The following is a 57313-nucleotide window of genomic DNA, read 5'->3' on the forward strand; positions in this document are numbered from 1 at the left end:
GTCACCACAAAAACGACTGTTTGGCACTTGCTGAACAGTCCGTTTCGTGTGTTTCGCCTTTTTCAACATTGCACGGTGAAGTAAAAAATCAAGAATAACCGCCTGAAACTGGCAAGTTTGCCTAAAATGCAATCAAATGCAGGAGCAGTAAAAACATGCGCCTTTATGGGTTGAAAACCTGTGACACCTGTCGCAAAGCATTGAAAACATTGCCAGACGCAGAGTTCGTGGATGTCCGCAGCGATGGCGTGCCGGATGCTGTGCTGTCGCAGGCTCTTGCTGACTTCGGCGATGCTTTGCTCAACACCAGGTCAACGACATGGCGCGGATTGGATGACAACCAGCGCGCGAAAGCACCTTTGGAGCTTTTGAAACAACATCCCACCCTGATGAAGCGCCCGTTGATCGAGAAAGGCGGAGAGCTGTTTCTTGGCTGGACCGCGGAAACACGCACGCAGCTTGGCATTTCTTGAGGAATGCTTATGTGCCTGCAAGCAACAGTGAGGACGTTCAATGCGTAATGCCGCCATGATCTTGGGCGTGATTGCCGGGCTGATCGGGATGATCGTCGGGTTTTTCGGCTATGCGAAGGTGGTCGTCATCGATCACGTCGGCGAGATAGACGGCGTTCTGAGGCAGGTGGACAACCCTGACATGATTCAGGCTGTGTCGATCATTGCGCCTTTGTTGGCCATTGCCGGGGGCGCGATGGCGCCCGCGCGCGCCCTTGTTGCCGGGGTCCTGCTGCTGATTTCAGCGGCGGCGATGTATTACGCATTCGGATTTGGTGTGTTCACCATGTTCCCGATCGCGTTTGCCGGGGTTGCCGGGGTGCTTGGGCTGGCGGCAGGCAAGCCGGACCAGCCCAAAGCGCATTTCTAGGTCATTTCAGACGCAGGATCCGATCAAGTGAGATGGGGCCCGCACCGTTGATCACGATCACCAGCATCAGGAATGTCCACATCGTGCGCTGATCCATTATGGATGGCGCCGTGTCGAACAGGCTGCCCAGCTTCACGCCATGGCCGGTGACATCGACCAGGGTCTGCACCCAGATGAAACCGATCATACCCAAGGCCGCCAGGCGGGTGAACAGACCGACCAGCAGCAGCGCGGGAAGGACGAATTCTGCAACCGTGCCAAAGAAAATGACGACCCGTTGAAAGAACGTCATTTGGGATACGTCGTAAAGGACGGCTTCGGCGGCTTTGGGGAAAATCTGACCGAAGGCACCGGCCGAAGGTGAAAAGATCGAGCCGTCGATCTTCAGCATCGCCGAGTTCCAGTAATAGACCAGAAGAACCGCGACAAAGACCAGTCGCGCCAGCGTGGGTGTAAGCCAGTTGGACGCCAGGTCCACTTTTCCCAGAACATTGTTGTGAAGTGAGATCAGGGCAGTCATGTCTCCAGCCTTTCGATAGTCACAGAAGTTATTGTACCGCCCTGCAAAAGCAGTGCCAGAGTGGTTCCAAGGTCAAATTCCGGCTGCGCCGCAGCGGTTTTTTCAAATGCTTCGCCGATCATGTCGCCGCCTTGCATATGGGTGATCCAATCGGCGCCGCCGGCGGGCAGCAACTGGGCAACCGGGTCGAATTCCGGGCGTGTGATCAAAACATCCTCGGCGCGCGCATCGGGTTTCGGCGCGTCGGTTTCGGTGTTGAAACGCCAGATCGCGTGAATGGGCCAGTCCGACCGTACCACCCGCATGGCCGGGGCAAAACGCAGCCGGGCCCGCATGACCTGTTCGGGGTCTACGGCCAGCGCGTCTGCCGGGGCGGGTTGGCTGTCGGCGGCGTGGTACGACTTGCGCAACGCAAGTTCCAGCCGCGCCACATCCGGCAGGTAACCAAGATGGGAAAGCTGCTGCATTCCGGCCAGAAATTCGGGAAAGGCTTCACCGTAGAACATCATCAGCGGTGATGAAGGCGGGTGCTGGCGCAGAAATATTCCGGCCAGCCCGTCCATGTTCTGTGGCCCCAGCAACTTGGTGATGACTGGGAACGCCTGATGCATCGCCTCGGTCAAGGACACGGCGACATTGTTGCGATAGACGCTGAACCGACGACCGGCTGGCTGCGCCTGTGCGTCCAGCAAACCTTCGGGGACAGGGGCTGACGCATCCATTATGGCCGCGCGAAATTCAGATTGCGAAACGCTCATGCCGGGATCCGTTCCAGGGCGGTCTGCGCGCGAACGGCCTCTTCCCGCAAAATGGACCAGTCCGGTACGTCCGTGTCCCACTCGATCAGGACGGGTTTTGGCCCGGTGCGTTCCAGCACGTAGTCCAACAGCGCCCAGACCGGATCGACGACTTCACGCCCGTGGCTGTCGATCAGCAGCGGGTGGCCGTGATCGTCTTCATCCTCGTCATGACCTCCAAGGTGAATTTCCCCCACTTTTTCCAATGGATAGGCATCGATGTAACCCTGAGGAGAGAAATCCAGATTGGTGGCAGAGACAAAGACGTTATTGACATCCAGCAACAAGCCACATCCGGTGCGACGCGCAATTTCGCGCAGAAAGTCCGGCTCGGACCAGGTGCTTTCTTCAAAGGCCAAATAGCTTGAGGGGTTTTCCAACAGCATCTGCCGTCCGACGGTGTCCTGAACCTGATCGATATGATCGCAAACGCGCGCCAGTGTTGCGTCGGTATAGGGCAAGGGCAGCAGGTCGTTGTAGAAATGGGTGTCATGTGTGGACCAGGCCAGGTGTTCGGAAAAGCTGGCGGGATTCAGCCAGCCCACCAGATGTTTCAGCCGGGCCAGGTGATCAGGGTCCAGCGCGCCTTCGCCGCCGATGGACAGGCCGACGCCATGGACCGAGATCGGGAATTGTTCGGAAAGGTGGCGCAGCTGCGCCAGAGGCCGCCCGCCGTCGCCCATGTAGTTCTCGGCATGGATTTCCAACCATGCGACGGGCTGTGCGTGTTCAAGTATCTGAGCGAAGTGTTGCGGCTTGTAACCAACGCCCGGCGCTGCGGGCAGACGGTTCGACCGGTGGGCATTATCCAGCATGGGTCAGTTCCTTGATCACGAAAGGGAAGGGGCGGGCGATGGTGCCCGCCCCTGAATTCGTCAAGCCGTTCTTATGCAGGCAGATCGCGATCCAGGGCTTCCAGCGAGCCTTTGCGCGGGGTGCCGTCTGCCTGTGCGGGCAGTTCGATATCCGCGCAGGTGCCTGCGTCAACCAGGGTCCATGCGTTGCCCTGATAATCAACGGTCGAGGTGCCCGCGCAGGTGGTGCCGGGGCCTGCGGCGCAGTCGTTCTGACCGGCCAGCGATACGCCATAGCATTTTTCCTTCGCCTGAGCGGATGCAGTGGTTGCGGCGCCCGATACGGCGGCTGCGACTGCGGTTGCGATAACCAGGGACTTGGCTGTGTTCGACATCTCGGTAATCCTCTTGATGACTGGGTATGTCTGCTTGTGACAATGACAAAGGTAGTAGCTTGGTAGACAGAGTTGAATTCACGAGCCCGTGTCTCACAAGCACGTCAAAGGGCGGCGTGCCCTCTTGCAGCGTAATGCATTGTTTTTGATGAAGAAAGAGTGAATTGTTTCAATCTGGCCCCAATTCGGGGGCCAGATTCCCAGCAATATGCTGCCGATTGTTACAGCAAATCCGGCGGGGTGGCTGCCTGCGACAGCTCGTTTGTTACAACGTCAAGCGGTTGTACCTGCGTCTGTTTTTCACCCAGACGCCGGACACTGACGGTGCGGTCTTCAACTTCGCGATGGCCGACGGCCAGAATGACCGGAACTTTGCCGACCGAGTGTTCACGAACCTTGTAGTTGATCTTTTCGTTGCGAATGTCGGCTTCGGCCCGCACACCGGCGGCGCGCAGCGTTTCGACCACTTCGGCGACATAGCCATCCGCATCGGAGGTGATGGACGCAACCACGACCTGACGAGGCGCAAGCCAGAAGGGCAGCTTGCCGGCGTGTTCTTCGAGCAGGATACCGATGAAACGCTCGAACGAGCCCAGCGTCGCGCGATGCAGCATGACGGGGCGGTGCTTGCCGCCGTCAGCGCCGATATAGGTGGCTTCAAGGCGTTCGGGCAGCACGAAGTCAACCTGATGCGTGCCGCATTGCCAATCGCGACCGATCGCATCCGTCAGAACAAATTCCAGCTTGGGACCATAAAAGGCGCCTTCACCGGGGTTGAGCTCCGGCTCGATCCCGGCAGCACGTGTCGCGCTGAGCAACGCGGCTTCGGCTTTGTCCCAGACTTCATCCGACCCCGACCGCTTCTCGGGGCGATCCGAGAATTTGACCGAGAAGTTCTCGAATCCCAGATCCTTGTAGATCCGGGACAGGAACCGGATGAACTCTGCGGTTTCTGACTCGATCTGGTCTTCGGTGCAGAAGATGTGCCCATCGTCCTGGGTAAAGCCGCGCACACGCATGATACCGTGCAGCGCACCTGACGGCTCATAGCGGTTGCAAGACCCGAACTCGGCCATGCGCAGCGGCAGGTCACGATAGGATTTCAGGCCCTGATTGAAAATCTGCACATGGCAGGGGCAGTTCATCGGCTTGAGCGCGTTGATCGCCTTTTCGCGGGCATGTTCCTCGTCCACTTCGACGATGAACATGTTTTCCTGATACTTGTCCCAATGGCCCGATGCTTCCCACAGTTTGCGGTCTACAACCTGCGGCGTGTTGACCTCGACATAGCCGCCGTTGCGCTGCTGACGGCGCATGTAGTCCTGCAACTGGGTGTAGATCGTCCAGCCGTTGGGGTGCCAGAAAATCTGGCCGGGGGCCTCTTCCTGCATGTGGAACAGGTCCATTTCGCGGCCCAGCTTGCGGTGGTCGCGCTTGGCGGCCTCTTCCAGCATATGCAGGTGCGCTTTCAGCTTTTCCTTTCCGGTGAAGGCCACGCCATAGATACGCTGCAACATCGCACGGTCGCTGTCGCCTCGCCAATAGGCGCCGGCGATGGACATCAGCTTGAACGCATCCCCCGGAACCTGCCCGGTATGTTGCAGGTGCGGACCTCGGCACAGATCCTGCCAGTGCCCATGCCAGTACATGCGCAGCGGCTCGTCGCCGGGAATGGCCTCGATCAGCTCGACCTTGTAGGGCTCGTTGTTGGCCTTGTAGAACTCGATCGCGCGCTCGCGGTCCCAGACCTCGGTGGTGACGGGATCACGCTTGTTGATGATCTCTTTCATCTTTTTCTCGATGAGGCCGAGATCTTCCGGCGTGAACGGCTCTTCGCGGTCGAAGTCATAATACCAGCCGTTTTCGATGACGGGTCCGATGGTGACCTTGGTGGCGGGCCAGATTTCCTGAACCGCGCGCGCCATGATATGGGCCAGATCGTGGCGGATCAGCTCATTGGCCTGGGCCTCATCCTTCATGGTGTGGATGGCGATCTGCGCGTCGGATTCGATGGGCCATTGCAGGTCCCAGTGCTGGCCGTCAACAGTAGCAGAGATGGCCTTTTTGGCCAGCGAGGTTGAGATGTCGGCTGCCACCTGCGCGGGCGTGACGCCTGCGGCGTAGGTGCGTGCATTGCCATCGGGAAAGGTGAGAGAGACGGATCGAGAATCCAGGGCCATATCGGCTCTCCTCGTCGGTTTGGCGCCCACTGAACGCCCGGTTGCGGGTTATGTGTGTTCGGCCCATGTGGCAGGTGCAACAATTACTGTCAAGTGTCGCAAGGTGCGAAGCTGACGCAACGGGAAATCGAATTCCGGAATTGCGACCATCGTGCTGCCGTGCATGATGTTGCCTAAAGAGAAAGAGGATTTCATGGCAGCGACGGATTTTCTGGAGACGCCGCAGGGGCGGCGACTGGCTTATCACAAGACCGAAGGGGCAGGACCGACCATCGTTTTTCTGGGCGGGCTCAAATCGGACATGGAAGGCACCAAGGCCGTGCATCTGGAAGCCTGGGCACAGGCGCGGGGGCAATCGTTCTTGCGGTTCGATTATTCCGGCCACGGCGAAAGCTCGGGCGCGTTCACCGAGGGCTGTATCGGTGACTGGCATCAGGACACATTGGCTGCGGTAAAGGCATTGACGGTCGGACCTTTGATTGTGGTAGGCTCATCAATGGGGGGATGGCAGGCATTGCTGCTGGCCAAGGTCATGCCCGAGCGAATTGCAGGCATGGTCACAATCGCCGCCGCGCCGGATTTCACCGAGGACGGGTATTGGGCTTCGTTCAGCGACGAACAAAAAGCTGCGCTGGACGCTGTCGGCCATGTCGAGCTGCCGTCCGACTATATGGAACCCTATATCATCACCAAGCGAATGATCGAAGACGGACGCAAGAATTTGGTTCTGCGTGGCGCTCTGGATCTGCCGTTCCCGGTTCGGTTCTTGCAAGGCACCGCAGACACGGCCGTTTCGACCGAAACAGCCGTGCGGCTGCTGGAACATGCTGCGGGTCCTGACATGCGGCTGCTGTTGGTCAAGGGGGCCGATCATCGCTTCTCGGACGAGAAGTGCCTGGGTTTGATCGAGACCGCGGTTCTTGATGTGTTGGGAGAAGCCTGATGCGGCGCTTTGGTTGGTTTCTGGGGCGCGCTCTTCTGGCGCTGGTTGTTCTTGGCGGCCTGGTCTACTGGTTCGGCCCGCGCGAGGAAGTGAACCTGCACCCGACTTTTGATTCTCGGAAATTTGGTGAAGGTGTTCAGGTTTATTTTGAAAGCACCGAGTCCGCCTATGATGACATCGTTCCGGGTGTCGAAAAGCGCGTGATCTGGCAGGACGGATACAAGGAACAGCGCACGCCGTATTCTGTTCTGTACATCCACGGTTTTTCAGCAAGTTCCGAGGAAATCCGCCCCGTGCCTGACCTGGTGGCTGACGCTTTGGGCGCCAATCTGGTCTACACGCGGTTGCAAGGTCACGGTCGGGATGGGCCGGCGATGGCCGAGGGTACGGCCTCGGGCTGGATGCAGGACACTGCCGAAGGGCTGGCAGCGGCGCGCGCGGTCGGGGAAAAGGTGATCGTGATTTCCACCTCGACCGGAGGAACGCTGGCGGCGGCCGCTGCGTTGGATGCCGACCTGAGCCAGGACGTTCTTGGCATGGTCTTCGTCTCGCCGAACTTTGGTGTGAATACCGTCGCGGCGTGGGTGCCTTCATTGCCATGGGCAAGAAGTTGGTTGCCCGTTCTCATGGGGCAAGAACGCGATGTGTCAGGTCCGGACCCAGAGAAGAACAGGTACTGGACGTCGGTTTACCCGTGGGAAGCCGTCGTGCCGATGTCCGTGCTTGTGGATACGGTCTATGCGCTGGATTTCTCTGAGGCCCTGATACCCGCCTTGTTCTGGTTTTCGGATGATGATCAGGTTGTGCGGCCGGACCGGACGCACAAGGTTGCCGAGGCCTGGGGCGCTCCGGCAACGGTCAGGCTGGTGACGATGGGGCCGGGTGACGATCCGTCTTCACATGTTATCGCGGGGCGATTGATGTCGCCGGGTCAAACCGATGCCGCCGTTGCTGGTATTCTGGAGTGGCTGAAGGGCTTGGGGGTGGAATAAACCCTGATCGGATAAAAGGATGCAAGATGCGTAAGCCGGGCAGCATGTGGAGCCTTGAGACCCTGGGTCGCGTCCGCCTGTCCCGGCATTTCTTCATGCGCGATTTTCTGTATTCGGAAATCGGGAATTTCCACCAAGTGCAGAATATTCCGGACAACCCGGATCTGGCGATCGAAACAGGCCGCGCGTTCTGCGAAACCCTTCTTGACCCTTTGGAAGAGACATTTGGCCGGGTCGCGGTCAGGTCGGGCTACCGCTCATCGTCCTTGAACCGATTTGGCAATGAAAACAAACTGAACTGTGCCCGAAACGATAATCCGTTGGAATGCCATATCTGGGATCGCGGGGAAGGGGATGCGCGGATCGCCGGGGCATCCATCGTCATCCCGTGGTTCGCGGATCAATATGCGCGGGGCAGGGATTGGCGGGATCTGGCGTGGTGGATGCACGATCATCTGGAGTATTCCGAAATCTGGTTCTTCCCCAAGCTATGCGCGTTCAACCTTGTGTGGCGGCCCAGACCGCATCGTCGGATCGACAGCTATATTGCTCCGCGTGGATGTCTGTTGAAGCCCGGCGCTGAACCCGATGAAGACCTTGCGGCCCGGCAATCCCGTTACGCCGATTTCCCGGCATTTCGAGCAATCGCCTACCCGTGAAGTTTTCCTTGCCCGGTTGCGGCAAAACTTTCATCCTGACAACAACTGGAAGGACTCGGAAAACCGAGCAGATGGAGACCCCCGCGTGATCGAGCCGCTGGTGTTGTTGCCTGGATTGATGTGTGATGCCCGCCTGTTTCGGCCTCAGATCGAGGCGCTGTCACGGGTACGGCCTGTCACTGTTGCACCTGTTTCCGGAGGCGAACGAATTGAAGAGATCGCCTCGGGGCTGTTGGATCAGCTTCCCCATCGGTTTGCCCTGGTCGGCCTGAGCATGGGCGGTGTGGTGGCGTTGGAGTTGATCCGGCGGGCACCGGAACGGGTGTCGCGCCTGTGCCTGATGTCGACGGACGCTCAGGCGGATACACCTCAGATCGCGGCCAGTCGCGAGGACCTGATCATTGGTGCCCTGGGTGGGCGGCTGGAAGAGGTCATGCGCCAACTGGTCGGCACCGATACATTGGCACCGGGGCCCAGGCGAATCCCCATTCTGAATGATCTTTTGACAATGGCGAATGATCTGGGCGCCGAAACTTTTGCGCGCCAAATGCGTGCCTTGCAGCGCCGACCCGACCAACAGGGATCGTTGCGCCGGATCAAAGTCCCCACTTTGATCATGTGCGGTGCCCATGACACGCTTACCCCGGTCAGACGGCATTCTTTCATGTCTGACCTGATACCAGAGGCCGCGTTTGAGATCGTCGAAAATGCCGGGCATCTGCTGCCGCTTGAAGCGCCCGATGCCGTGAACAAAGCCTTGGAAACCTGGCTGAACATCCCGCAAAGGTTTGTCTAGGGGTAAAGCGCCGCCCGTTCGTCTTTCGAAATGACTTTCGGTACGACCGCGGGCTTGCCGGTCTCAGGGTCGAAAAACGGCGTATTCTTCCAGCGTCCTGACAGGCGCGATTGCAAGGTGCGGCGCAAAAGGCCAAACGCCGCAAACCTGACCTTTTCGTGTTTCTGTTTGCCATCGGGCCGAGGGACAAACCCACGGGTCGTGACCGGCCCCAATGCGGAAACATCACCGGCAATCCTGCCGACAATAAATCCTGCAAAAGGTAAACGTGCGGTCTGTGGCGTCGTTGCCAGCGGGGCGTCGCAGCAGCTGGCATACCATCGCAGCATGCCGTTTGGGCCAAGCTTCATGGCTGAAAGGAATTGGCTTCCGGCGGTGATTTCGATTTCATCCGGTGCCATCTGGAAGATGTCAACCGGGCCGGGGGCCGGGTCGGGCTGCCCGAAATACAGCTGCGCCGCGCGGCAGTCATGACAAAAACACTCGACATGGGTTCCAAGCCGAACGCCCCGGTCCGAGATTTGACCCTTCAACTGGCCGCAACTGCACGAAAAGGCGAGGCCACCATGTGCCGGCCCGCCCATGTTCATCAGGCGACCTTGTTGGTGTTCGCTGCGCGGCGGCGTTTCTTGCGGCTGTTTTCGTTCATGAAATCAATCACAAGCGGGCGAATGTTATCGCGCCAGCTGCGGCCCGCGAAAATGCCGTAATGGCCCGCGCCGGGTTCTACGTGGCTGGCCTTTTTGCTCTCTGGCAAACCGGTGCACAGATCCAGTGCAGCAATACATTGACCGGGCGCCGAGATATCGTCATTCGCACCTTCGACCGATTTCACGGCAACATCCGTGATCTTGCCGATATCCACCTTGTGGCCGGCGACAACAAATTCGTTGCGTGCGATCTCACGGTTCTTGAACACGCGTTCGACTGTTGACAGATAGAACTCGGCCGTCATGTCCATCACCGCAAGATATTCGTCATAGAAACGGTTATGCGCATCCAAGTCCGAGGCTTCGTTGCGGATAACACGCTGAATCTGATCGGAAAACGCTTTGGAGTGGCGATCGGCGTTCATCGACATGAACGACGCCAGTTGCAGCAGGCCGGGGTAAACCATACGCCCGACACCTTTGTACTTGAACCCGACTCGTTGAATCATTGTTTCTTCCAGCTGACCCATCGTCACACGGCGTCCAAAGTCGGTGACGTCGGTCGGGGTCGCGTCCGGGTCCACCGGCCCGCCAATCAGTGTCAGAGTGCTGGGTTGAGCCTTGGGTTCGACCTCGGCCAGATAGGCGGTGGCCGCCAGTGTCAGCGGGGCGGGCTGACAAACCGCGACGACATGCGTGTCCGGCCCCAGTTCCTTCATGAAATCTACAAGGTAGAGCGTGTAGTCTTCGACATCGAACTTGCCGGCAGACACAGGAATATCGCGCGCATTATGCCAATCGGTGATGTAAACTTCGCAATTGACCAGCAGGCTTTTGACAGTCGAACGCAGCAGCGTGGCGTAATGGCCGGACATGGGCGCAACCAGCAGGACCTTGCGCTGTTGTTCTTCCCGGCCGTTGACACGGAAATGAACCAGATCGCCGAAGGGGCGTTCCAGAACTGTCGTGATCTCGACCAGATGGTCCTTTCCATCCTCGCAGGTGAAAGTACGAATGCCCCAGTCAGGTTTGACGATCATTCGCTGGAAGGTTCGTTCGGTGACTTCGCCCCAGGCAGCCATCCAGCTGAACGCCGGGTTGGGTGTCATGGAAAACAGTGGGTAGGACGCCATCGCGCTTGCGGTTGCACCAAGCCACTGGTTGGTGTTACGCATGGACTCCATAAGGTCGTAGGTCATCATATAGCGCATAAATGGGGCCTCCTGAGTGTCATCCTGAGAGTTCGGACCATTCGTCGCTTTGCCCCCCAGCACCCACGACGTTATTCTGCATGGCAGCGAGGTTAGGGTGGAATTGTTAAAATGACAACAAGTGAAGACCAAATGCCGGACGTGTCCGAAGAACATATTGAACGCATTAAAGAAAATATGGAAAAGGTCGAGCAGCTCTCGAAGCGCCTGATTGAAATTATGGCGTCAAAAAAGTCGCACACCCCAGCGCTGGACGGCCCGAATCAAGAGCTTTTCGCACGAGCAGCAACGGCGTATTGGGCCGATGCATGGCAAAATCCCGCCAAACTGTTGGAGCAACAGATAGAATTCTGGGGCAAGTCGGTTCTCAACTTTGCCGAAGCGCAGAAAGCGCTGACAACGGGTGAGGTGGAAACCGAGGAAACCAAGCCCGGTGACAAGCGGTTCTCCAATCCCCTTTGGGAGACAAACCCTTATTTCCGACTGATCCGGCAGCAATACCTGACGAACGCGGAAGCGATTGCGCAGGCTGTCTCGTCGGTCGATGATCTGAATGCCAAGGACAAACGACGCCTACAGTATTTCTCGCAGCAGATCATCGACATGATGGCGCCCACGAATTTTCTGGCGACTAACCCGGATGCTCTGCAAAAGGCGGTCGAGACCGAAGGTCAGTCGCTGATAAAAGGGTTGGAGAACCTTGTTTCAGACCTCGAAGCCAATGATGGCGAGTTGGTCGTCAAACTGGCGGATGAAAGCGCGTTCGAGGTTGGTGGAAACCTGGCGACAACGCCGGGCGAGGTCATATATCGCAACCGGATGATGGAGCTGATCCAGTACAAGCCGGTGACTGAAACGGTTTATGAGACGCCCATCGTTCTGTTCCCGCCCTGGATCAACAAGTTCTATATTCTGGATCTGAAAGCCCAGAACAGCATGATCAAATGGATCACCGAACAGGGCTATACCCTGTTTGTCGTAAGCTGGGTGAACCCGGATGAAAGCTATGCCGAAACCGGCATGGAAGACTATATTCAGGACGGTTTCCTGACCGCAATCGAAACGGCCAAGAAGATCTGCAAGGTCAAACAGGTCAACGCAGTGGGTTATTGCATCGCGGGCACGACGCTGAGCCTGACCTTGTCCTTGCTGAAACAGCGTGGCGACAAATCGGTCAAATCCGCAACGCTGTTCACGGCACTGACGGATTTTTCCGATCAGGGTGAGTTTACGCCATTCCTGCAAAACGACTTCATCGACGGAATCGAAGAGGAAGTAAAAAAGGAGGGCGTTCTGCGGTCGTGGATCATGGCGCGCACCATGTCGTTCCTGCGATCACGCGACCTGATTTATGGTCCGGCCATTCGCAGCTACATGATGGGGGAAGTGCCTCCGGCCTTTGATCTGCTCTACTGGAACGGCGATGGTGCAAACCTGCCAGCAAAAATGGCCGTGGAATATCTGCGAGGCCTCTGCCAGCGCAACGAGTTCGCAACCGACGGTTTCGAGTTGATGGGGCACAAGCTGAAACTCGAAGACGTGGATGTGCCGCTGATGGCCATAACCTGCGAAACCGACCACATCGCGGCATGGAAAGACTGTTACTGCGGCGTGCAGAAAATGGGCTCGCGGTCCAAAACCTTCGTGGTTTCAGAATCGGGTCATATTGCGGGCATCGTGAACCCGCCCAGCAAGAAGAAATATGGCCACTACACCAACCCGGATATGAAGTCGGACGCCAGCACCTGGCTGAAGGAAGCTGATTTTCACGAGGGGTCCTGGTGGCCCATGTGGGACGCGTGGTTGAAGAAGCGGTCCGGCAAGCAGGTTCCGGCCCGTGAGCCGGGTGATTCGAAGCACCCGAGCCTTGCATCCGCACCCGGGACTTATGTTGTGGCGAAACCAAACGCCTGATTTCATTTTGAAACTTAAAAATTCTGCGTCGCAGCAAGAAAAAACTTGCAATGCTGCGGTGCAGCAATCATATTGTCCTCAAGCTGATGAAACCCGGGGTGGGCCCGGACAGGCTAAAAGGATTAGGACAATGGCAAAGACCCAAGACTTTACCGCGATCATGAAAGACATGATGGGTGCATTTCCGGTGGACACCACCGCAATGGAAGGCGCATTCAAATCGACCGCTTCGCTGAACGAGAAGCTGTCGGGCGTTGCCCTGGACGCTGCTGAGAAATCGGCCGAGATCTCGAACAAATGGACCAAGGACACCCTGGCCAAGCTGAGCGAGATGTCGAAAGCCAAGGCAGAGCCTGCTGACTACGCAAAAGCCGCAACTGACTTCGCAAGCGCGTCGGCTGAAGTTGCAGCTGAAAACCTGGCCGCTTTCGCTGAAATCGCGAAAAAAGTTCAGACCGAAACCGTCGAGCTGCTGATGGCTGCCGGCAAAGACGCCGCGGAAGAAGCAACCGCTGCCGTCAAAAAGGCGACCAACGAGGTCACCACCGCAGCCAAGAAAGCTGCGGCTGCAAAGTAAGAAACGTCCGCGAAGCGCACCCAACCCTCCCATTAGGTGCAATCGCGTTGGGCAGGTCCATTGACCTGCCCTTTCTTTTTGTGCTGCACTCGCATAACCTGTGCTGCAACGCATCATCCTTGGGGAGGGAACCCGGTGTCGGACCAAGAAAAACCGCTGCTTATCAAGCGCTATGCCAGCCGTCGGCTGTATAATACCGAGACCAGCGATTACGTGACGCTCGAAGATATCGCGGGGTTCATCCGCGACGGGCGCGAAGTGCAGATCATTGATCTGAAAACAGGCGATGACCTGACACGCCAGTATCTTCTGCAAATCATTGCCGAACATGAAAGCCGGGGTGAAAACGTGCTGCCGGTGAATGTACTGAATGATCTGGTGCGCAGTTACATGCTGCCGGGCGGGGGAATGATGCCCCAGTTTCTGCAAAGCTCGTTCGAGATGCTGCGCGAAAGCCAAAACAAGATGATGGAAAACATGAACGCGATGAATCCGATGTCTCAGATGCCGGGTTTTGACGCATTGCAGGCGCAGCAGCAGGCTTTCCTGAAGGCGATGACCAGTGGGCTGTCCAGCGGATGGTCCAGCCCGGAAAAGGAAGAGGACAAGTCTGAACCGAAAGAGGACTTGGATGACATCAAGAAACAGCTGGCCGAGTTGCAGCAAAAACTGTCCAAGCTGAACTGATCCGTTCCGAACAAAGAAACAGGCCCGCATCATGCGGGCCTTTCTTGTTCAAAGTGCCGTCGTTTTACGTGCCGTAAACCGGCATCGGGCCGGTCACTTCGCCAACCGATGCCAGCAGGATGTCGGCAATCACGTCCAGCTCTTCGCGGGTCAGTCGGACGGGCAGGCGCACGTCACAGGCCTTCATCAGCATGTCGCGCGTCTTGGGCAGGTCGAAAGATTCCGGAAGGAATTGCCAGTTCCAGAAGGCGCGGGCGTTGTCTTCGCTCAGACCAAAAACCTGAACCTTGACGCCGCGCGCCTCGGACGCTGCGGCAAAGGCGCGGATCTCATGTTCCTGCATTCCGACAAGATTGAACTGAATCGAATCCGGCGCACGCTGCTCGGGGGGCAGGGGGGCGGGAACCTCGATATGAGGCGAGGTGTTCAGGCGGCCGGCCACGTAATCGTGGTTCGCCAGGCCATCGCGGACGCGGCGCGCCAGTTCCGGAAGCTGCGGACGGATCACGGCGGCGCTGAGGTTGCTCAGGCGAAGGTTGTACAGCGGCAGCTTGTTCTGCCAGCGGGCAAAGGCCTCTTGCAGTTCGGGTGAGTTGTCGCCCTGCGGACCTTTGTGCTTCTTCCAATTGTGTTCATACGCGCCCGACATGATGACGGCCCGCGCGACCAGATCTGCATCGTTCGTGATCAGGATGCCACCTTCGCCGGCATTGATCATCTTGTAGGATTGGAACGAGAAACACCCGGCCTTTCCGATCGTACCGATATTGCGGCCATGCCATGTGGTGCCCAGCGAATGCGCGGCATCCTCGATCACCGGAATGTTTCGTGCGTCGCACAAGGCCATGATCGCATCCATGTCGGATGTATGCCCGCGCATGTGGCTGATGATGACAGCCTGAACGTTGTCCAGCTTGGCTTCGAAATCGGCCATGTCGATGCGATAGTTTTCACCCACTTCGCACAGAACCGGAATGCAGTCGGCGTGGACGACCGACGACGGCACGGCCGCGAAGGTGAAGCCGGGGATCAGAACACGCGCATCGCGGGGCAGGCCCAGTGCTTTGAGCGACAGAAACAGCGCGGCCGAGCAGGACGACACCGCCAAGGCGTACTTCGTGCCCAACAATTCCGCGAACTCTGCCTCAAGCAAGGCCACAGGGGCATCCTGCGGTGCTGTATATCGGAACAGATCACCTGACTGCATCAGGGCCTCGATCGCGTCCTTGGCGGCGGCAGGGATGGGCTCGGCGTCGTGAACGTTGGGGGGCAGCGTCATATTTGGATTTCCTGAATTCTATCTTTGGGAAAGATAAAGATATTCGGAAGGCAATCCAAGTCCCAATCGCCGGGCAGGCGAAAATTCACCAATCTGTCGCAATTTACGTGGATCAGATTCCAAGCCGGTCGCGCAGTGCGAACCACGTCATGGCCAGCACAAGCAGCGGATTGCGCAGGGCGGGGCCGCCGGGGAAAGACAGCGCGGGCACCCGTGCCATCGTGTCAAACCCTTCGGCCTGACCCTGAATGGCCATCGCCATGAGTTGTCCGGCATGGGTCGCAGTGCCGACACCGTGACCGGAATATCCCGAAGCCGAAAGGATATTGGGTGCAACACAGGCCAGATACGGCATCCGCCGCATGGTAATGGCCAGCGTTCCGCCCCAGGCATAGTCGATCTTCACATCCCGCAAATGCGGGAAAATTTCCGTCATGGGTTTGCGGACCTTGGCGGCGACATCCGATGGAAAGCGATAGCCATAGCTTTCGCCGCCTCCGAACAAGAGGCGGCCATCGGCGCTGAGGCGAAAGTAGTTCACCACGAATTTCGTATCCGCAACCGCCACATCCCGGGTCAAAACCCGCGCGGCGTCCTTTCCTAGGGGCTCGGTGGCCGCGATGAAATTGTTGATGGGCATGACCCTGGCGGCGACGGAACGATTGAGATCGCCCAGATACCCGTTGCAGGCCAGAATGACGTTCTTGGCCCGAACGTTGCCGTGTGCAGTTCGGATCACTGCCGTCTGGCCCTCGTCGATCCCGGTCACTTCGGTGCTTTCATGGATGCGAACGCCCGCTTTGGCCGCGGCTTGCGCCAATCCCAACGCAAAGTTCAAAGGGTGCAGATGCGCCGCACCCATATCCAGATACCCCCCGTGATAGGCTGGTGACGGGCACAGCGAATGACCCGCGTTTTCGTCCAGCAGCTCGATCTGGTCGTATCCATACCGCTCGGAAAGATGGCCGGCGTGGTCATGCAGCTCTTTCTGCTCGGATTTGCTCAGGCCCAGAACGGCGACACCGGGTTTCAGGTCACACGCGATCCGGTGTTTTGCAATCAGGGATTTGACCAGATCCTTGGCGTCTTCGGCCAGTTCCCACAGCCTGGCGGCGTCGGCATCGCCAACAAGACGCTCGAGGTCTTCCTGGTCCATCCGCTGCGCACTGCCCAACTGGCCGCCGTTTCGGCCCGACGCGCCAAAGCCGACGCGGTGCGCTTCAAGCAGCACGACGTCGAACCCGGCTTCGGCCAGATGAAGAGCTGCGGACAGCCCCGTATAGCCGCCACCGACAACGCACACATCCGCCTTGGTGTCGTCTGACAACGCGGGAAAACGATCCATCGGATGTGCCGTTGCGGCATACCAACTGTCAGGGTACTGGCCCTTGCGGTCATTGGAATAAAGCAGGTTCACGGAAGGTCTCAGACGTTGATCAGCAGATGTTCACGTTCCCACGGAGAGATGACCTGTAGGAACTCCTCGTACTCGGCCCGTTTGACGATGCCGTAAACGCGGGCGAATTCGGGGCCCAGAACCTCGTGCAGGGCGGTGGCCTCGTCGAACAGGTCCAGTGCTTCGCCCATGACCTGCGGGATATCGCCCTCGCCTTCATAAGCGTCGCCATAGAACTGACGACGTGGGCGTTCCTGCTCGACCAGGCCGAGATAGCCGCAGGCCAGCGACAGCGCGATGCCCAGATACGGGTTGCAGTCCATCCCGGCGATGCGGTTCTCTACGCGCCGCGAGTCCGGACCGGACAGGGGCACGCGAATACCGGTGGTGCGGTTGTCACGGGCCCATTCCAGATTGATCGGTGCCGCGTGATCCTTCACATAGCGCCGGTAGGAATTCACATAGGGCGCCATGACCGCCAGACCAGCGGGCAGGTGGTTCTGCAATCCGGCGATGAAGTGGTAAAACGCGTCCGTCTCACCCCCTTGAGGACCAGAAAAGATGTTCTGACCGGTTTCCATGTCGATGATCGAGTGATGGATATGCATGGCCGAACCCGGCTCTTCCTCGATCGGTTTGGCCATGAAGGTGGCAAAACAATTGTGGCGCAGCGCGGCCTCGCGGATCAGGCGTTTGAAATAGAAGACTTCATCGGCCAGTTTCACCGGATTGCCATGGCGCAGGTTGATTTCCAACTGCCCGGCGCCGCCTTCCTGCGTGATGCCGTCGATCTCGAACCCCTGATGCTCGGCGAAATCATAGATGTCGTCGATCACCGGGCCAAACTCGTCCACGGCCGTCATGGAATAGGCCTGCCGCGCCGCCGCCGGACGACCGGAACGCCCCATCATGGGTTTGATGCCCTGCGCCGGGTCCACGTTGGGGGCAACCAGAAAGAACTCCATCTCTGGTGCAACAACCGGCTTCCATCCCTTGTCATGATAAAGCTGCACAACACGCTTGAGCACGTTGCGCGGGCTGTAGGGGATCGGATTGTCATCCCGGTCATAGGCGTCGTGGATCACCTGCAATGTCCAATCCCCCGTCCACGGCGCAGCGGAAGTGGTCGAGAAATCGGGCTTCAGGATCATATCCTTCTCGATGAACCCGTCATCGCCGGCCGCTTCGCCCCAGCCCCCTGTGATGGTCTGGTAAAAGATGCTGTCGGGCAGGTGGAAATAGGATTGCTTTGCGAATTTTGATGCAGGCACCGCCTTGCCGCGCGCAATCCCCGGCAGGTCCGAAATGATGCATTCAACTTCGTCCAGTCGTTGCCCATGGAAATATGCCTTTGCGGCTTCCGGCAGTTTATCGGTCCAATCAGCCATCAGGCTCTCTCTTTCTTTAGAAACTCGGCCATGTGGCACGCGATTTTGGCGTTGTCGTCCGGGGCCGTCTCGCGATTTGCGGCTTCGCGCATCAGGTCTTCGGGCACCACGCCCTTGCCCCGTGTCCGCATCAGGCCTGCCACGAATCCGTTGCTGAATTCCGGGTGGGCCTGAACCGTCCAGATTGTGTCCCCATAAGCCAGCATCGCGTTTTCGCAGAAGGCATTCCGGCCCAGAACCCGCGCTTCCTTCGGCAATTCGACAACCTGATCCTGATGCCAGGCATTCAGCCATAATCTGTTGCCGTCATATTCGTATTCCGTACGACCTATGGCCCATCCTTTCGAGAATTTCTCGACCTTGCCACCCAGTGCCTGAGCAATGATCTGGTGGCCAAAGCAAACGCCGATCAGGGGTTTTCCACTTTCCCGGACCTCGCGCACCAACGCTTCCAGCGGGGCGATCCAGGGAAGGTTCTCGTAAACCCCGTGGCGCGATCCGGTAATGATCCATCCATCCGCATCATCCGCACCATCGGGGAAAGTGCCGTCCACGACGGCGAAGGTCACGAACTCGAACCCGTTGTCACGCAGCAACGCGGGGAAAAGTTCGTCATAATCCCCGAATTCTTCCTGTAGCACTTCGGGGGTGTGGCCGGTTTGTAGAATACCGATTTTCATATGTCACCAAATTTGATCAAATTAATCCTAACCGAGACTGGTTGGCGCGGCAAGGGGGTCAAACCGTCTCGAGATAGCACAGCCAGTGATCCTCGGGCGGGATGTTCGCAAATCGGGTGATCTCTTGTCGTTTGGTCATGGTCAGATAGCGGATCAGGTCGGCGGGGAACAGCCGGGCCACCAAGGGATCCGTGGCAAACCTGTCAATCGCGCTCGACCAATCCGGCATCAGTTGAGGCAGGTCCGCGATGTCATAGGCGTTCCCCGTGATCGGGGCAGGTGGGGTCAAGCCGTCCTCGATGCCGACAAGTGCCGCGCCCAGAACTGCGGTCAGCATCAGATACGGGTTTATGTCCCCGCCGGCGACGCGGTGTTCGATGCGCCGTGCGGCGGGCGCCCCACCCGGGATACGAATGGCAGCGGTTCGGTTTTCATAGGCCCAGCAGGCGCCCGTGGGCGCATGTGCACCCGGTATGAGCCGTGTGTAGGAGTTGCCGTGAGGTGCAAATATCAGCGTACTGCCCGGCATGGCCGCGACACAGCCCGCTACGGCAGACCGCAATATCTGGGTGCCTTCCGGCCCGTTGTTGTCGAACACATTGTGTCCGTTCTGGTCCAACACCGAGAAATGCACATGCATTCCGTTGCCCGCGTCATCGGCATAAGGCTTGGACATGAAGGTGGCCGCAAATCCGTGCCTGCGCGCCAATCCGCGCGTCAATGCCTTGAAAAGCCACGTATCATCGGCACAGCGCATGGCGTCCTGATGGTTCAGGTTGATTTCGAACTGGCCGATGCCGCTTTCGGAAATGGCCGTCTGCGCGGGGATGCCCATTGCGGCGCAGCCATCGTACAGGTCGGTAAAGAACGCCTCGAACGCGTCCATTTCGGCAACCGACAGAACGGCCTCATCCGCAAGGCGCCGCCCTGTGATCGGATTCACCGGCGGTTGCGGCTGCGCGCCAGAAGCGTCAACGAGCGTGAACTCCAACTCCGTCGCGGCAACAACGGACCAGCCGCGTTGCGCATAGCGGTCGAGTGTGGCGGACAGGGCATGCCGCGGGTCGCCCGGAAAGGGTACGCCGTCATCATCATACAGACACATCGGCACCAGCGCTGTTTCCGTATCCAGCCAGGGCACGGGGACCGGGCCGCGTTCGGTCGGGCGCAGCACCCCATCAGCGTCGCCGGTTTCAAAGACCAGCGGGCTTCCTTCGATATCAGCGCCCCACAGGTCTACGTTCAGTGCCGAAAACGGCATTCGCACGGCGCCTTTTCCCAGTTTGTCAGCATAGCCGGGGGGCACGCGTTTGCCTCGCATCTGACCGTTCAGGTCACATGCGGCAACGCGAAAATTGTGCAGGGCTCTCAGATCCATTGGGGGCTCCGTCGGTGAAACTCCCCAGTGATTTACTTCAATGGATGTGCTTTGTCACCAAATTTGATCAAATTCTGACTTGGGGCTTCATGGGACGCCCCGCGCCGGTATTGACCGGCGCGGAGAGCTGTTTTCAGGCAAAGCTTACGCCATGTTCTTCCATGGGCAATTGCGCCACATGCAAACCTGACAGGGCCTTGATCGCATTGGCCAAAGCCGGTGCCGACGGTGGCGTGCCGGGTTCTCCGACGCCGGTCGGCGCTTCGGCCGATGGCATGATGTGCACGTCGATTGCGGCAATATCCCCGATACGCAGCGGTTCGTAATCCGGGAAGTTGTATTGATCCACAGCCCCGCTTGTCAGGGTGATCTGGTCACGCATCACATGGCCAATGCCATAGCCGATGCCGCCTTCCATCTGGGCCCGCACGATATCGGGGTTCACGGCGATACCGCAATCCACGGCACAGGTGACCTTTTCAATCCTGATGCCACTTTCCGGATCGCCCGAGATTTCGACCACTTCAGCCGCGTAAGACCCAAAGGACTTGTGAACGGCAATCCCCTGCGACCGGCCTTCTGGCGCATTGCCCCAGTTTGCCTTTTCGGCCGCCAGCTTCAAAACAGCTGCCTTGCGTTGCTGGTCCGGGTTGCCGCTGTCGGACAGATGGGCCAGACGGAACTCCACCGGATCACGACCGGCGGCCTCGGCCACCAGATCCATCATGGTTTCCATCGTATAGGCGGTGTGGGTGTGCCCGACCGAGCGCCACCACAGAACCGTCGTCGCCTTTGGCGTGTCGGTCAGACCCACCGCCATGCCGGGGATGCTGTAGGGGCTGTCCGAAACGCCTTCGACCGAGCTGTGGTCGATGCCGTCATGAACCAGAACAGCCTCGAACGGGGTGCCCTTGATCACGGATTGGCCGGCAATCTGGTGCTGCCACCCGACGATGTTGCCTTCGGCGTCCAGACCCACGCGGACCTTGTGGCCAAAGGCCGGTCGGTAATATCCGCTGCGAATGTCGTCTTCGCGCGTCCAGACCAGTTTCACCGGGCGCGAGCGGTCAGTGACGACAAAGGCCAGGGCGGCCTCGACCTGATAATCCGCATCCGGGGTGGCGCGGCGCCCGAAAGACCCGCCTGCCAGCATGGTTTTGATGTGGATCTTCTCGGCCGGCAGGCCAAAGATCTGCTGGTAGGCCATATGAGGACCCGTCGGCATCTGTGCCCCGTCATGCAGAACGATGTCTCCGTCTGCGGTCTGCTCGATGGTGCAGTTCAACGGTTCCATCGGGGCATGGGCCAGCAGTGGGAAGTAGAACGTTTTTTCAACGACCTTGTCCGCGCCGTCGATGGCGGCTGCCACAGCGGCAAAATCCGCCTTGTTGACGTTATATGTGGGCTCAGCCTCCAGCGCGGCCATGATCTCGGCCTTGATCTGGTCCGAGTTGCGGGTTTCCGCGCCGGACATGTCCCATTCGACCTCAAGCGCATCGCGTGCTTGAATCGCGGCCCAGGTGTTCTCGGCATACACCGCGACGCCCGCCTGATTGGGCAGAACCGCGGCGCTGATATAGCCTTTGACCTCTTTCGATGCGCTGTCATCAAAGCCCAGCGCGATGCCGCCCTTTGCTTCGGGGCGTTTGATCATGGCGATCATCTGGTTGGGCAGGTGAACGTCCATGGCAAACATCGCCTGGCCGTTGCTTTTGATGGCCGTATCCTTGCGGCGCACCGTTTCATTTCCGATCAGACGGAATTCGGACGGGTCCTTCAGGCGTGGCTCTGCCGGAGCGTCCAGTTGCGACGCAGCGGACACGAATTCAGCGATCGGAGCCGACTTGTCGCCTGCCTTCACGATGCCGTCTTCGATGGTGATGCCGGATGCATCCACGCCCCAGCTTTGCGCGGCGGCGTTGATCAGCATTTCGCGCGCGGCAGCACCGGCCTGACGGTATTGCAGCCACGAATTCGCCATCGCGGTCGAACCGCCGGTGCCCTGGAATGGGCCGAATAGCAGGTTGTTGTAGACATTCGGATCCGAGGGGGCGAACTCGTATTCGATTTGGTCCATGGTCAGGCCGATTTCTTCGGCAATCAGCGTCGGCAGTCCGGTCGCCGGGCCCTGACCTTTTTCAAAATGTTTGACGATGGCGGTCACGGTGCCATCGGCATCGATCTTCACAAATGGATTGAACTGCGCGGTCTCGGACGAGGCCGCGGCCAGCGCACCGTCCGGACGGGTGCCGACCAGAAGGACGGCACCGGCAGCGGCGGCGCTTTTCAGAAACCCACGGCGAGAAGTGTTGATGGTCATGGATCAGGCCTCCAGAATTTCAGACGCGCGCTGGATGCCGGCGCGAATGCGTTGATAGGTGGCGCAGCGGCAGGCATTGCCGGACATGTACTCGTCAATCTCCTGGACTGACGGTTTCGGGTTCTCGGACAGCAGCCCGACAGCCGACATCACCTGACCTGACTGGCAATAGCCGCACTGGACAACATCCAGTTCGACCCAGGCCTGTTGTACGGCAGCACCGATCTTGTCGTCACCGACAGCTTCGATGGTCGTGACTTCGGCGTCTTCGACGTCTTCAATGAATGTCTGACAGGAACGGACGGGCTCACCATTCACGTGCACGGTGCAGGCCCCGCAGGATGCCACGCCGCAGCCGAATTTTGTGCCGGTCAGTTTCAGTTCGTCTCGGATCACCCAGAGAAGAGGCGTTCCGGGTTCGGCATCAACCTCGTGGGTCGTGCCGTTCAGGTTCAATTTAAGAGCCATGATGAGGGGGTCTCCTGTTGGTGCTGGTTTCCGCAATTGGTAAACTCGCGGGTTTACTCATGGCATATAATTTCGCCCTTGTAAACTCCTGCGTTTACCTAGTATTTGACCGGGGCACGTCAATAGGTCTATAGCTCTGACATGAACGAATGCAGCGCACAGAATGCGTCCAAGCGCGCACAGATCATCGAAGCTGCCGTGGCCGAGTTCCAGGAAAAGGGCTTTGCCGCGGCCAGTATGGATCGCATTTCAGCAAGGGCCGAAGTGTCCAAGCGTACGTTGTACAAGTACTTTGAAAGTAAAGAAAACCTGTTCCGCTCCATCGTGGTCGAATTGTCAAGTCGCTTTGCTGAAGTGCTGGAAATTCGGTATGAAAAAGGTCGCGATATTCGTACGCAACTGACTGAACTGGCCTGGGCCGAAGGGCGCATTCTGATGCGGCCCGATGTTATCGCGATGGCCCGGATGGTGATCAGCGAAACCTTGCGCAACCCGACGCTTGCGGCGGAAGCGCAGGGCAAGCTGGACAAGACGGCGACATTCATTGCCATGCTCAAAGATGCGGCAGAGGATGGGCAGCTTCGGATCGATGATCCGGAACGGGCCGGGCGCGAATTCATTGGCCTGATCAAGGCGCGCGCCTTCTGGCCGCTGCTGTTTACGGGTGGGGTGCTCAGCGAAGCCGAGATGACGGAAACGATCGAAAGCAGTGTCCAGATGGTGATGAGCCGATATGGTGTCTGATCGGAAGCAGTTGGATCCTGATGGACGCAGTCGGGACGCCGCCAGAGGAATGTGTTAGGGCTTTTCGACTTGATTCGGATGGGCAAGGCCACTGACAGCCCATCGGATTTCGAAGCATAGCAGGACGGAGGCGTTGCTGTGACAGGCAAGGCAACACAGGCTGCGCGTCTAAGCGTGGCACCGATGATGGATTTGTGAGACTGAGCGTAGGGTGTTGTTTTGTATGTGTTTTTTAGGGGTGAATTTGGCGCGTAGCACATTTGTAGCAATAGTCCCTACCTGATGGTGAAGCCGTGCTTCACTTGTTTGATGATGCAGCATTCTCGGTTCTTCGGCAAGCGAACGTGCAGGGGGAACGCCGGGCCTCTTCTTTGGCGGGAACTCTGAGAATGAATTACCTTGCCGAAACGCTCTGGCTGCACAGCCGAAGGCCGGTGTCTTTCGCCTCACTGCGGGGCCGGGTATTTCTTCGGGGTTCATGAAGAAATCCCGGAGAAATACCTGATACCGCAAGTCGCGCCTGATTTCACTTCTTCAAATTTCAATAGGAGTTCGTGAGCTGAACCAGGGTTTTCCAGCGTCCTCGTGACTACATTTGACTTCGGTCTCTCATGGCACGGGAAGAGGTCAGGGGAATTCCGGCCCAAAGCTGCCGTATGTGCGGCATTCAAATTGCTGCAGCGCGGCCTGCCTTTGCGGTCATTCGCGGCAACCGCGAAACTGTTCTTGAAACTCTCGCGAGATTGGAGAAAAGCCTGCTCGCGCAGAAGCTCAAAGAAGCAATTCAGAAAAATCTGTCAGTCTATTGGGTTTGCAACCATCTTGAAAACGCGGCGGCGCAGTCTCGCGAAGCAGCTTTGCGCGGGCGGACCAGAAAGTAGCCGTAGTCCTGCAGCATTTGCGGTGAAAGACGGAACAGCTTCTCCTCTTCCAGTTCCTGTTCGATCAGTGCGTCCATGAGGGCGATCCCCTGACCATCTACAACCGCCTGAACACGCACATTGGGGTCAGGGATGATCAGCGTGTCCTGGCGCGTTCGGTGCGGCAGCCCCGCGGTATTCAGCCAGTCTGTCCAGGCATCGCTGTCATCATGATCCCGCAACAAGGTAAAGGTTGAAACCGCCTGCTCCCAGCCGAGCCGCTCTACCGTTTCCAGTGCTGCAGCATTGCCTGCGGGAAATGCCGGGCATGGCAGGAACGGCGTAATCTCGCCATCCCCCCATTGCCCGCTTCCCCAGCGGATGGCGATATCAACACCTTGCGCCTCAAGGTCGAACAGCCGGATCATCGGTTGCAGCCGCAGCTGAATATCCGGATGCTCCTGCATGAAGGACATCAGCCGAGGAGACAACCAACGGGCGGCGAAATAGGTGGAGACACCTACTGTCAAGGTTCTGGTGGAGACTCCCTTGAGGGCCAGGACCCCAACCTCAATTTCTTCATAGTGGTCTTGGCAGGCAGCCAGCAGCTTAAGCCCGCCGGGCGTCAGCTCCACCCCGCGGGCGCTGCGTTGAAACAGAGCAAATCCAAGATCCATTTCCAGCGTTTTGACCTGATAGCTGACCGCGCCCTTGGTCATGTTCAGAGCTTCCGCCGCATCAGAGAAACTCCGGTAGTGGGCGATCTCGGCAAACAGGCGCAAGCTGTCGTGGTGGCGAAATTCTACGGGCATGAGGTCAAGCGTATAAAATTCCTGAACACCGTGAGCAAATAAAATCGATTGCTGGCGGGCTGGTTTCACCAAATATGGAGTTCAAGAAACACTTCAGGAGCCGCAACGTTGGGAAATATGAACGCTCAAACCCATATCACCCAGCGTGGCAGATCGCGCCGGGGCAGGTTGACCCGGCACAATGCGCCGCAGGTCACACCGGGATACCAGCGCCGCAAGATCCCGGCCTACAATCTGCTGGACGAGGCTGCTCTTGTCCGCATCGAAGCCCAGGCGGAATGGATCCTGGAACACGTCGGGATCGAATTCCGTGGCGACGAAACCGCGCTGGCGCTCTTTGCCGAAGCAGGCGCGCGAGTTGACGGTGTCCGGGTCCGGTTCGAACCGGGTCATGTCCGACAGCTGTGCAAAACCGCCCCGGCGGAGTTCCGGCTGCACGGTCGCGCTCCGGCCCGCAGCGTGATCCTGGGCGGCGACAATCTGGTGCTGATGCCCGGCTATGGCTCGCCCTTTGTCAGCGACCTGGAGAAAGGCCGCCGCTATGCCACGCTGGAGGACTTTGAGAATTTCGTAAAGCTTGCCCATATGTCGCCCGCACTGCAGCACTCTGGCGGTACAGTGGTCGAGCCTACGGACGTGCCGGTGAACAAGCGTCACCTGGATATGATGCTGGCCCATCTCACCCTGTCGGACAAACCCTTCATGGGGGGAGTCACTTCGGCGCAGGCCGCCGAGGACAGCGTAGAGATGGCGCGACTGGCATTTGGCGGGGAATTCCTGGATCAAAACGCAGTGATGCAGGCCAATATCAACGTCAACTCGCCGCTGATCTATGACGAGGTGATGTCGGTTTCGCTGCGCATCTACGCGGCGGCGAACCAATGCGTTTGCATCTCGCCCGCCATCTTTGCGGGTGCCATGGGGCCGCTTTCGCCCGCGGCTGTCGCTGCTCAGACCCTGGCCGAGGCGATGGTAGGAATTGCATTGTCCCAGTTGGTGCGCCCGGGCTGTCCTGTCGTCTTCGGGAGCTTTCATTCTTCCATGAACCTGCGCACCGGCGCGCTGACTTTTGGCTCTCCAGAGGCGAATCTGACCAGCATGGCGATGAGCCAACTGGGCCGTAGGCTGGGGGTTCCGGTGCGCTCCGGCGGCGGCCAGGTTACGGCTTCCAATTCCGCCGACGGCCAGGCGATGCAGGACAGCGCGGATGCGATGTGGGCGACGCTTCTATCCGGCGGCCATCAGGTCTGGCACGCGGCAGGCTGGCTCGAAGGCGGGCTGGTGATGTCCTACGAGAAATTCGTGATGGACCTCGACCATTGCGGTGCCATGCTTAAGATGCTGCAGGGGTTCAGCACGGACGACGAGGACTTTGGCCGCGACGCCTATGCCGAGGCCGGACCAGGCGAGAACTTCCTGTCCACCAGCCACACTCTGCGCCACTACACAACCGCCAATTTTGAACCGCAGGTGCCCGAAGGCGGCCCCTTTGAAACCTGGGACGAGAACGGTCGCCGAACCGCAGATCAGCGAGCCACGGCTCGTTGGCGGCAGATGTTGGCGGAGTATCAGCCACCGGACATGAACGACAGCGCCCGCGCAGACCTGAACACCTATGTGGCGGAGCGCAAAGCCACCATGCCTGACGAATGGTATTGAGAAAGGACCAACGAGAATGACAGAAGAACTGAGCCGCACATCGGCGCTTGCTTCCCGCCATACTGCCCTTGGGTCGGGGCTGGAAGACTGGAACGGCATGGGCACGGCCTGGAGCTACAGCACCGATCCGAACGACGAACACGACGCGGTGCGTGAGCGCGCCGGCATGTTTGACATGTCGCCGCTGAAGAAGGTGTTTGTCCGCGGCAAGGACGCGCAGGCCGTGCTGGATCACTTGACCACACGCGACCTGTCTAAACTGGCCCCGGGCAAAGCTGCCTACCTCTGCGTTTTGACCGAAGCGGGCGGCATTGCCGACGACGCCATTGTCTCGAACAACGGCGGCGATGAATGGATGATCGTGCATGGCTCCGGCGATACCATGGCGCTGCTGGAAGCTTCGGCTGAGGGCCGCGATGTCTGGCTGGAGTTCACTGACGATCTGCACGACGTCTCGGTCCAGGGCCCGGCAGCGCTGAAGATCCTGAACGCCAATTGCGATAGAGACCTGGCAGGGCTGGGCTATTTCGAACATGCCCCTGCCACGCTATTTGGCCATGCCTGCCGGATTTCGCGCACCGGCTACTCCGGCGAGCGCGGCTATGAAGTCTTTGCTGATGCTTCGGTGGTCACGGATATCTGGGACAAGCTGGCCGAGGCGGGCGTCATGCCCTGCTCCTTCACCGCGCTCGACAAGGTGCGGATTGAAGCGGGGCTGCTGTTTTACGGTTATGATATGACCGAAGCGCACACCCCGTGGGAGGTCGGCCTGGGGTTCACCGTCAGCAGCACCAAGGCTGATTTCCGGGGCAAGGAAGCGGTGATGGCTGCGAAGGGGGGCGAAAAGATTTCCAATATCACCCTCGACATTGATCATTCGGATATGGTGGAGGGCGGAGAGACGCTGCTGCTGAATGGTGAAGAGGTCGGCGTGGTCAACAGCCCCTGTTACTCGCACCGAATGGGCAAATCGCTGGCGCTGGCACATGTCCGCCCGGGGATCGCCGCTGGAACGGTCCTGCAGCTGAAAAGCGAGGCTCTCCAAACCGCCGCAACAGTGGTTGGCAGCCCGGTCTACGACCCACAAAAAATGCGGACGCATCAGTAACCCGGAGAAAAAACATTCAGTGGGCGCGCGCGAGACATTGGACCAATAAACGCGTACGCCCGCCTTTCGGCAATTTGGACACCAAGGGGGTTTTGCAGCTTCTGCACTCTGCTCAAAAAGCCGAAACGAACAGACGCGGTCTTTAGGTGGGCGACATGCAAGCGTAGCAACTTGCCAATCCGTTTGCAGAATACGATTTGTGTGCCTGAAAGTTAGCTGACCTTCACTTGGCTGGCGCAAAGGACTGGTTTCTCGTCCAGTCAAACGTACCCTGATCCCTTTCCTCAACAGCTTGTTTCCAGCCTACCTCTTCGACGCGGGCTTTGAAGTTCATACCCTCCGGGGAATGGCGCGTGATGCCGTCGAATACAGTCGCCAGCCGCTGGGTCTGATTGATCTTCTCTTCGACTGCGGAATTGATCACCATCTTCTGCATGGCCAGCTGGTTGATCGGTACAGTTGCCATGCGTCCGGCCAGGGTCTCGACAGCATCGTCCAATTGATCATCCGGAACCGACTTCAGTATCAGCCCCATCTCTGCGGCCTCAACGCCTGAGATTTTGTCACCGGTGAACATCATCCGCTTCGCCTTCTCCGGGCCCAGCCGATGCACCCACATTGCTGTGGTCGGGCATCCCCAGACCCGGGTCGGCATGTAACCGATCTGTGCGGTGTCCCCCATGATTGTCAGGTCTGCGCAGAGCGCAATATCCGACCCGCCAGCGACGGCGAAGCCATGTACTTTGCACACGACTGGCTTCATCGCCCGGAACAGCGACATGAAGTTCTGGGTGTTCGCCCACATGAACTGGAAGTCCTGCATCGGATCCCAGGGCATCTCCTGCACCACTTTATTGGGGCCGTTGCCTTCGGCGTAGTGCGCCAGATCGTAGCCGGAGCAAAACGCTTTCCCCGCTCCAGACAGTACCATCACATGCACGCCGGGATCAGCATCAGCCTGCCCGACAGCGGCGGCAAGTTCGCGCGGCAGATCATCGTCAATCGCGTTCATCACTTCAGGGCGGTTCAGGGTGATCCGCCCAATACGGCCGTCTTTTTCATAAAGAACTTTGGGCATGTTCACCCCCAATCGCTGACAGCTTTGACCTCAAGGAACTCTTCCAACCCCCAGGCGCCGCCTTCACGGCCATTACCAGACTGTTTCATTCCGCCAAAGGGGGATCCGGCGCCGCCAAATTTGCCATTCATTTCAACCATACCAGAACGGAGTTGCCGCGCCACCCGGCGTGCACGGGTCTTATCAGAGGTCTGAACGTAGTTGGTCAGGCCATAGGGAGTATCGTTGGCCAGTTTGATGGCCTCTTCTTCAGTGTCAAACGGGGTCATGATCAGAACCGGGCCAAAGACTTCCTCCTTCCAAAGTGTCATGTCCGGTGTGACGTCGGCAAAGACAGTAGGTCTGACAAAGTAGCCTTGCTCCAACCCCTCAGGCAGTCCCAGTCCGCCTGTAACCCACCTTGCTCGCTCATCAAAACCGCGCTTGATCAGGAATTGGATCTTGTCGAACTGGGTTTTCGAGACAACTGGGCCGATCTGTCGACCTTCAACGTTTGCCGGTCCGACTTCAGTTTTTTCTGCAACTGAACGCGCGGTTTCGACGGCCTGTTCATAGATTGAGCGTTCTACCAGCATCCGGGTCGGTGCGTTGCAGGACTGGCCAGAATTGTTGAAGCAATGGCGCACGCCAAGTGTGACCGCCTTTTCATCGGCGTCGGCAAAGATGATATTGGCGCCTTTGCCGCCCAGCTCAAGACTGACGCGTTTGACAGTGTCTGCCGCCGATTTACTGATCGCCACGCCTGCAAGTGTCGAGCCAGTGAAGCTGACCATATCCACGTCCGGATGCGCGGTGAGGGCGCTGCCGACGCCCGCGCCATCTCCATTGACCAGATTGAAGACACCCGGCGGAAAACCTGCTTCGTCAATCATTTCGGCCAGCAGCATGGCGCTGAGCGGCGCCTGTTCAGCGGGTTTCAGAACCATCGTGCAACCTGCTGCCAATGCAGGCGCGACTTTGAGCATCACCTGGTTCATCGGCCAGTTCCAGGGGGTGATCAGTGCGCAGACCCCGACCGGTTCATGGAAGATCATGTCACCCGGTGCGTGATCCCCCAGAGGGTGCTCGAAAGCAAATGACCTGGCTGCACGGATGGTGTTCTTGAGATGCCCGGCCCCGGCGCCCACCTGTGCCGTACTTGCCAATGCAATGGGAGCGCCCATCTCCTGGCTGATTGCTTGCGCCATTTCCTTCGCGCGCCTTTTGTAAGCTTCCATCAGCCGTTCCAACGCGGCGATACGCTCCTGAGGCTCAGTCGCTGTCCAGTCCGGAAAGGCAGCTTTGGCCGCTGCAACAGCCGCATCTGTATCTGCGGGACCACCCAGCGAGATTTTGGCGATCTGTTCTTCGGTCGAGGGGTTCACCACGGACATCTCGCGCCCGTCAACCGAAGCAACCCAATCTCCATTGATGTAGTGTTTTGTCATGATGTTCATGGCGTTCCCTTTCGGTCAGAGTTCATGAAAATCTCCAGCGACAAAGCGGTCGCGGAGAATAAATTTCTGGATCTTGCCCGAACCGGTCAGGGGAAACTCATCCACCTGCACCCAGACATTCGGGGTTTTCTGCGGTGACATGTTTGCGCGGCAATGCGTGTGAAGTTCTGCCTTTTTGAGCTGTTTGTTGCTGCGGATGAACGCGCCGATCAGCTCACCCCATTTAGGGTCTGGCAACCCGACGACTGCAACCTCGGCAACGTCAGGGTGCTCCAGAAGACAGTTCTCGATCTCCGCAGGGAAGTGGTTCTCGCCGCCCCGGATGATCATCTCTTTGACACGGCCAGTGACGCTCACATATCCGCGCGCGTCCATCCGGCCCAAATCACCGGTATGCAGCCAGCCATCCGCATCCACCGTCTCGGATGTGGCCTTGGAATTGTCGTTGTACTCCAGCATGACACAGGGGCCGCGGGCGCAAATCTCTCCGACCGCGCCAATGGCGACGGCGCAATGGTCATCGACGCTGCGGATCGAGACCTCAGTCTGTGCTACCGGCTGGCCAGCCGTGTTGCAGATGTCGTCAATACAGTCGCCCAGATGATGCTGGGTAATCACCGGGCAATGCTCGGTCTGACCATAGAGCGTTGAAAACCCGGCCCCCATCAGCGTCTGGACCCGGCGCACCAGTTCGGGGGCAACCATCGAACCGCCGCAGCTGACAAGCTTCAGGGCCGACAGGTCGCGCGGGCGCTTTTCCTGCGCGTCAAGTAGCGCCACCACCATGGTCGGCACGCCAAGGATGATGTCCGCGCCGTTCGCTTCCAACTGGTCAAGCACAACATCCGGGTCGAACAGGCTAATCAGCACCATGCGGCACCCCGCCTGAAGGCATCCAAGCGTAACCATGCCGCAGCCCGAGGTGTGGAACATCGGCATGATGTTGACCCAGGTCGTCGCCTTGGTCGCGCCACAGCGGGACGCGTAGAAGCGCGCATTGTTGACCAGCCCGCGATGGCTCAGCACCGCCCCTTTGGGAAAGCCGGTCGTGCCGGATGTATACTGGATCATCGCGGCGTCGCCTGGGGCGACTTCGGGCAAAGCAGGCGGGCGGTCCCCTTCCGCGTGAAGCACGGCGCTTTCCATGTCCGTGACTTCGCGCACCGATGGGATGCTCGCCGCGACCTCAGCCCCAATCCGGCCCATCGGGTTGCCGCGGAATTCCTCGACAAGAAACAGGGCGACCGCCCCGGACTGCTCCAGCACATACTCCAGTTCGCGGGCTTGAAAGGCCGGGTTTGCGGTCACCAGGACCAGCCCGGCCAAGGCGCAGGCATATTCCATTAGCACCCATTCCGGGCTGTTGGGGGACCAGATGACGACGCGTTCCCCCGGAGCGAAACGGGTCGTGAGAGCCCGCGCCAGTTTCTCAGCCTCTGCCAGCAGTTCGCCATATGACCAGTTCCGTCCAGGCGACCCATCCTGCCGGATCTCCGTCAGGGCCTCGGAATTTGGCCGCGTCTCGGCAATCTCACGCAGCATCGCTCCGACTGTTATCTCGCGTACATCCATGTCAGGCTGGGCCGGGACGTAGGACGTTTTGAGGTTCAGGTCATACATCGCGGAAATCTCCGCCCCGTCCTTTGCCGCTGGCGAAACGGGTCGCGCCTTCGACACCTTTCGTCACCTCGGCCTTGCTGCCACGCCATTCCTGTCGAAGAGCGTCGTGCAAAGGCAACCCGTGTTGCGCCCGTACAGAACGGCGATCCGCGCGCATGCAGCTTTGTGGGAAACGAGCAATGTCGTGGGCCAGGGCTTCGGCCTTCGCGCGCGCGTCACCTTCGGGCACCACGTATTCACACAGGCCTATTCGCAGGGCTTCATCCGCATCTACACGGCGGCCGGTCAGGATCAGGTCCATAGCACGGCCTTCCCCAACCAGCCGCGGCAGTCGCACCGTGCCGCCGTCGATCAGTGGAATGCCCCAGCGGCGGCAGTAGACACCCATAAAGGCGGTCTCTTCCATCACCCGGATATCGCACCAGAGCGCCAATTCCATACCGCCCGCAACTGCTGGTCCAGCAACAGCGGCGATCACCGGTTTGGACAACTCCAGCCGGCTGGGCCCCATGGCCGCCATCGGCGGTTCACCTTCGTCGGGAAAGTCAAATGGATCGAGCGCTTCGGCCCCGGCAAGTGATGCCGCGTGTTTCAGATCCCACCCGGCACAGAACGCTCCGCCTTCGCCCCAAAACACGGCGGCGCTGGCGGTATCGTCCGCGTCAAACGATTGGAAGGCCTCAAAGAGTGCCTTGGCGCTTTCCGGATCCATGGCGTTGCGAGCCTCAGGGCGGGAATGGATGATGGTCCAGACCGGACCATCCTTTTCAACGCGAACGCTCATGCTAACAGCTCCCCATAACTACCTGCGAGATACAGCTCCCGGATGGCGAACTTCTGTACTTTGCCGGAACCCGTCAGGGGGAATTCCGGGACTTGCACCCAGACTGAAGGGGTCTTCTGCGCCGACAGATGAGCGCGGCAATGAGCGCGCAGGTCGGTCACGTCCGGTGCAGTGTCGGACAAGATGAATGCGGCAATGATTTCTCCCCACTTCTTATCCGGCAGGCCGACCACGGCCACTTGCGCCACGTCTTGGTGGGTCACCAGAACGGCTTCGATCTCGGCCGGAAAATGGTTTTCACCGCCGCGGATGATCATGTCCTTGACCCGGCCGGTCACCCGCACAAAACCCTGGCTGTCCATTGTGCCCAGATCACCAGTGTGCAGCCAGCCGTCGTCATCAATGGCGGCGGCGGTGGCCTCTGGATTGTCGTTGTAGCCGATCATCACAGCGTAGGAACGCGCGCAGATTTCGCCTACTTCACCGACTGGAAGCACGCTGTTGTCCTCCGGAGAACGGATCGAAACTTCTGTTTGCGGCAGCGGCTGGCCCGCCGTTTCCACGATCTGTTCAAGGGTGGCCTTGACCGGGTTCAGGCAGATCATCGGGCTATGCTCCGTCTGCCCGAAAGCGCTGAGCAGGTGACAGCCCAGACGGTCCCGCACCCGGCGAACCAGATCGGGTGGCACCGGCGCGCCGCCCGTCGTGATGACCTCAAGCGAAGACATATCGCGCGGGGTCTGTTCGAGGGATTCCAGCAGGTTGAACAGCATGGTCGGGACGGCAAAACAGGTTGTGACCCCCTGTTCCTCGATCAGCCGGGCAAAGATATCTGCGTTGAAACGCTTGATCAGTAGCATCTTGCAAGCTGCCTGGAGGCACCCCAACGCACCCGTTGCGCAACCCGCGGTGTGAAACAGCGGCATGAAATTGGCCCATACAGAATGCGCGCCGACTTGCGCCCGCCCGCAGAAGAGCCGGGCGTTGTTCACCAGGTTCTTGTGGCTGAGTACGGCACCCTTGGGGAAACCGGTTGTCCCCGAGGTGTACTGAATCTGCGCGGCATCATCTGGCAGAACTTCAGGAAGCACAGCGGGCCGTTCGCCGATGGCGTAGAGAGCGCCTGCGTCCTCCAGGTTTATGATCTCACGCAGGTGTTTGTTCCCGTCTGTTGCTTCCTGCGCGATTTCAACCATCGGGTTTCCACGGAATTCATCGACCATGAACAGGCCGGCTGCACCGGATTGCTCCAGCACATACTTTAGCTCAGAGGCTTGAAAGGATGGATTGGCGGTAACCAGAACCAGCCCTGCCAAGCCGCAGGCATACTCCATGAAAATCCACTGGGGGATATTGGGCGCCCATACTGCAATCCGCTCACCCTGGGCGTAGCGGGAGGACAGGGCCAGCGCCAGTCGCTCAGCCTCTTCCAGAAGTTCGCCATAGGTCCACTCTCGGTCGCAACTCCCATTGTCAGAAACGTCAACCATCGCAACTGAAAGTGCGTGTCTGTCTGCGATTTCCCCCAGCAAGCCGCCAACAGTGATGTTGCGGATTTCTGCGTCGCCCTGAGCGGGAAAATGTGAGGTCGAAAGGTTTGGCAGATACATTAGAGGCTCCCTGATACAGCAAGATCATTGCATGGTCTGATCGCCTTGAATAATATCAATGCGCCATCAAGCGATAACTTGGAGCTATCATCTTGAATCTCACCCTGCGCCAATTTCTGGTGTTCAAAACCATCGTCGAAAGCGGCGGCTTCCGGAAAGCGGCAGAGGTTCTGAATACGTCGCAACCTGCCTTGTCCAAGACCATTCAATCGCTGGAAGCCGAACTTGGTTTTTCGCTGTTGGATAGATCCACCCAGACGGTGGAAATGACCAAAGCCGGTGAAGTGTTTTACGAACGCCTTGGAGAGCTTTTTGACCTGGTCGATCAGATCGCAAACAATGCCCGGGACGTGGCCGAAGGGCAGCGCGGAAGCCTCTCCATCACTTACACAGATTTTGCCATTCTCGGTCAGCTGCCGGAAACGATAGAGACCTTCCGGCGGCAACAGCCAAGGGTCAAGATCGGCGTCCGGTTCTATCCAAGCCCTCGCCAGATTGAACTGGTTCTGAACGGGCAGGTCGATATCGCGTTCATCTGGCATTTCATGGGGCATGTGCCGCCAGTTCTCAACTGCCAGCCGATTTCGAGCGAAGGGCTCGCCGTCGTTCTGCCCGATCATCATCCTCTGGCCTCGCGCGACACGATTGACCTGGTAGAGCTGCGTGATGAGACATTTCTGATCGGTGACACGCCTTGGCTTCCGTTCACCAACCTTGTCAGGGATCTTTGCATCGAACGGGGGTTTGTCCCAAAGACCGGACAGGTTGCGTACCTTCGGGACGAGTTCTTTACGTTTGTGCTGCTGGGCATGGGTGTCCTGATTTATCCCGAGAACGTTGTACGCGCGCGCCGGGCCGGGCTCAGCGCCGTGCGCATCCGGGATGTGGGGAAAGTTGTCGATATTGCGGCAGTTTGGCTTAAGGAGACACGCAACCCGGCACTTCCAGCGTTTCTTGACCTGTTACCTGGCCAGATTGCGTGATCCTCTCCTATAGCGCTTGTGTCTTTCACTGCGCGGGGATCGGTTTGGCCGGGATGTCGACCATCTTGCCGCGGGGGATCAGGCGGTCAGCGTCATACATCGGCAAGGAACAGAGTTCGCCGCTTTGGGTGGTGCCATCGGAACAGAGCACGTCCACTTTTGTACCAGGGCCCTGCGTAGGGTCATCCATGCGCACGATACAAACACCACAGTTTTGATACGGGGAGTAGCCCGATGAGCAAACTCGACCGGCTTCCTGGCCATCGATTGTCATCACGCGACCCAACTGTGCCACACCACCAGTCACACGCATCCCCCAGGTACGGCAGGATTTGTCGGAGGTTTCCAGAGCCTCGCGGCCGATAAAGTCGCGGTCATCGAACTCAACGAATGCGCCAAGACCAGCGTCGAAAGGTGTGGTCTCCGCTCCGAAATCGGATCCGGCATTCAGCAGGCCGGCCTCGATCCTCCGGGCGCGGAAAACAGGTGTGCCGGTCAGCAGGATGTCGAAGGCCGCGCCGACCTCCATGATTTTGTCGCCGATGGCCGGGATATCCGTATCAGGCAGAAGATAGACCTCCCAGCCCAGTTCGTTGGTGAAACCCGATCGGCTGATCCAGCAAGTCTGGCCTGCAATTGAAACCTCAGCGCAATCAAAATAGCGGAACGGGTCCGGCATCGGTCCGTCAAGCACAGCTGCCAGCAGTTCCAGCGAGCGTGGACCCTGGATTTGGCTGACCCAAACATTCGGGTCGTGGATTTTCACCTCCAGGCCTTGGGCATGCGCCTTGTACCAGCTGAACAGGTCGCCATCCGCCTGCGCCATCCAGAACCTGTCTTCCGCAAGCCGCAACAACACCCCATCGGTGATCATGCCACCGTCGTGATAGCAGGCAAACTGATAGGAGCAGCGCCCGGGTTTCATTTTGCTGACGCTGCGGGTGAAAACCTTGTTCAGCAGGGTTTCGGCGTCGGGGCCGCTGATTTCGATCGGAAATTCACCAGTATGTCGGAAAATGACGTTGGTGCGCACGGCCCAGTACATTTCATCGTCAGAGGCCGTGCTCAATGCTTCCGGCGTCAGGCGTGAGTTATAGAGCGTGTATTCCGGGTCATAGGGCAGCTCCATGTAGCTGAGCGGATGGGCGGGCATGGTTCGCGCCAGTTCGCGTGGACGCGCACCCTTGTTGGGCAGAGCTTTAGCCACGAAACGGAATTGGGAAAGATCGGCATTCATGATGTTCACCGTTTGGAATTGTTTGACACCTGCGGGTGCTTGCCGGGTGGCGTGCGGTCTCCACGCATTGCATTAGGCCTATCTCGGCCAATATGGCTGGCGCAAACCCAATGAATTGCACAAGCTGTTCGAGAATATTAGACAGGTGAGATGCGCTTTCGTTCCTATGACGCCCTGAAGACCTTTGATGTTGTCGCCCGCACACTCTCGATGACTGCGGCAGCCAAAGAGGTGCATCAGTCCAAAGGATCGGTCAGCTATCAGATCAACAAGCTCGAGAGGGATCTTGGGTTTCAGCTGTTTGAAAGAGGCAAAGCCAAACTGACCCTGACTGACGCCGGGCGCAGGTTGTGGCACGTCTCCCAATCTGCCCTGGGGCAGATCGACCGGGAAATTTCAGATCTGCGTGGCGTCTCGTCAGCTGCGGTGAACATTGGCGCGCTGACCTACTTTTCTTCCCGCTGGCTCTCCCCACGGCTCACGCGCTTCTTTGAGGCCAATCCGGGCGTCAGTTTGCGGATTGAACCGATCAATTCCATCGAGATGTTGGAGACTACCAGAGTGGATCTGGCAATTCTCTGGGGGCTCGGCGGCTGGGAGAACTACAAAAGCGAGCTTCTCATGCCTTGCCCTGCAGTCCCAACTGCTAATCGAGCTGTCGCCGACCAAATTGAGAAGCTGGGAATTGCGGATGCTGTTCGCAGGCTTCCATTGCTTGGCGATAGCTCTGGCGATGCAGGTTGGCGTGCCTGGCATGATGAGGTGGGACTTCCTTATGAACCCAGTCGGTCAAGCCTGACAATCCCGGACTCCAACAGCCGGGTTCAGGCAGTTGTTGACGGCCAGGGGGTGGCTTTGTGGGATGATCTGGTCATCCCGGAAATAGAAGCCGGAACTCTGGTCAGAGTGTCGGATGTTTGGGTGAAAACTTCTGGCTACCATGTCGTCTTCCAGAAAGCCCCTCTCTCGCCAGGAGCGAAAGCGTTTTTGGATTGGCTCTGGAGTGAAGCTGAAAGTAGCCATTCAGGCGACCGCCTTGAATTGTCGCCCTCAACAATCCCTGATAAACAGCGCTGATTTCAATGGCTGCTTCGAGCTGACCTCGCTATGGCAGCGTCCGCTTTAAACGCCTCGCACACTTTCACTACTCGCGCGGCATCGAGCGGTTCTGGGCCCTAAACCCACTTGCTGTTGCGCAGAGAAAACGGGGCTTCAAGGATCACCAGATTGGTCGCTCTTGCCGAATCCTCCTGATCGGTTCGCGCTTGCAGCGAAGGTCTGCTGTCCGCCCCTTCCGCCTGAACCTAATGGCAAAAATGGCTGTGCGGGAGACCCCGCCCATGATGTGTTCTTCAAGATTTAGCGGTGCTTTGGGTCAGCTCACCCAACACGAAGCGACGGGCTGCAAATTGCCCCAAATGCAAAGAGACGTTTAAGAAGTCGACCGGTACCAAAGCAGCTTTTCAGTTCTTGTGCGCGTACAAAGCGTCCAGGAGGTGATACGGCGCAATGTCTCGAAACTGTGCGACGAGCGCGGGGTCGTTTGAGCGATCACGCCCGCAGCTTTTCAGAAGATACCGCACATATAGAAGCATAGCGACTGTCGTTCCTGTGGCTGCAATGTTGAATGTGACTTCCCACACTGTCATTTAGGTGCTCCCTCAACTGATAAGTTTCGCTTTCCTGCACTGTTTCACGCTCCACAAGTGGGGTGCGATCCACAACTACTGAGAAGTGGACCAATGGCAGACTTCCTCCGGAAATCCCAGGCGAGCAAAAAAACCGCAATCATCCTTTCTGCAAGACGAGACCGGGCTCTGCACACGTTGAACGCCCGAAATACCCCGCGCGCCAAAACTGCCAGAGTGTTACCAAGCTATCCATCGCTATTCCGCCGCCAAAGAGAAAAGCTATTTTGATAAGATCCGGGACAAATTCACCCGCGAGGTACGCGACAAAGGCCCCGCCATAGTAGATCACGCTGACGAACAGGGATTGATAGAGCATCAGGTCCGTTCTGCCCATCCCATATAAGTAGCTGTCAAGAACATGGTTCAAAGCGAAAACGACATAGAAACCCAGTAAAAACAGCGCGAGGTACACCACCTTTTCAGCCTCATCCGACCCCATCGCATTAGCGATGAACCAGTGCCATGCTGGGATCGTAACAAGCCACAGGCCAACTATGATCACGGTAAGCCAGAAATATCCCGCCAAACGCCCATCGACCTTGCCTTGGTGATTTCCAACGTCTTGCCGGATCAATGTCCCGAGGGTGAGGACCGGCAACAGAAGCCAGCCCCAAATGAAGTTGTTGGTCACCCAGAACAGACCCGCTTCGTTGACCTCGTTTACCAGTTTCAGGATCATGAGTGAGAAGGCAAGGTTTCGGACGCCTGCCTCCAGGCCAGAACGGATCGCCACGCACAACCAGTCCTTTTTCCACCCTTCGACGCGTCCAAGATGAGGAATGCCGAGAACTCCGGCTCGTGCGAGAATTGCGATGGACGGGATAAACAACAAAGCACCAACCGCGATATTCGTTAGAGCGACGCCCTGAACCCCGAGGTCGAGCGAAAAATCAAATTGTCCCACGAAGACGCTGTCAAAGAGGATGGTCAGCATTGCTCGTGCCGCCACCAGAGCAATGAGGACACGCGACCACGACAATGCGACAACGACGATGATGCAGATGTCATTCAGGACGCCGACCATCATGCCTAACGCCTCGAGACGCACATATTCTGCCGTTTGCGCCTGAAGCTCAGGTTGTTGCGACATCGCGCGTGTTAACCAATCTGAGCCGAGCAGTATCGTGATTGTCAAAAGTCCGTAGGAAATGAGAGCGACAAGAAAGGCATCGCCGACTCTTTCACGCAGGGTCGCACGATCCGCAATGACCTTCCCAAAGACGTAGTAGAGCGGCAGCAAGAGCGCTTCCTGAACCACTTCATATGCAAGATTCAGCCATGCGGCTTGAGCCGCAATGCTGACGCTCCACGTATCCGGCAGGCTGTTCAGGAAATAAACTCGTACTGTTGAATAAAGGGTCGGCAACAGGGCTGTAAGAGCTATGGCAAACCAAAGTCGGTAATCGATGCCTTTCAGAGAGGACATGTAATATTCCGTTAATCCAAATTGATACTGGTGCGCGACTTCACGCTAAACAGATCCCGCGTCAACTGACCATTTTATAGTCAAGTGATGGTCTTTGCGCTTTTCGCTGCTGACGGGTGAAGTGCAACGGAAGTGTCCTCAATCTTTGTTCTTGTGGTGATGTTTCGCGTGCTCCTCAATAGCCCCCGCGTGCTCCTCGAGCCAAGCTCGTTTCCGCTCTTTCTTGGTCGCGACAAGTTCCGAAATACGCTTGTCAAGAGCGTCGGTATCTGCATCGGTCAACTGACTACGCTGTTCGAGCAAAAGGTCGATGATGATCTGGCGAGGGAGTCGCCAAAGCAGTTTTTCCAACACCCGAACGTTGTCTTTCAAAAAGTTCTCGTCTGAATTCGTTGAATCGTCCATCATCCGTTCGCATTCCTCGTTCAATCTCGGTTTAGCATGGCTTCGTCCATTGCGTTTTGACCCCGCATCTTTGGTCGTCGTACCAGCAATGGCCGCCAATATACTTGTTGATCAGCGGCCTATTGCATCGCACCACTTCGAAGGTTTCGGCAACTCAGTGAAGTTCATGACCTCGTAGAGTTCGTCAGCGAACGCAACTGATCGTCGTCAGCATATCCATCTTCTCATGCGATGAGGCGGGCTCATTGCGAATTGGAACATCTTTCACGTCGCGGCCTTCCCATTTGATCTCGACGCCGATGCGGTTCAGTGCGTCCCTCACGAACGCTTTGACTTCAGACCGAACGCTTTTTTCCGAATGAAATACCGCAAAGGATGAAACCGCGGTCAGATCTGCGGCGTAGTGCTGCTCAAACACTAACTTCGCTTCAAACATGTCCTTGACGATATCATGCAATATACGCAGCTTTGTTGCCCGTGTCTCAACGAGAGACCGATCAAACTCTATCAACGCCAATACTGCAGCTTCGTAGTCGTCTTCTGGAGACGAACTCCGTGATGTGCCTGTCGATCGCGCGCGGGCAGCTTCATCGTCGTCGCCATCTACCAACGGATCGTTCTTTGTCATCTTTCAATCTCCAGTTTGATTGCGAATATCATTAAAATTCTGAGACCTCGTGCCAGGGAACACCTTCCCCAGGAGACCCAAAGCTGGTCAGCGAGTTTGTCGCGCATACCCCGATGTTTGTCGTAACTCATTGAATCTGGTACACGATCAAGAGGCGCTTTCGGCATTTATGCGCAGTAATCCCTGTGAAAGCCTACATGAAGCGGTCCAGTGCCAGAGGGATGAGTTGCTGAGCGCCGAATGACGAATACCAGACCGGGAGGCTCCAAACCAAGTTTGCAGCTATAAGATCATGTCTCAGAACGACCTGGAAAACTTGTTGCACTCAATCAGTCGGCCGACGCAGAAAGAGGAATCCTTTTTCGCGAAACGTTGCGCCCTTGGTCTCGGCGTTGGACGCGATGAGCACGGGAAAATGGTCTATCCGAAGAAACTCATATTCATCGACTTCGAGGCATCGTCCTTGAGTTCGGATAGCTGGCCGATCGAAATCGGCCTCGCCTGGATCGAAGGCCGGGATGTCGCTGTCGAAAGCAAGCTCATACAGCCGAACCCAGACTGGTCCTTGGACGATTGGTCGGAAGAAAGTGCTGCCGTGCACAATATCCCGTTCAACGAACTGAGTACGGCCGAACCCGCAGCGGATGTCGCGCGCTGGCTGAAGGAAACCGTCGGTGACAATGTCCTTGTCAGCGATGCTCGCGAGTTCGACCAGCGATGGCTTGATCGTCTTCTTACGACGGTTGGTGACGTGGCGTGGCAGATCGACGACTTCGACCGCATCGTCTGGATTTCGTTTTCCCAAGAAGACGGCATTGTTGCGCCCGGCAGGATCGATAAAGTCTACGAAACACGAGCGGAGCGTCCAACAACGCATCGAGCAGGCGCAGACGCAGCAGACCTCGCTCACGCATACAAAGCCGGCTTGCCTCAGATATCTTCACCCAACTTCTTCGAGCCGATGCCCGAGGAGGATCTGCAGCGCTGGGAAAGTGGAAAGGAAGACAAAGACTAAGTCCGCCGTGGGAAGTATATCCTCACCGCGCCCGCCAAAGCGTGGTCCGTAGATGCTCCGACCCGTCTTAGTTGTCAGTTTTTGCGTCTGAGACTTGGTGGGCCGGACATTGCAAGCAGCGCATTTCCACGATTTGAAAGCAATGAACGGCTCAACATTTCGGGCTTCAAACAGACAATTTCTCTTTTTTTTGAGACGACACATCTTTTGCTAACCAAAACGCTACATCACAACGAGAGCCCTATGTCCGTACAGAAATTCTTGTCCGATCTGATGATCACGACCATCGCAGATGGAACCCTGTGTCTAAGTGAAAACGCAAGGGAGATACGATTTACGCTTATCAACAAAGACTATTCAGTTGCCGGACGGGTGTATCCCCGTTCCGATTGGATAGATGAATTCGGTCGACCAGGCTTGATGCCGGTAATCGAAGGGACTGCCTTGACTTACGGTGAGGATAAAATGGCCCTCCCTCTACCACCCGAAGAAGTCATGTCATCAGCTTACGAGTTGCTGCAGGAGCGCCTCGCACCGGAAAAGCTGTTCACTTTCGACAATGAGCGGGGCTGGTTGTTGACGTCATTTTACATAAAGCCGTTACGTCAAACCGACAAAGACGCCGCATAAAGCCAAGCATGAACTAAATCATGGCAGGAAGTCGGCATCTGCGTGGATGCCGATCTCTTTCCTGAATAAACCAAGCTATTTGCTGCACTCTTTTTTCGTTGCCTTGATTGGGCAACGAGAGCGAGCAATTCGGGCTTGGAACGCTGCTACTTCGTCCGTCAATCATACATGCCGATCAACGCTCGGGCTTTCACACGTGCCCTCAGGCGATTTCGGAGAAACTGAAACTGACTCCATGCCAGAATTCGGAGACGTAGCCGCTCCAGTTCATCGTCGATCAGTACATCTTCTTCCGTGTCCATCTCGAGCACCCTGTTGCCATAGCCCGCGCACCGTGCGTTTGCAGCGGAGACGAGATCCTTGCCGACCATGGCGATACACGCATCGTCTCGCTCATCGAGAACGTCGCCGCGTTCCAGCCGCTCGAGCATATGCGAAAAGCTGCGCTGCATCAGCCCGCGCGGAATTGGCCCATGCCGCGCGCAGTCGTCTGCAAAAGCGGCCGCTTGCGAGATCACGGAAGCACCCAGCTCCTCGAGCGTTTGTTCCCGGCGAATGTATGTGTAGCTCATCACGATCTCCTCACGCTGCCGCATCAGTCGTAGCCATGTCCGGTGTGACCTTTGTCGCATCGATTTCAGCGATCAGATTTTCCAACCTGTCGGTTAATCCGCAGATGACCAGCACAACTGGATCTTCTGGCGAAATCTCAGCGAAGTAGCCACCTTCTGCCCGGACCGGATCACCAACGTGTTCGAGGGCGAGGAGGTCGCGCAGCCACTCCAGACCGCGGCGATGCCGGATTGTGTAGGCGTCGGCTGTTGCGACGGACGCGCGCAGTCGCTGCAGGCGCATCAGTGCTGCGGAACCAGCGAGCAGCAACACTGCATGTTGAAGATCGAGATCAGCAGATTCGAGGAACTCGCCGACCTGCGTCAGGATTTGGTTTTTATTCATTGGGAATTACCCTGTGTTTACGCCGCCCCCATCGGACGACAAGCGCGCAGGCGGGGGCACTCTCCTTTCGCCCTGCACATGGTTTGGATATTGAATCGGTTCCGAGCTGTCTCTTTTTTGCTGCTCATAGAGACGCAGCAAAAAGAGAGACAGTCGGGACTGAGGTAGTGTTGGAAATCTCTATAAGCGTCGCTTCAGGGTAACCTTCCTAAGGTATTGTTCTGGAGGGTTTTTGGTTGGCTGAATTGAAACTTTCCTGCTGAAGGCGAAGGCAGAATCTCTGAAACAGACAGCCCACCGATTCCCATGAAATAAATTGGCGCGATTGGCCCGTTTTTTGTAAAGCCTTGGGAGTTGGAGCGCAGGCCCAAGGGCAGTAGAACCCGTGCATACGAAGTCGTTAGTGCATTGCTGAGGGGCATCTCACGGGCGTGATAGGTACTGCTGGGCGCATGTTCTTGACCGATCCCTCGACAGCGTCAGTCGGGGTCGGGGTTTTGTGGCACCATTCTCAAGATCACGCACCTAAGAAACTCATTTTTGTTAAAAAATTCACATCAAAGGCGTGAGTCTATGCGAACGTCAAATTTCGCATTGCAACTGTCGAATTTTGGCCGCAATCATCTGAGAAGAATGGCTTAAGGTTTCATGTTGAAACAAGAATGGCATCATTGCACGGGTCGCACAAAAGCAAAAAAAAGCCAGTAAACTGATGTCTGCCTTTCACCCTATACACAAATATCGCGACGTCAAAGTTTGATATCTGCTCTCGGCAGCAACGCGGACACGCCCAGTACTAATTTAGAAGGAGCGGCATGGAAAACTTAGGTTTAGAGTTCGGGAATGCAATTCTTGGGGTGGCTTCTGCGCTAAAGAATGAAAGCACTCCTGGTATGGTGGCTTTCGTTCTTTTCGTAAGTTGCTTTTGTTTTGCGGTAAAGCTCGCGTTTGATATGCGGCGCAGAAGATCAATTCTGCGACGTCTATCGAACAAGCTCAACACAATGGACCAGGATGCATTCTCCGCGACGGGCTTTGATGAAGTTTCTCTGTGGATCGGTACTGAACTATCTGGAAATGCACGTGTAAAAGAGCCACTTCAAGAAGCATGGGAGGAATTCGGTGAAACTCTGTTCGTGGATGATCGCTTTGATCCCCCGTCGCGCAGAAACACAGTACGGCCAGTATTCTTTTTTAATTTGGAAGACCTCGGTTACGGAGCAGGGTTTTACCGAATTTTGCCGGGAATTTACGTATCCGTCGGACTTGCTTTTACCTTTTTAGGGCTGATTGCCGCCTTGAACGCCATGGCAAGCGATGGGGAAATCAACGATGTGACAATGCTCACATTGATCGGACTTGCTTCGGCCAAGTTCATCATGTCGCTGTCCGGGCTGGCGTGTTCGATCATTCTCACCGTCTTGTTGCGTATCGAAGTTGGAGGCGTCGACAAGGCGCTTCACAAGCTGGTTCGCAGGCTCGAACGCCGTTTTGACTTTGTCAGCCTCGAGAGCTTGGCGTTGGAACAGCTCAAAGTGCAACGTGATGCGCAAGATGCGAACAAGAAACTTGCATACGAAATGGTTGCCGAGCTCGGCCGCCCGCTGAGGGAAGAACTTCCGCAAGCCATTTCGACTTCTATCAAGGAGAACATGGCACCTGTCCTTGAGAAATTGAGTCAGCAAGGCGCGGATAGTGTCACATCGATGGCCGAGGACTTGTCGCGACAAGTCACCGATGGAATGGGTCAAGCATTGACGGCGGCAAGCGCCAGCATGGCGCAGGCTGGCGACCGGATTGCTTTGCTTGCCGACCGAATGGACAATTCCTCGGGGCGCATGGGCACAGAGATGGAAAGTGCCGTAACTCGAGTAGCTCAGGCAGTTGATGATTTGCGGTCTGCGATGTCGGAGACTGCAGAGCAGACCGGCGGGACCTTCACACAAGGTGCAGAACAACTGTTGGCCGTCATGAATCGCACGCTTGAAGGTATCAAGGACAATACCGGAGAAAGCGCACGTGCGATGTCTGCAGCTGCTGAAGAAATGACGCGAGCGGCGCGCACCATGAAAGAGGAAATGGAGAGCGCTGCCAAGGCTGGGTCAGAAGCGGCTCGCGGGCGCATGGAAGTTGCGGGTGACGAGGTAGGTGCCGCCATCTCCGAAGCCGGGGTATCCTTAGCGACAACCTATCAGACTGCTGCGAACCGAATTTCCGAAATGGCTGCAGGCGTATCAGAACAAGCAGGTAAGAATCTTCTCACTCCTTTGAAAGATATTGAGACCCAGCTGAGAGGTATGGTCGAAACACTCGACGATGGCTCGCGAAGGATGCAGGGTTTTGCAGCTGCCGTTGGCGAAGGGGCACAGGCAGGAAACGCCGCAGCTGACAGCTTCCGCAGCTCTTCCCGAGACATGGTCGAAGCTGTCGCACCTGTACGGGGGACGGTGGAGCTCATGGACAGTTCTATCAACAAGCTGCGCGAAAGCGTTGAGCGCGCAAGCGGAACAGTTGTTATGTCGTCTGACGAAGTTGCCAAGTCGGCAGCCAGAACACTTGAAGCTGCGAGTGCGACTATCGGAAGCGAGCAGCAGTCTATCTCCGCTGTCGTTACCTCCATCGAAGCACTTGTTCGAGAGATGCGAGGGCAAGGCGATCGAATAAATGATATTGATCAGAAGCTGGGTGGCGCATTTGAGCTTTACGCTCGCAGTACTGAAACGTCGATGCAGTCAATTCGCACACACGTTCAGGAGATGGCAAGTGAGATGAATGCCGCGCTCGACTCCCTGCGCGCCATTGTTGACAGCCTTCAGCAATTCGAGCCGCAACAACGTAAGGCTGCCTCCTGATGCGTGGTTTAACTCGAAAGCACTTGCACGAAGAGGAAGAAGAATCCGCGTTTGTGTCTATGACAGACATGACCGTGAGTTTTTTGTTTATCGTTATCCTGCTTTTAGCGTTTTTTGCGAGCAAGTTCAGTTCTGACGACAACGTGCCGCGCTGGCACTACAATCAGGTAGTTTCGGAGCGCGATGCGGCCATAAAGGAACGCGATGAGCTAAGTGCCACGCTGAACGAAACTCAAGTCAAACTTGCTTTGGTCACCTCGCAGCTCCAGGATGCAGTCGTAGAGCTTGCCAAGCTACGTGAAATAATTGCTGAGCAGGACAAGCTGATTGATGACCTGGAATTCATCAAGAAAGAGCTGGAAGCTGAAGTCGTTTCTCTCGAAGCAAAGATCCTGGAGTTGGAGCGCCGCATTGCGGAGCTCGAGGCGATTGTGTCAGAGGAAAATCCGCTGGAACAATATAGTTTCGCAGCGGCTTCTGTTCGACGGCAGATGTTGGAGCGGTTGGCCAAGGTCGTTCAAGAAGATATCGAAGCGCAGAAGATTGAGGGTTTGACGGTCACAGCGCAGGGGGATGCCTTGCGGTTTCAAGGGAGCGGGCTTTTTGCTTCTGGCGCGAGAAGCCTAACCGGGAGAAGTCTGCAAGTAGTGCGATTGCTTGGAGAGCATCTTGATCGGGAACTTCCATGCTATTCAGTTGGGTCGCGAAGCGCCATTTCCAAGGAATGCAATCCGGATCTCGTACTCTTTGAGACCATTCAAGTCGAAGGCCACACAGATAGTAAAGGTGGCAACACCTACAACCTCGATTTGTCGGCAGGCCGAGCTCTATCAGCCTTCACCGCAATTGCGCCAGATCAAGAGCAGCTTGGCTCTGACATGTTGGAGTATCAGAACCTTTTGGGCCAACCACTGCTCGCGTTCGCAGGTTATGGGGAAATGAGACCGATAGTTGATGAGACTTCAGGGGATAGGTCGGCAAACAGGAGGATCGACCTCCGATTTATCATGTACGTGCCACCCGGCGTCGAGTTCATTCCGGAAACTGTTGAGGACCTTGATAAAGTCAGCGAATTGTTGCGAAAAAGGGCATTGGAAAAATGACCCGCGACGCGTTGTCGGATATTCTGTCGAGGCTGGCCTCCCCGGACGAGGTCGTGCCCCCAAACTTTACCGTGCTTCTGCGAAATTGCGGTCGTGTGCTTGACGATCTTGGCCCCGCGAAGTCACGTTTGCGTGACGCCGAAGAGCTATTACGTAGACTCAAGCAGCGGATTTTGGAAAACGACTGGTCGGATGTTTCGCTCAGCTTTGTAATGGAAGCGGGGGAGCATGCCTTCTCGCCTGGTTATCGTGATGATCCTGAGTTTGACCGGGTACGCGCTTTTTTTCTCGATGAAATACCGGCATCTGATAGGCCAGGTTTTCTTGGTGCGATGACGCGAATTTACATCGAGACCTTTGAAGAAACTGGTGCGCATACTCATGCGCTTGCAGCTGCTTTAAAGCGAGTTGCTATTCGCATTGGCGCTCAATGGCGAAAGGTTCTGGACAGCTTTCCGTCGTTGCTTGATCCATCAAAAATTGTTGATGAGATCGCGGATAAAATGGCTTCGTTTAGTGATATTTGGAGTGGTTTGAGGGACTTGGGCATTCGGCAGCCTCACGCGCCCGGGTTGATGGTGGAGGCCCATTTCAGGTTTTTGAAGATTTTTGGTCCGCGAGTTCGTGAAAGAGCGGATATTGAGCGCCTATTGGCTTGGCTGAAGCCCGAAGGCCAGCCCGCGATGGCCACCGGTGCTGCGGAGACGGTGATTGCGCTATTAAAGCCGTGGAAAGAAGGAGGAATTCCTTCAGACGTCAAACAGGTTTTGATGGATCGTTTGTTGGATTTGTACGGACACCCAAAGGTAAGTCGAAACGCGATATGGAACCAGGTTCCGCCTGAACTTGAAGGTTTGTTCCTTCACTGGCTGACAGGTGCTGATATTCGCATGCTCTTTCGGGTTCTTAATGAGGTTGAACGCGGCCATATGTGGGCTGATCGCGAAGAATTCTGGTGGGAGCTTTATGAGAAGAACAGAATCGATGAGGTCTGGGTCGCATTTAACAAAGAAGGCTACCGAGTGGCCCAATCAAAGATGTCGCGCAACCTTCGGCAAAACCCATCTCACGTGCGCTTCGCTTTGCAAGAGGGAGAGAGAGATAAGTCCCTCCTAATAATGCGAATAGGAAAGAAGATCGTTGTGGAAGGCACGTACAATTTCAAAGTGCACATTTTTAGCGCGGAAGCTCGTAACGCTCCGAAGCTTTACCAGCGAAGATATGACGTGGCCAACATACGCGGGAGCTATGGTGCCGAAACCATCCCGCATCTCGGTTTTTGGCAGGGCAAAGTAATGATGGGGATTTGAGAATGGACTTCAAGCCAGAGGTTGATGACGCGGGCATTGCAATAAGTGTCTCTCAAAAACCCGGTGTTCTTCAGCGTTTGCTTGGCGCGCACAAACCCGATCTTGCGGAACTATCTGTTCAAGACCGGCGCTTTGCATTTGCGCTTGCCGATCTTAAGGCAGCGGCAAATGGCCGATCGGATGAACTTAAGTTGTCAGGCCACAGAATTTGGATGTCGCATCGATTGGCGGCAACATTGAATGCGAAGTCAGGAAAGCTTCTCGGCCTGCCTCCGCTGACAGACCTCACACTGAAGACCGACGTCGACGGGGTCGTGGGAGGTGACAATTTCCGTTTGAGGTCAGAATGGTACCGAGGCGGCGTTCGTAAAATGCCGTTGCGAACTGGCGCGATTTTAGCAACTGACAGAGGACAACAGCGCATCCCACTTTGGATGCTGGAAGCGTTAGAGGTTGCAGAGCAACCAATCGGTGTTGGCGATGCCGGCCAATGGGAAGCACTTGCGCGTTTCCGCAAGGCCTTGGACCCAGGAGTGTCCGAAGGTCAGGACACGACTGCCGCAAGGAACTCAATGTCGGACTTCCTTTCTGGCTTGGAGGTAAGCCTTTCTGACGGCTTTTCGATTTCTCCGAACTCTGAGGGAGATGATTTTGACGTTCTACCGTTTTCCAGTGAAACTTTGGGCGAAGCTATAGAACCTTCTGAAGAGATGTCCGAATTGAACGGTAGAGACCTTGGTGAGTTTCAGCGAAAAGTTCGCCAACGTGGGGCATTGAGTGCTTACCGGCTGGGCCCGGGAAAGTTCGTTGTCATCGACGGCTCCGCTGCTCCGGCACTTCAGGTTATGGCAGAAATGCAGCGAGCCCCTACACGTGACCGTTCTGACTTCATTCGAAATCCCGCGCGACGCATCAGTGAAGCCGTGGAGCGTTCGCTGGAAGCATCTGGCGCCTTTGAAGGCCTTGATGACGTCGGCCGAGAGGAAGCGATCGGCCGCGCGGCAGGTAAGCTGTTTGTTGAAACCGCTGAATACGCGCGCTTCTCGGAACGGGTAATCGGCATAGGAATCTATGAGTCTCCTGCAATCGTCACGCAGAGAGATGGTGCAACCACTTGGTTACCGGAGGTTTTCTCCGAAGAGGTGCGCAAAAAAATAGAAGTCATGCCATCTGAAGATCTTGGTTACCTTGCGCAGGCGATCCAGAGCGCAATTCAAAACGGAGATGAAAGCGTAACGGAGTCCGGTGTTCATGTGCCGGCTACAAATGAGGTGCTGAAAGCCATTGAAGCCGAAATCCAAAGCCGACGATCAGAGCAAGAGGGTACGGAAGATGAAAGTGGCCAAGAAACCGGTTGGGAAGCAGAGGGCTTGAATGCTGGCCCGGCAGTTCTTCAAACGCAGGACAATTTTGACGAAGTTCATTGGCTCCCGGATCTAAAATCAAGGGCCCAACCAACTGACGCAACAGTTCCAAAAGCGATACTAACGCCTCTTAGAGAACATCAAATAGAGAGTATGGCTTGGCAGGTATCAGCCTGGGCCTCAGGTCTCCCCGGTGTGCTGAACGCTGACGAACAAGGCCTCGGTAAGACTCTTCAGACGATTTCTTTTCTGGTCTGGCTCAATAATCAAATGGAAGAAGGAAAAGCGTCGCGCGGTCCGTTACTTATTGTCGCCCCAACCTCTCTGCTTGAGAATTGGGAGCAGGAAGTCGCCCGACATGTCGAGGCTCCCGGCCTTGGCCATCTGATCCGACTATACGGAAGCGGTATCGGAGCACGCCGCAAGGCTGGGACAAAGGGAATGGACACAGCAACAGGAGAGGCCCTTCTTGACTTTGGAGACTTGGCGCGGGCTTCCGAGGCCGGTGCCGGGCACAAGACGTGGATTCTGACCACATACTCGACGATGACGAACTACCAGCACTCGTTGGCGCAAATCCCATTTGCAGCTGCTGTGTTCGACGAGATACAGGCCCTCAAAACACCTGGTTCATTGCGCGCTTGTGCCGCCCGGGCAATGAAGGCCGATTTTCGAATTGGTTTGACCGGTACTCCGATCGAGAATTCCACCAGTGATCTTTGGGCGATCATGGATCAGCTTGCACCTGGCAGTTTGGGATCTTTGCGCGAGTTCCGCGATAAGTTTGGAGCACCCGAGACGGATAACATGCAGAAACTTTACACCCGTGTGTTTCAGTCTGAAGGGCGTCCTCCATTGGCGCTCAGGCGTCTCAAAGAAGAAGTCGCCAAGGACTTGCCCGTCAAGCGACGGTTTCTACTGCCTTTGGAGATGCCGGACCTTCAAGCTGAATTCTATGATGACGCACGCTCGAAACTTGCCTCAGGCAAGAAAGGAGGGGCGCTGAAAATGCTGCATCATATCAGATCCGTTTCCGTGCATCCGGACCTAAGTAGTGGCGACGACGATGAAACATTTGTTGCCCTTTCCGCGCGCCTCACGGCCACATTCAAAATTTTGAAAGAAGTGCGTGAACAAAGAGAACGTGCTTTGGTCTTCATTGAACATCGCCAAATGCAATATCGGTTTATCGAACTGGCAAAGGCGGAATTTGGATTGAAATCCATAGATCTGATTAATGGTGAAACACCAATTCGGCAACGGCAGGCTATCGTGAACCGCTTTCAATCAAGCCTTGAGAATGACGGTGGTTTCGACCTTCTGGTGCTTGGGCCTCGTGCTGCAGGCACTGGATTGACGCTGACAGCCGCAACCCATGTTATTCATTTGTCGCGCTGGTGGAACCCGGCAGTTGAAGAGCAATGCAATGACCGTGTCCACCGTATAGGCCAAACTAAGCCAGTACATGTTCATGTCCCTATGGCGATCCACCCCACTTATCGCGCTGAAAGCTTCGATTGTCTGTTGCACAGCTTGATGCAGCGAAAAAGAAAACTGGCCGGCAGCGCACTTTGGCCCATGGGAGACACTGCGGATGATGCAGCGTTCCTTCAACAACGTCTTGGGGCGGACAGCAAGGGTACAGTGGAAGGAGATACTGTCAGTGTTGCGATCTCTGACCTCTTCGAACGAGATGGATTTCCACTTCCGAAACTGGAAGCGGACGGGAGCTATGCGTTCGAGTAGTTGGAAATAGCTTGCCAACAAATACAAACATGAGCGGGGGGATTATCCCGTCTGTTGCTTCTAAAGTCTTTAATCAATGTTTCTTCGGGAATTCGGTTCCGCAGCAACCATTGTTCCCATGCTACTTTAGGAGAGCGGCGACACGTCGGCAGTACTGTATCCAGGAACTTTCGACCAATCCGACGGTCGCGACGGGCAAAGCTCGGAATTCGCCCATGCGTTCCAACAGCACACTTGCGGTGGGATCATCTCCAAGATCGGCGACAGTTGTGTGCACTACTTGCCAGAATTTGTTGATGGCACTTCTCTCGTGTTGCAACGCTTCCGCATGCAGTTGGCAAAGAACTGGCGGAAGCTCGGCTTTTATGGCTCCACTTCTGTCATAGACGGGTGGCGCGCCGATCGGCGAAGGGGGCAGCAGCCCACTTGCTGCAACCACACTCACTTCGAAAAGACGGTTGAAACACGCGACCGCTCGGCGCAGACGCTGGCGTCTCATTCCACCAGCCGCCTCGGCATCGAGTGACCAAACCCAGTCTGAAGTCAATTGGGCAGGCGCGAGACTTGCAGCGGTCGCAGGCGTCTTCAAGCCACCCCAATGCATCTCGATCTCCTGCTTGAGGCCGGCACGCCGGATCAAGTGCCGAAGGGCCTCCCAAGGGTCATCAATATACCCAGCGCAGCTCAACGCGCGGATCACGGCTTGACGACCGCGATGATAGGTTTGAGCGCTGGGGAAAGTGGTCCGAATGTCCGGCTGCAGGTCTTCAAAACTGATTGGGAACCGTGTCTCGAATTCTGCGCACTTGATGCGGTCGAGGCCACCCATTGAGTGACCGAACATATGCAATATGCCGGTGACCTGAGGTGTGGATACAGCAGTGAGATCTGCGAGGGTGTACAAAGAGAACGTCCTTTTTTGGGTGAGTTTAGCTTGGCGGATGTTTTGCCGACGGCATCAGATGAGGTCCGAAATGTCCTCGTCGTGGTCGTAGCTGCCCGAAAATAACGTCTGCGCCGCCTTTACGGCCTGCCGGCGAGCGTTTCGCGAGCGGTATTTCTCAACCGTCGTAAACGAGACGTGATGGTTCACGGCTGCACCATATTGAATGCCAAGCTCGCCTTGGGCCGCCAGGCTGTCATAAGCAAGGCTGCGTGCGATGTGCCCTCCTGTATTTGCGACCGCGGACCACATCCTTGAGTACCAGGCGTAGGCAGCAGGTGTGCCGTCAAACTGCACGTAGAGAGGGCGTTTGGTGGTGAGCACGCGATCCCGCAGAGTTTCGAGATAACGTGAATCCTGGTCCTGCAGGATCAAAGCGTCGATGAAAGGCGTCCAAAAGTTGTCCAGGGGAATGTCCAACTCATCGACATGGGCATTGCGGGTTTTGTTCGGTCGGTATGTAAATCGGTAGCCATCGCGATCTGCGTCGTAGAAGATGCCCTGCCCAAAGACGTGGTTTATCAGGACATCTTCCGGACGGGCGGGAACTGCGACGCCAATTGCGATTGCGGCAGCCCGATTGCGCAACGCATGGCGGCGAGAGGGAGTTTCCAAACGGTCTGCCGAGTAGAGCATGGCTTCGGCGGCGTCGAGTAAGTCTCGAGCACTTCCAAGCTTCTTCAATTTAGCAAACTTCAATGCCGGTTGTTTCCCTTCAAGCCGAACGAGTTCGTCGTAAGTGCGCGAAAGCATGCCCAAAACGTGGTTGGGCATGCCATGCATCCGTGCGAAACGGCGCAGTTCTTCCCAGGTGCTGCGCAAATAGGCCCAGCGGGGAACGCCATCATTTTTCTGAGCGGATCGACTGCGTAGATCGGAGTAATATACCTTCAGCGCCGCAGTGTCTGATAGATCAACTGGCAGCCCACGCTGATCTGCCGACCAGGCGAACATGCACAGGCGTGAAGTCATGCGGTTCAATATCGAAAGGGCAAAAGTTCCTTCGAGCCGCAATCTTTGCAACGTGATTTGCCATTGATCCGGCAAATCTTCGGGCGGGATGGAAACTGATCGCTTGTAGCTTCTGTTGCGGCCCTTGGTGATGCCCTTGAAATCCACTTTTTCATGCCGCGTGGTGATTGCAGTATCGATTGATTTGAGGTGGTCCCCCTCAAACCCCAGTTGTTGCAATGCGTTTCCCAAGCTTCTGAGCGCTTCCGGTTTCTGGTCACACAGTTCCGCGTAGGCGTCGATATCCACTCTGTCCGGACTGGAAACGGAATGCTCTGCACAAAACGACATGAAGGTTTCCAGAGCATTCAGTTCGGCGTCTTGCATGCGCATAACGGCTGGAAACCTGCGCAGATGTACCATGTGCGGACGGTTCAGGAGGACGTGCCGAGGGGTCATCACGCTGCACCCCCATGACCATGGACCACCATTTTCTGGCCGTCGCTGATGTTCTTTTTCTTGTCGAGCCATGCATAGTTTCGCGCGCAGACGGGAAGGGTATTGCCGAGCAAGTCTGCGGCGGCCTGCATCGCATTTGGATTGTTCTTGATAAGCAGTGTCGCGTAGCCGTGTCGCCATTTGTGGAAGTTCATGGGTAGTTCAACGAGGGATGCGGCGCGCTGAAACCATGTATCGAAGGTGCCGGTATCGAGGGCGGCAGGGCTCTTGACCGCGGGGAACAGGTAGATGCTGTCCTTGGCATGCGGGAACAGGGGCCGGATCTCGCGCAGATACCAAGACAGTACGAGCGGCCCATGCAGTTTTTGTTGCAACTCGGTTTCCTCTTCGTCCTTGCCGGATTTCGTTTCGTCGGCAAACAGCATGAACTCGTATGCTGTGCGATGTTGCCCGGGCGTGAAGAAATTCTGTCTCGACCCTGCGATCCTGAGCCCCAGCACGTTTGCCAACCGAATGGGGCGACCTGCATATTCGATCGCCGAGGCTGCAGCACAGGTGCCGAGCTGCCGTACCCGGGCAAGTTCCGCCGCGGTCAATTCTCGTCCTTCAGCCTCTACGAGAATCTCCTTCGCCTTTTGCATTATAAGGCGATGGAGGTTTCGAAACCGCCGTTCCCGCTCTGGATTCCGCGCCAGGGATTTACACCAGGCTTTGTTTTTTCTGCTCATGCCCTGCGCGGCCTGCTTGCCTCGTTGCAGGAACTTGCTTGTTTTGACCTTGACGACGGTATTGTCTTCGAGGAGCCCGTTTCTGCCCAATGCCACGAGAAGGCGGGAATAGTAGCTGTAGGCCGAGCGCTCAGTCAGCGTGTCGTTGAGATGCTCGACCGCTTCGGTGCGCCGGATCGTGGCCGCGATATGATCGAAGCTGAAGAGGCTTTCGAAGTCGTTGACGGCTTCGAGGTCGGATACCGGGGAGACATAGCCGAGGGCGGATTCTGCCGGGCAGGACGGAAGCATGCGAACGTGATGACGGAGTGCCGCCAAATACCCCTCTACAGCCGAGTCGGAGACTGCCTGACTGTCTGACCCGGCAACTTCGTCACGTTGGCAGGCGGCCTTGTGAGCCAGGTCGATCAGCAGCGTGTCGATTGCCTCGGGGAGGGCCGCTTTCTGTCGCAGGGTTGGCAACAACGGAACACCGGTCTTTGGCAGTAGCTCCGCTACTTCCGGCAGGAAGGCGTAGCTCTTGAGGAATTTCAAAGCCCGGCTGACGGTGCTTCTATCACCGGGGGCTGCAATTGCCGCCTCAATCCGTTGCAGGGTTTCGGGCTCGCCGAGCTCCCAGGGCTCAATCCCTGCCATGCGCGCGGTGTCGGACAGCTTTGGGAGAGGACTTGCGACGTGTTTTGCAATAATTCCTCCGTTTTCGGTTCCGTGCAATTTGACAGCATCGTGCAGCAGGGCCCATCCGTCCTGCCGGGCACGCAGTTGTTTCTTCTTCTCAGTGGCTCCGGTTGCGAAGTTGACTGCGCGAATGAGTTCAACACGCCATTTCTTGTAAGGCTCCAGTTTCTGGTTCAGGTCCGGGCGCGGATGAATTTCTTTTTTTGCCTTCGGGAAGTTGGCTTCAATCCACTTCAGATCTGCCGGGAGCCGGGACAACGGCTCACCATGTGCGTTGCCGATAAGACGGATCAATGCGGCATTCAGGTATTGAGGACCATTCTCGGTGATCCAGTCCTGGACATCCTGCATTGTGGAAATTCTGACCGTTGAGGGTCGTGGTGCGGGGAAGATATCTTTCATGTTCATGTCGTTCATATTGGCGGATTGTCGGGAAACCAAAGTTCCGCCTATTCCTGTTTTTTCCGTCTATTCCGCAGGAAAAGCGGAACTGTCGAGTGTTTGCCGCTGCCGAAAACGGGCGGCTGTATCGCTTTTTTCCGGCTAATCCACGCATGCCTCCTTTTTCTGAGAGAAAGCTCCAAAAACCGCTTTCTCGAGGCCAGAGCCGCCTCCTTCCTTGGCATTTTGATCTTTGGGTGAGGCATCGATGTCTCGTGCTTTTGGGAGATCCAGCAGCAGCCCCTCTTCTCGCCACAACAAAACCTCAAGAGGGCGAAACATACGCTTGCGCGGCCCAAGGTTGACGGTTGGAAAGGGAAGTGTTTCGCGGCCGTCCGCTAATCGACGTGACAGCGTGTTGGGTATGACACCGAGCAATCCGGCCATTGCCGCAAAGTCGATGAGTGGTATTTTGAGCGCAGTTTCGAGGTTTTTGGTTTCTGCCAGAATGATTGAATTTCTGTGCTTAAGATGCAGCTCATCCAAATGAGTAGATAACAATGTGCCTTCAATGCCGTGCAACGCCCGCCAGATTTGATGCCAGGGGTACAGACCTGCAACGTTGACCACCTGTTTTCGACGAACGATCTGGTTTATCGAGCTCCGTTCAACGGACAAGTGCCTGCAGAGTTCAGCCTGGGTCGCAGCATAGGTTGAGGGTGAATTGGGGCAAATCTGCACTGTGGCTCTCCTGTCGTTTGACAGGAATTGGTTCCGGCTGTGGAAACTCGGAAAAAGTTTGTACTGTCGCGTTGAAATACCTGCAAAAACATCGTTTCGGCAGATGACTGCGCCCCGAAGTTGGCAACCCAAACAAAACTAAGTGGATGCTGTCTATTTCGTAGATGGGAAAGTTTGATTCCAATTTAGAAGCGTCTTTTGCTTGTCGTTGGAGTCGGCTTTGATGAGGTAGGCAATCTAAACGAAAAAAGTGGATCAGTTTTTGTGGTTTTAGAAGCTTAAAATACTGTTAGTAAAACAGAAAACAGACTTTGGTCTTGGTTGTCGACCCAAATTGTGAGGTAGTCGAAACCCAATAGAAAAGAGACGCAAGCATCGAAGTTGATTGAAGAGCCATTTCAGACCGGCCGAAGACTGATCTGAAGTGCAGTGAGATCGATATCTTCATGCTCGTTGTCGAAATTCTCG

51 protein-coding genes (1 of these 51 cut by a window edge) are annotated in these 57313 nt (G+C 56.8%); 20 read left to right on the forward strand and 31 right to left on the reverse strand.

Features of this window, described 5'->3' with window-relative positions; translation table 11 throughout:
• Positions 1 to 155: 155 nt before the first annotated feature.
• The gene (locus ACR0A2_RS00535) at positions 156 to 473 is read left to right on the forward strand and encodes an ArsC/Spx/MgsR family protein (protein ID WP_171228027.1); all 318 of its coding nucleotides are present in this window, start codon (positions 156 to 158) and stop codon (positions 471 to 473) included.
• Positions 474 to 513: 40 nt separating this feature from the next.
• Positions 514 to 882 (forward strand): hypothetical protein, encoded by a 369-nt coding sequence (locus ACR0A2_RS00540; protein WP_480833717.1) that lies wholly within the window; start codon positions 514 to 516, stop codon positions 880 to 882.
• 1 nt (position 883) lies between these two features.
• Here ACR0A2_RS00540 and ACR0A2_RS00545 read toward each other — a convergent pair whose 3' ends face one another.
• The 5 genes from ACR0A2_RS00545 to thrS form a co-directional block, all read right to left on the reverse strand.
• Complete coding sequence (locus tag ACR0A2_RS00545; protein WP_480833718.1) at positions 884 to 1402, reverse strand: DoxX family protein; 519 nt, start codon at positions 1400 to 1402, stop codon at positions 884 to 886.
• A complete protein-coding gene (locus ACR0A2_RS00550) occupies positions 1399 to 2160 on the reverse strand; it encodes an HvfC/BufC family peptide modification chaperone (RefSeq protein WP_480833719.1) in 762 nt (253 codons plus the stop codon). Before ACR0A2_RS00550 ends, ACR0A2_RS00545 begins: the two co-directional genes overlap by 4 nt.
• Positions 2157 to 3014: an MNIO family bufferin maturase gene (gene bufB / locus ACR0A2_RS00555; protein ID WP_171639220.1), complete on the reverse strand. Its 858-nt coding sequence runs from the start codon at positions 3012 to 3014 to the stop codon at positions 2157 to 2159. The genes ACR0A2_RS00550 and bufB overlap by 4 nt, the downstream gene beginning before the upstream one ends.
• Before the next feature lie 71 nt (positions 3015 to 3085).
• Positions 3086 to 3388: a BufA1 family periplasmic bufferin-type metallophore gene (locus tag ACR0A2_RS00560; RefSeq protein ID WP_152458482.1), complete on the reverse strand. Its 303-nt coding sequence runs from the start codon at positions 3386 to 3388 to the stop codon at positions 3086 to 3088.
• 221 nt (positions 3389 to 3609) lie between these two features.
• The gene (gene thrS, locus ACR0A2_RS00565; RefSeq protein WP_480833720.1) at positions 3610 to 5568 is read right to left on the reverse strand and encodes a threonine--tRNA ligase; all 1959 of its coding nucleotides are present in this window, start codon (positions 5566 to 5568) and stop codon (positions 3610 to 3612) included.
• A gap of 193 nt (positions 5569 to 5761) precedes the next feature.
• Between thrS and ACR0A2_RS00570 the strand changes: the two genes are divergently transcribed.
• The 4 genes from ACR0A2_RS00570 (at position 5762) to ACR0A2_RS00585 (ending at position 8958) form a co-directional block, all read left to right on the forward strand.
• Positions 5762 to 6511: an alpha/beta fold hydrolase gene (locus ACR0A2_RS00570; RefSeq protein ID WP_480834445.1), complete on the forward strand. Its 750-nt coding sequence runs from the start codon at positions 5762 to 5764 to the stop codon at positions 6509 to 6511.
• Positions 6511 to 7503 carry an alpha/beta hydrolase gene (locus ACR0A2_RS00575; protein ID WP_480833721.1) on the forward strand — a complete coding sequence of 331 codons (993 nt, stop codon included), beginning with the start codon at positions 6511 to 6513 and terminating at the stop codon, positions 7501 to 7503. Before ACR0A2_RS00570 ends, ACR0A2_RS00575 begins: the two co-directional genes overlap by 1 nt.
• Before the next feature lie 44 nt (positions 7504 to 7547).
• On the forward strand, positions 7548 to 8162 hold the full coding sequence (locus tag ACR0A2_RS00580) for a hypothetical protein (protein ID WP_425079043.1): 615 nt from the start codon (positions 7548 to 7550) through the stop codon (positions 8160 to 8162).
• 85 nt (positions 8163 to 8247) lie between these two features.
• Positions 8248 to 8958, forward strand: coding sequence for an alpha/beta fold hydrolase (locus tag ACR0A2_RS00585; protein ID WP_480833723.1), 711 nt, complete (start codon positions 8248 to 8250; stop codon positions 8956 to 8958).
• Here the strand turns inward: ACR0A2_RS00585 and ACR0A2_RS00590 are convergent.
• Both ACR0A2_RS00590 and phaZ read right to left on the reverse strand, forming a co-directional pair.
• Positions 8955 to 9548, reverse strand: a complete 594-nt coding sequence (locus tag ACR0A2_RS00590) for a DUF6151 family protein (RefSeq protein WP_480833724.1) — start codon at positions 9546 to 9548, stop codon at positions 8955 to 8957. The genes ACR0A2_RS00585 and ACR0A2_RS00590 overlap by 4 nt on opposite strands.
• Complete coding sequence (phaZ, locus tag ACR0A2_RS00595; RefSeq protein WP_480833725.1) at positions 9548 to 10819, reverse strand: polyhydroxyalkanoate depolymerase; 1272 nt, start codon at positions 10817 to 10819, stop codon at positions 9548 to 9550. The genes ACR0A2_RS00590 and phaZ overlap by 1 nt, the downstream gene beginning before the upstream one ends.
• A gap of 111 nt (positions 10820 to 10930) precedes the next feature.
• Between phaZ and ACR0A2_RS00600 the strand changes: the two genes are divergently transcribed.
• From ACR0A2_RS00600 to phaR, 3 genes are all read left to right on the forward strand, one after another.
• Positions 10931 to 12733 carry a PHA/PHB synthase family protein gene (locus tag ACR0A2_RS00600; protein ID WP_480833726.1) on the forward strand — a complete coding sequence of 601 codons (1803 nt, stop codon included), beginning with the start codon at positions 10931 to 10933 and terminating at the stop codon, positions 12731 to 12733.
• 130 nt (positions 12734 to 12863) lie between these two features.
• The gene (locus ACR0A2_RS00605) at positions 12864 to 13310 is read left to right on the forward strand and encodes a phasin family protein (protein WP_152458475.1); all 447 of its coding nucleotides are present in this window, start codon (positions 12864 to 12866) and stop codon (positions 13308 to 13310) included.
• 135 nt (positions 13311 to 13445) lie between these two features.
• Positions 13446 to 13997, forward strand: coding sequence for a polyhydroxyalkanoate synthesis repressor PhaR (phaR, locus tag ACR0A2_RS00610; RefSeq protein WP_480833727.1), 552 nt, complete (start codon positions 13446 to 13448; stop codon positions 13995 to 13997).
• A gap of 64 nt (positions 13998 to 14061) precedes the next feature.
• On the opposite strand, the gene ACR0A2_RS00615 is transcribed toward phaR, so the two are convergent.
• From ACR0A2_RS00615 to ACR0A2_RS00645, 7 genes are all read right to left on the reverse strand, one after another.
• Entirely contained in the window at positions 14062 to 15276 is a 1215-nt protein-coding gene (locus ACR0A2_RS00615) for a DegT/DnrJ/EryC1/StrS family aminotransferase (protein ID WP_480684007.1), read from the reverse strand.
• 112 nt (positions 15277 to 15388) lie between these two features.
• Positions 15389 to 16693 (reverse strand): NAD(P)/FAD-dependent oxidoreductase, encoded by a 1305-nt coding sequence (locus ACR0A2_RS00620; RefSeq protein ID WP_480833728.1) that lies wholly within the window; start codon positions 16691 to 16693, stop codon positions 15389 to 15391.
• Positions 16694 to 16701: 8 nt separating this feature from the next.
• The gene (locus ACR0A2_RS00625) at positions 16702 to 18060 is read right to left on the reverse strand and encodes a glutamine synthetase family protein (RefSeq protein ID WP_224853088.1); all 1359 of its coding nucleotides are present in this window, start codon (positions 18058 to 18060) and stop codon (positions 16702 to 16704) included.
• Positions 18060 to 18740: a type 1 glutamine amidotransferase gene (locus ACR0A2_RS00630; protein ID WP_480833729.1), complete on the reverse strand. Its 681-nt coding sequence runs from the start codon at positions 18738 to 18740 to the stop codon at positions 18060 to 18062. The genes ACR0A2_RS00625 and ACR0A2_RS00630 overlap by 1 nt, the downstream gene beginning before the upstream one ends.
• A 58-nt stretch (positions 18741 to 18798) precedes the next feature.
• Positions 18799 to 20118 (reverse strand): glutamine synthetase family protein, encoded by a 1320-nt coding sequence (locus ACR0A2_RS00635; protein ID WP_480833730.1) that lies wholly within the window; start codon positions 20116 to 20118, stop codon positions 18799 to 18801.
• Positions 20119 to 20251: 133 nt separating this feature from the next.
• Positions 20252 to 22438 (reverse strand): xanthine dehydrogenase family protein molybdopterin-binding subunit, encoded by a 2187-nt coding sequence (locus ACR0A2_RS00640; protein ID WP_171362619.1) that lies wholly within the window; start codon positions 22436 to 22438, stop codon positions 20252 to 20254.
• A 3-nt stretch (positions 22439 to 22441) separates the two neighbouring features.
• Positions 22442 to 22906 carry a (2Fe-2S)-binding protein gene (locus ACR0A2_RS00645; RefSeq protein ID WP_152458467.1) on the reverse strand — a complete coding sequence of 155 codons (465 nt, stop codon included), beginning with the start codon at positions 22904 to 22906 and terminating at the stop codon, positions 22442 to 22444.
• Positions 22907 to 23047: 141 nt separating this feature from the next.
• On the opposite strand from ACR0A2_RS00645, the gene ACR0A2_RS00650 reads away from it, so the two are divergent.
• Positions 23048 to 23650 carry a TetR/AcrR family transcriptional regulator gene (locus tag ACR0A2_RS00650; protein ID WP_152458466.1) on the forward strand — a complete coding sequence of 201 codons (603 nt, stop codon included), beginning with the start codon at positions 23048 to 23050 and terminating at the stop codon, positions 23648 to 23650.
• Positions 23651 to 24452: 802 nt separating this feature from the next.
• Here the strand turns inward: ACR0A2_RS00650 and ACR0A2_RS00655 are convergent.
• On the reverse strand, positions 24453 to 25322 hold the full coding sequence (locus tag ACR0A2_RS00655) for a LysR substrate-binding domain-containing protein (RefSeq protein ID WP_480833731.1): 870 nt from the start codon (positions 25320 to 25322) through the stop codon (positions 24453 to 24455).
• Positions 25323 to 25439: 117 nt separating this feature from the next.
• Here ACR0A2_RS00655 and ACR0A2_RS00660 point away from each other — a divergent pair, with 117 nt between their 5' ends.
• Entirely contained in the window at positions 25440 to 26981 is a 1542-nt protein-coding gene (locus ACR0A2_RS00660) for a trimethylamine methyltransferase family protein (RefSeq protein WP_480833732.1), read from the forward strand.
• Between the two features lie 16 nt (positions 26982 to 26997).
• A complete protein-coding gene (locus ACR0A2_RS00665; RefSeq protein WP_480833733.1) occupies positions 26998 to 28089 on the forward strand; it encodes an aminomethyl transferase family protein in 1092 nt (363 codons plus the stop codon).
• A 223-nt stretch (positions 28090 to 28312) separates the two neighbouring features.
• On the opposite strand, the gene ACR0A2_RS00670 is transcribed toward ACR0A2_RS00665, so the two are convergent.
• From ACR0A2_RS00670 to ACR0A2_RS00690, 5 genes are read right to left on the reverse strand one after another with little or no spacing between them, the layout of a single operon-like run.
• Positions 28313 to 29167, reverse strand: coding sequence for a crotonase/enoyl-CoA hydratase family protein (locus tag ACR0A2_RS00670; RefSeq protein ID WP_480833734.1), 855 nt, complete (start codon positions 29165 to 29167; stop codon positions 28313 to 28315).
• Positions 29168 to 29169: 2 nt separating this feature from the next.
• A complete protein-coding gene (locus ACR0A2_RS00675; protein WP_480833735.1) occupies positions 29170 to 30603 on the reverse strand; it encodes an aldehyde dehydrogenase family protein in 1434 nt (477 codons plus the stop codon).
• A 15-nt stretch (positions 30604 to 30618) separates the two neighbouring features.
• Positions 30619 to 32223, reverse strand: a complete 1605-nt coding sequence (locus ACR0A2_RS00680) for a class I adenylate-forming enzyme family protein (RefSeq protein ID WP_480833736.1) — start codon at positions 32221 to 32223, stop codon at positions 30619 to 30621.
• Entirely contained in the window at positions 32216 to 33007 is a 792-nt protein-coding gene (locus ACR0A2_RS00685) for a crotonase/enoyl-CoA hydratase family protein (RefSeq protein WP_480833737.1), read from the reverse strand. The genes ACR0A2_RS00680 and ACR0A2_RS00685 overlap by 8 nt, the downstream gene beginning before the upstream one ends.
• On the reverse strand, positions 33004 to 34617 hold the full coding sequence (locus ACR0A2_RS00690) for a class I adenylate-forming enzyme family protein (RefSeq protein WP_480833738.1): 1614 nt from the start codon (positions 34615 to 34617) through the stop codon (positions 33004 to 33006). The genes ACR0A2_RS00685 and ACR0A2_RS00690 overlap by 4 nt, the downstream gene beginning before the upstream one ends.
• Before the next feature lie 92 nt (positions 34618 to 34709).
• Between ACR0A2_RS00690 and ACR0A2_RS00695 the strand changes: the two genes are divergently transcribed.
• Positions 34710 to 35600 (forward strand): LysR family transcriptional regulator, encoded by an 891-nt coding sequence (locus ACR0A2_RS00695; protein ID WP_480833740.1) that lies wholly within the window; start codon positions 34710 to 34712, stop codon positions 35598 to 35600.
• A gap of 25 nt (positions 35601 to 35625) precedes the next feature.
• Here the strand turns inward: ACR0A2_RS00695 and ACR0A2_RS00700 are convergent, their stop codons facing one another.
• A complete protein-coding gene (locus ACR0A2_RS00700; protein ID WP_480833741.1) occupies positions 35626 to 36837 on the reverse strand; it encodes an aminomethyl transferase family protein in 1212 nt (403 codons plus the stop codon).
• 150 nt (positions 36838 to 36987) lie between these two features.
• Between ACR0A2_RS00700 and ACR0A2_RS00705 the strand changes: the two genes are divergently transcribed.
• Positions 36988 to 37914, forward strand: coding sequence for a LysR substrate-binding domain-containing protein (locus ACR0A2_RS00705; protein ID WP_480833742.1), 927 nt, complete (start codon positions 36988 to 36990; stop codon positions 37912 to 37914).
• 711 nt (positions 37915 to 38625) lie between these two features.
• On the opposite strand, the gene ACR0A2_RS00710 is transcribed toward ACR0A2_RS00705, so the two are convergent.
• The 3 genes from ACR0A2_RS00710 to ACR0A2_RS00720 form a co-directional block, all read right to left on the reverse strand.
• Positions 38626 to 39954 carry an MATE family Na+-driven efflux transporter gene (locus ACR0A2_RS00710; RefSeq protein WP_480833743.1) on the reverse strand — a complete coding sequence of 443 codons (1329 nt, stop codon included), beginning with the start codon at positions 39952 to 39954 and terminating at the stop codon, positions 38626 to 38628.
• A 138-nt stretch (positions 39955 to 40092) separates the two neighbouring features.
• Positions 40093 to 40362, reverse strand: a complete 270-nt coding sequence (locus ACR0A2_RS00715) for a type II toxin-antitoxin system CcdA family antitoxin (RefSeq protein ID WP_480833744.1) — start codon at positions 40360 to 40362, stop codon at positions 40093 to 40095.
• 181 nt (positions 40363 to 40543) lie between these two features.
• Complete coding sequence (locus tag ACR0A2_RS00720) at positions 40544 to 40987, reverse strand: hypothetical protein (protein ID WP_480833745.1); 444 nt, start codon at positions 40985 to 40987, stop codon at positions 40544 to 40546.
• A gap of 292 nt (positions 40988 to 41279) precedes the next feature.
• Between ACR0A2_RS00720 and ACR0A2_RS00725 the strand changes: the two genes are divergently transcribed.
• Both ACR0A2_RS00725 and ACR0A2_RS00730 read left to right on the forward strand, forming a co-directional pair.
• A complete protein-coding gene (locus ACR0A2_RS00725) occupies positions 41280 to 42002 on the forward strand; it encodes a 3'-5' exonuclease (protein WP_480833746.1) in 723 nt (240 codons plus the stop codon).
• A gap of 243 nt (positions 42003 to 42245) precedes the next feature.
• On the forward strand, positions 42246 to 42632 hold the full coding sequence (locus ACR0A2_RS00730; RefSeq protein WP_480833747.1) for a hypothetical protein: 387 nt from the start codon (positions 42246 to 42248) through the stop codon (positions 42630 to 42632).
• A 158-nt stretch (positions 42633 to 42790) separates the two neighbouring features.
• Here ACR0A2_RS00730 and ACR0A2_RS00735 read toward each other — a convergent pair whose 3' ends face one another.
• Positions 42791 to 43204, reverse strand: a complete 414-nt coding sequence (locus ACR0A2_RS00735; protein WP_480833749.1) for a hypothetical protein — start codon at positions 43202 to 43204, stop codon at positions 42791 to 42793.
• Positions 43205 to 43214: 10 nt separating this feature from the next.
• A complete protein-coding gene (locus ACR0A2_RS00740; RefSeq protein ID WP_480833750.1) occupies positions 43215 to 43589 on the reverse strand; it encodes a hypothetical protein in 375 nt (124 codons plus the stop codon).
• Positions 43590 to 44593: 1004 nt separating this feature from the next.
• Between ACR0A2_RS00740 and ACR0A2_RS00745 the strand changes: the two genes are divergently transcribed.
• The 4 genes from ACR0A2_RS00745 to ACR0A2_RS00760 are packed head-to-tail and all read left to right on the forward strand — an operon-like array spanning position 44594 to position 51964.
• The gene (locus tag ACR0A2_RS00745; protein WP_480833751.1) at positions 44594 to 46441 is read left to right on the forward strand and encodes a hypothetical protein; all 1848 of its coding nucleotides are present in this window, start codon (positions 44594 to 44596) and stop codon (positions 46439 to 46441) included.
• A 59-nt stretch (positions 46442 to 46500) separates the two neighbouring features.
• Positions 46501 to 47544, forward strand: coding sequence for a hypothetical protein (locus ACR0A2_RS00750; protein WP_480833752.1), 1044 nt, complete (start codon positions 46501 to 46503; stop codon positions 47542 to 47544).
• Positions 47541 to 48854: an EH signature domain-containing protein gene (locus ACR0A2_RS00755; RefSeq protein WP_480833753.1), complete on the forward strand. Its 1314-nt coding sequence runs from the start codon at positions 47541 to 47543 to the stop codon at positions 48852 to 48854. Before ACR0A2_RS00750 ends, ACR0A2_RS00755 begins: the two co-directional genes overlap by 4 nt.
• A 2-nt stretch (positions 48855 to 48856) precedes the next feature.
• Complete coding sequence (locus tag ACR0A2_RS00760; protein WP_480833754.1) at positions 48857 to 51964, forward strand: DEAD/DEAH box helicase; 3108 nt, start codon at positions 48857 to 48859, stop codon at positions 51962 to 51964.
• Positions 51965 to 52085: 121 nt separating this feature from the next.
• On the opposite strand, the gene ACR0A2_RS00765 is transcribed toward ACR0A2_RS00760, so the two are convergent.
• From ACR0A2_RS00765 to ACR0A2_RS00785, 5 genes are all read right to left on the reverse strand, one after another.
• On the reverse strand, positions 52086 to 52793 hold the full coding sequence (locus ACR0A2_RS00765; protein ID WP_480833755.1) for a hypothetical protein: 708 nt from the start codon (positions 52791 to 52793) through the stop codon (positions 52086 to 52088).
• A 129-nt stretch (positions 52794 to 52922) separates the two neighbouring features.
• Positions 52923 to 54245, reverse strand: coding sequence for a hypothetical protein (locus ACR0A2_RS00770; protein ID WP_480833756.1), 1323 nt, complete (start codon positions 54243 to 54245; stop codon positions 52923 to 52925).
• A gap of 71 nt (positions 54246 to 54316) precedes the next feature.
• Positions 54317 to 56131 (reverse strand): hypothetical protein, encoded by a 1815-nt coding sequence (locus tag ACR0A2_RS00775; RefSeq protein WP_480833757.1) that lies wholly within the window; start codon positions 56129 to 56131, stop codon positions 54317 to 54319.
• A gap of 135 nt (positions 56132 to 56266) precedes the next feature.
• Positions 56267 to 56782: a hypothetical protein gene (locus ACR0A2_RS00780; RefSeq protein ID WP_480833758.1), complete on the reverse strand. Its 516-nt coding sequence runs from the start codon at positions 56780 to 56782 to the stop codon at positions 56267 to 56269.
• Positions 56783 to 57243: 461 nt separating this feature from the next.
• Positions 57244 to 57313 carry the 3' portion of a helicase-related protein gene (locus ACR0A2_RS00785; RefSeq protein WP_480833759.1) on the reverse strand. Its footprint extends 2978 nt past the window's final position, so only the last 70 of its 3048 coding nucleotides appear in the window; its start codon lies off the right edge, out of view; its stop codon occupies positions 57244 to 57246.

It is taken from the genome of Ruegeria sp. H8 (assembly GCF_056532905.1).

What these genes read in the sequence shown, in the direction of transcription:
- ACR0A2_RS00540 (WP_480833717.1), top strand. Translation starts at nt 514, where the DNA reads ATGCGTAATGCCGCCATGATCTTGGGCGTGATTGCCGGGCTGATCGGG.
- ACR0A2_RS00670 (WP_480833734.1), bottom strand. Translation starts at nt 29,167, where the DNA reads ATGCCCAAAGTTCTTTATGAAAAAGACGGCCGTATTGGGCGGATCACC.
- ACR0A2_RS00740 (WP_480833750.1), bottom strand. Translation starts at nt 43,589, where the DNA reads ATGAATAAAAACCAAATCCTGACGCAGGTCGGCGAGTTCCTCGAATCT.
- ACR0A2_RS00625 (WP_224853088.1), bottom strand. Translation starts at nt 18,060, where the DNA reads ATGGCTGATTGGACCGATAAACTGCCGGAAGCCGCAAAGGCATATTTC.
- ACR0A2_RS00720 (WP_480833745.1), bottom strand. Translation starts at nt 40,987, where the DNA reads ATGACAAAGAACGATCCGTTGGTAGATGGCGACGACGATGAAGCTGCC.
- ACR0A2_RS00650 (WP_152458466.1), top strand. Translation starts at nt 23,048, where the DNA reads ATGAACGAATGCAGCGCACAGAATGCGTCCAAGCGCGCACAGATCATC.
- ACR0A2_RS00640 (WP_171362619.1), bottom strand. Translation starts at nt 22,438, where the DNA reads ATGACCATCAACACTTCTCGCCGTGGGTTTCTGAAAAGCGCCGCCGCT.
- ACR0A2_RS00750 (WP_480833752.1), top strand. Translation starts at nt 46,501, where the DNA reads ATGACAGACATGACCGTGAGTTTTTTGTTTATCGTTATCCTGCTTTTA.
- ACR0A2_RS00665 (WP_480833733.1), top strand. Translation starts at nt 26,998, where the DNA reads ATGACAGAAGAACTGAGCCGCACATCGGCGCTTGCTTCCCGCCATACT.
- ACR0A2_RS00660 (WP_480833732.1), top strand. Translation starts at nt 25,440, where the DNA reads ATGAACGCTCAAACCCATATCACCCAGCGTGGCAGATCGCGCCGGGGC.
- ACR0A2_RS00635 (WP_480833730.1), bottom strand. Translation starts at nt 20,118, where the DNA reads ATGGATCTGAGAGCCCTGCACAATTTTCGCGTTGCCGCATGTGACCTG.
- ACR0A2_RS00715 (WP_480833744.1), bottom strand. Translation starts at nt 40,362, where the DNA reads ATGATGGACGATTCAACGAATTCAGACGAGAACTTTTTGAAAGACAAC.
- ACR0A2_RS00605 (WP_152458475.1), top strand. Translation starts at nt 12,864, where the DNA reads ATGGCAAAGACCCAAGACTTTACCGCGATCATGAAAGACATGATGGGT.
- ACR0A2_RS00735 (WP_480833749.1), bottom strand. Translation starts at nt 43,204, where the DNA reads ATGAGCTACACATACATTCGCCGGGAACAAACGCTCGAGGAGCTGGGT.
- ACR0A2_RS00710 (WP_480833743.1), bottom strand. Translation starts at nt 39,954, where the DNA reads ATGTCCTCTCTGAAAGGCATCGATTACCGACTTTGGTTTGCCATAGCT.
- ACR0A2_RS00760 (WP_480833754.1), top strand. Translation starts at nt 48,857, where the DNA reads ATGGACTTCAAGCCAGAGGTTGATGACGCGGGCATTGCAATAAGTGTC.
- ACR0A2_RS00675 (WP_480833735.1), bottom strand. Translation starts at nt 30,603, where the DNA reads ATGAACATCATGACAAAACACTACATCAATGGAGATTGGGTTGCTTCG.
- ACR0A2_RS00690 (WP_480833738.1), bottom strand. Translation starts at nt 34,617, where the DNA reads ATGTATCTGCCAAACCTTTCGACCTCACATTTTCCCGCTCAGGGCGAC.
- ACR0A2_RS00580 (WP_425079043.1), top strand. Translation starts at nt 7,548, where the DNA reads ATGTGGAGCCTTGAGACCCTGGGTCGCGTCCGCCTGTCCCGGCATTTC.
- ACR0A2_RS00680 (WP_480833736.1), bottom strand. Translation starts at nt 32,223, where the DNA reads ATGTATGACCTGAACCTCAAAACGTCCTACGTCCCGGCCCAGCCTGAC.
- ACR0A2_RS00765 (WP_480833755.1), bottom strand. Translation starts at nt 52,793, where the DNA reads ATGGGTGGCCTCGACCGCATCAAGTGCGCAGAATTCGAGACACGGTTC.
- ACR0A2_RS00630 (WP_480833729.1), bottom strand. Translation starts at nt 18,740, where the DNA reads ATGAAAATCGGTATTCTACAAACCGGCCACACCCCCGAAGTGCTACAG.
- ACR0A2_RS00755 (WP_480833753.1), top strand. Translation starts at nt 47,541, where the DNA reads ATGACCCGCGACGCGTTGTCGGATATTCTGTCGAGGCTGGCCTCCCCG.
- ACR0A2_RS00745 (WP_480833751.1), top strand. Translation starts at nt 44,594, where the DNA reads ATGGACCAGGATGCATTCTCCGCGACGGGCTTTGATGAAGTTTCTCTG.
- ACR0A2_RS00600 (WP_480833726.1), top strand. Translation starts at nt 10,931, where the DNA reads ATGACAACAAGTGAAGACCAAATGCCGGACGTGTCCGAAGAACATATT.
- ACR0A2_RS00570 (WP_480834445.1), top strand. Translation starts at nt 5,762, where the DNA reads ATGGCAGCGACGGATTTTCTGGAGACGCCGCAGGGGCGGCGACTGGCT.
- bufB (WP_171639220.1), bottom strand. Translation starts at nt 3,014, where the DNA reads ATGCTGGATAATGCCCACCGGTCGAACCGTCTGCCCGCAGCGCCGGGC.
- ACR0A2_RS00550 (WP_480833719.1), bottom strand. Translation starts at nt 2,160, where the DNA reads ATGAGCGTTTCGCAATCTGAATTTCGCGCGGCCATAATGGATGCGTCA.
- ACR0A2_RS00685 (WP_480833737.1), bottom strand. Translation starts at nt 33,007, where the DNA reads ATGAGCGTTCGCGTTGAAAAGGATGGTCCGGTCTGGACCATCATCCAT.
- ACR0A2_RS00575 (WP_480833721.1), top strand. Translation starts at nt 6,511, where the DNA reads ATGCGGCGCTTTGGTTGGTTTCTGGGGCGCGCTCTTCTGGCGCTGGTT.
- ACR0A2_RS00700 (WP_480833741.1), bottom strand. Translation starts at nt 36,837, where the DNA reads ATGAATGCCGATCTTTCCCAATTCCGTTTCGTGGCTAAAGCTCTGCCC.
- thrS (WP_480833720.1), bottom strand. Translation starts at nt 5,568, where the DNA reads ATGGCCCTGGATTCTCGATCCGTCTCTCTCACCTTTCCCGATGGCAAT.
- phaZ (WP_480833725.1), bottom strand. Translation starts at nt 10,819, where the DNA reads ATGCGCTATATGATGACCTACGACCTTATGGAGTCCATGCGTAACACC.
- ACR0A2_RS00770 (WP_480833756.1), bottom strand. Translation starts at nt 54,245, where the DNA reads ATGCAAGACGCCGAACTGAATGCTCTGGAAACCTTCATGTCGTTTTGT.
- ACR0A2_RS00730 (WP_480833747.1), top strand. Translation starts at nt 42,246, where the DNA reads ATGTCCGTACAGAAATTCTTGTCCGATCTGATGATCACGACCATCGCA.
- ACR0A2_RS00725 (WP_480833746.1), top strand. Translation starts at nt 41,280, where the DNA reads ATGTCTCAGAACGACCTGGAAAACTTGTTGCACTCAATCAGTCGGCCG.
- ACR0A2_RS00655 (WP_480833731.1), bottom strand. Translation starts at nt 25,322, where the DNA reads ATGCCCGTAGAATTTCGCCACCACGACAGCTTGCGCCTGTTTGCCGAG.
- ACR0A2_RS00560 (WP_152458482.1), bottom strand. Translation starts at nt 3,388, where the DNA reads ATGTCGAACACAGCCAAGTCCCTGGTTATCGCAACCGCAGTCGCAGCC.
- ACR0A2_RS00535 (WP_171228027.1), top strand. Translation starts at nt 156, where the DNA reads ATGCGCCTTTATGGGTTGAAAACCTGTGACACCTGTCGCAAAGCATTG.
- ACR0A2_RS00590 (WP_480833724.1), bottom strand. Translation starts at nt 9,548, where the DNA reads ATGAACATGGGCGGGCCGGCACATGGTGGCCTCGCCTTTTCGTGCAGT.
- ACR0A2_RS00615 (WP_480684007.1), bottom strand. Translation starts at nt 15,276, where the DNA reads ATGACGCTGCCCCCCAACGTTCACGACGCCGAGCCCATCCCTGCCGCC.
- ACR0A2_RS00775 (WP_480833757.1), bottom strand. Translation starts at nt 56,131, where the DNA reads ATGAACATGAAAGATATCTTCCCCGCACCACGACCCTCAACGGTCAGA.
- ACR0A2_RS00645 (WP_152458467.1), bottom strand. Translation starts at nt 22,906, where the DNA reads ATGGCTCTTAAATTGAACCTGAACGGCACGACCCACGAGGTTGATGCC.
- ACR0A2_RS00705 (WP_480833742.1), top strand. Translation starts at nt 36,988, where the DNA reads ATGCGCTTTCGTTCCTATGACGCCCTGAAGACCTTTGATGTTGTCGCC.
- ACR0A2_RS00545 (WP_480833718.1), bottom strand. Translation starts at nt 1,402, where the DNA reads ATGACTGCCCTGATCTCACTTCACAACAATGTTCTGGGAAAAGTGGAC.